Here is a 56,546-nt window from a genome sequence, read left to right on the forward strand (position 1 = left end):
CTAGAAGGAAAATAACAGCGCCCAGTGGGAATTTACTCGCCAATTCGTTAGAGTAGAACACGAAGCTCGGGAGGCGGTACGAACGGCTTCACGTTCGGCCTGTGCCAGTAGTGACCCGCCACGTGTGGGACATGTTCCTTTCACGGTGCCCGGAGTTTGACAGATACTCGGGGAAGTATTCGAGAGAAGCGAACAGCGTATACTGTTGGAGCCCAATACCCCAGGTATGTCATCACGCAACCCACGAACGATCGATGCCGTCGAGAAGACGTGCAGGATCATTGAGGCTCTCCGTGAGCAAGGCGAAACCGGCATCACCGACCTCACGGCTGAAGTCGGCTTCTCAAAGAGCACTGTCCACGGACACCTCGCGACGCTCGTCCGGGAGGGGCTCGTCATCAAGGATGGCCACTCGTACCGACTCAGCCTCCGGTTTCTCGACGTGGCCGAATCCATCGTCAACGACATTGTCGACAACGAGATCGTCAGGGAGCAGGTCCGGGAACTTGCCGAGAATACCGGCGAGGTCGTCCACTTCGGAACGGAAGAAAACGGTCGCGTCGTCTACCTTTCCAAGTCGCTCGGTGACGCCGCTGTCATGACGGAGTCACGCATCGGGAAACAGATGCCGATGCACTCTACGTCACTCGGAAAAGCGATCCTTGCGGAGTTCCCCCGTGAGCAAGTCGACGAGATCGTTGCGGAGCACGGCCTCCCGGCCCGGACACCGAACACGATCACTGATAGTGAGTCCCTCCACGAGGACCTTGCGGAGACCAGAGAGCGCGGCTTTTCCATCGACGACAAGGAGAATATCCCCGGCGTGCGGTGTATCGGCGCCTCCGTCACCCTTCCGGAAGGGGAGGTTATCGGCGCGTTGAGCATCTCGGGCCCGTCCGAGCGAATGACCGACGAGCGCATCTACGACGAACTGCAGGAGGAACTCGCCCAGGCCGCCAACGTCATCGAGGTCAACTCGATGTATTCGTAGGCCAGCTTCCTTCCAAACTGGCGGGGACGCTACCGGTGCCTTCCGGTTAGCAAAGTGGGATACCCATACTTCTAAATACTGTGAGCATGACCTTTCGACAATGCCGTCGCCAGAGAAACGGGTGAAGGAGCACCTGCGCGGTGTGGCTGCCGGTCTCCTTACGCCATTTGACGACGATCAGGACATCGACCACTGGAAGATCGAAGAGAACGCAACTACGCTCTACGACGAGGGTATCAGGACGTTCCTCGCCACCGCGAACATCAGCGAGTATCACTCCTTGTCGAACGAGGAACGAATCGCGACAGCTGAAACGAGCGTCGATGCACTGCCGGACGACGCCTGCGTCCTCGCCGGTGTCGGTGGAAGCACACAGAACGCCCGCGAGCTCATCACCGCGTACGACCGCGTCGGCGTCGACGCGATGATGATCATGCCGCCGGATTTCACCTACCTCCACGAGCAAGGGCTGCTCGAGTACTATCGGCGACTCGCCGAGACGACCGACACACCGCTCGTTCCGTACGTTCGAGGATTCGACCCGTCGGTCGAGTATCTCGCTGACCTGACTCGGATCGACGGCGTCGTGGGCATCAAGTACGCACTTGAGGACCCGGTCAAACTCGGTGCCGGTGTCACCGCCGGCGCCGACGACGTCGTGTGGGTAAACGGCCTTGCGGAGCCGTTCGCCGTTGGCTTCTGGGCCGAGGGGGTCGAGGGGTTCTCGGCCGGTGTGAGTAACTTTCGGCCTGAGGTCGGGCTCGAGCTCTTCGACGCGCTGTCGAACGGGGACTGGGAGCGTGCACGCGAACTCCGGGACCTGTGTCTTCCCTATCAGCGCTTCCGTGGGGAAACCGGACAGGACAACGAGATCGACGGCGCCGTCAGCGTTCCTGCGGTGAAGAAGGGGCTCGAACTTGCCGGCCTCCACGGTGGCACTGTCCGTGAACCCATTGAACCGCTCTCGCAGGAAGATGAACGACGGGCTGAGGCGCTCTACGAGCAACTTGATCAGGGTATCGATGCAGTCATCAATGAACCGGTCGAACAGCCACAGTAACGGGATCCCAGCATGACCAACGATTCCACCACAGTGACCGACAGTCAACCGACGCAACCGACGGACGAACTACCGCTCCGAGCTGGACTACGAACGCGGACGCTCGCCGACGAACGCCTGCAGTTCTGTCGGCAGATCGGCGTCGAGGACGTCTTCCTCGACCATCGCGACCCGCGCGGCGACGTGTTTGCCGACGAGGGAAGCCACGACGACGAGACGCTCGTGATCGACGAAGGCGTCGTCCCGTCGGTCTCCGACCTCGTTCAGGCTCGCCGCCGGGTCGAGGATGCGGGCCTCCGGCTGATGGGCATCCAGTCCCTGAGCTACAACGTGTACGGGAAGATCATGCTCGGGAAGGAGGGTCAGGAGCGCCAGCTCGAGACGATCAAGGAGCTCATTCGAAACGTCGGCCAGGCCGGCATCCCGATTCTCGGCTATCAGTGGAATCCCCGCGGGGTCGTTCCGATGCGAACGTCGCAGACCGTCCCGCTTCGCGGTGACGCGAAGGGGCGCGGTTTCGACGTCAACGACATCGAGGATCCCTACGAGCGTGCCCCGGGCGTCGAACGGGAGTACGACGAGGCCGAACTCTGGGAGAACTACGAGCGGTTTCTCGAGGAAGTACTCCCCGTCGCCGAGGACGCAGGCGTTCAGCTGGCGCTCCATCCGGCGGACCCGCCGACGGTCGAGCAACTCGGGGGGATTCCGCGGCTCTTCCGCAACTTCGAGGCGTTCAGGCGGGCGATGGGGCTCGTTCCCAGTGACAACCACGGTCTCAAACTCTGTCTCGGGTGTTTCTCGGAAATGCCCGATACCGACGTGACGGACGTCATCGAGTACTTCGGGGAGCGCGACGAGATCGTCTTCGTCCACTTCCGCGACGTCATCGGAACGTGGCCGAGCTTCACCGAGACGTTCATCGACGACGAGCAGAGCAACTACCACGCGCTGGACGCGATCGAGGCACTCCAGGACGTGGGCTTCGACGGCGTGATGGTCCCTGACCACGTCCCGGAGGTCGTCGGCGATACCGAGTGGGGGCACCGGTCGCGCGCCCACGCCATCTCCTACCTCAACGGGCTTCTCGAGTGCTCCCGCCGGGCAAACGAGTAAGCCCTCCAGTTGATCGCCCGGGGTGTCGCCGGTGCCGTCCCGCTACACACCGGTAATCACATCAGAAGTTTATTTTCCCAAGCCATCTATCGGGTCAGTATGGATGTATTGATCACCGGGGCGTATGGACGGTGTGGGACCGCGATCATCGATCACCTGGACGATGATCCCGCGTACAATTTCACGTACCTGAACAGATCCGACCGGCCGGCCGACCACCCATACGGTGGATTCGACACGTACGTCGCTGATATCACGGATTACGAGGCGATCCGGCCGGCGTTTGATGGCCAGGACGCTGTCGTCCATCTCGCCGCCTACCCGTTCGTGGACGGAGACTGGAGCGACGTCTGCGGGCCGAACCTCGTGGGCATGTACAACGTCCTCGCGGCGGCCTGTGACGCGGAGGTCGAGACGTTCGTGTTTGGATCCTCGAATCACGTGATGGGCGTATACGAGGAGGAACATGCCCCGGAGCTGTACGAGCCGGGATACGGTCTCTCTCTCGACTGGGATGACCCTGTCCGGCCCGATTCCTGTTACGGGACAACGAAGTCGTTCGGCGAGGACTTCGGCCGGTACTACGTCGATATGCAGCCGTACCCCACACAATTCTACGCGCTCCGGATCTGTTCGGTCCGCCCGGAGGGGAACGACCACCCGTATGGAAAAGCCGAATTACAGGTTGCGGATGGGACCCTCGAACGGGGAAGCGAGCAGTACGACCGGCTCGTCAAACGGGAGAAGGCGATGTGGCAATCCCGTCGTGATTTCGCCCACCAGATCGACTGCTGTCTGCAGGACAGCTCCGTCACGTTCGGCATCTACAACGGCGTGAGTGACAACGACCGTCGCTGGTTCTCGATCCAGCGTGCGGCGGACGACCTCGGATACGCTCCCCGGGACAACGGAGAGGAGTGGGACGAACCACCGGTCTCCTCCGAGTAACGGCTGGACGTCGGGCGGGTGCTGATGGGCAACGAATACCGGAAACGTGAATACGTGAGCCCGCAAGTACCGTACTGTGTCATCGAACCAGTACCTTGCAGCGGTCGGAACGTATAGCGCCGCCGAGGAACCCGGCGTGTATACGGTCGGCGTAGACACAAGTGCCGAGAAGATGGAGCTACTCGACGAGGTTGTCGCGGGGCCGGACCCGACGTTCGTTGCTTCTCACCCGTCCGGTGAGTATCTCTATGCGGCTGTCCGGACGGAAGCGGAGGGAACGATCAAGGCGTACGACGTTGACTGGGGCAGCGGTCAGCTCGAGGAGATCGACAGCGCACCGAGTGGATCGCTCAGCCCGTGTCACTGTAGTGTCGACCCGAGCGGCGAGTTTCTCTTCGTGGCACACTACACCGGCGGGGCCGTCTCAATGCTCCGACTGACCGACGACGGGGGCGTCACGGCCCCCGCCGACGTCGTCCAGCATACCGGGTCGAGCGTCCACCCGGAGCGACAGCGGGCCCCGCACCCTCACTCCATCTCCCCCGGACCGGCCGGCCGGTTCGTGTATGTCCCCGACCTTGGGACTGATGAGGTACTCGTGTACGAGGTGGACAGAGACGCCGGCAGCCTCTCGCCGTACGCGTCCGTCGACGTCCAGGAAGGAGCCGGCCCTCGCCACCTCTGCTTCGGCCCGGACGGCGAACACGTGTATTTGATCAACGAGCTCGATTCGACCGTCGTCGCGTTCGATCTTCACGACGACGGGACCCTTTCCCGACAGTCGCTAACGTCGACGCTCCCGGACGGGTTTGCGGGCGATAACAAGACTGCCGAAATCGCTGTGCATCCTTCCGGCGACTACCTCTTTGCCTCGAACCGCGGCCACGACTCCATCGCGACGCTCACCACCCATGCAGGCGAGCTTCGCTGTCTTGCTCACACTCCCTGTGATGGACAGTGGCCACGGCACTTCTCGCTGAGTCCGGACGGTCGGCACCTGTTCGTCGAAAATCGTGATAGCGACCAGATCGTGGGGTTCGATGTCGACGAGCAGTTCGGCACGATCACCCGGAACGAAAGCGAACTGGCCGTCCCGCAGCCCGTCTGTCTGGCCTGGGTTCCGGAACCGGGTTCCACACACTCCGAAATCGTCTGATCGGCGTACTGACGTCTGATACCGCAGGATGCCGGTACCCAGTGAGGTTTCGGGTCGTTCCCGGGGCGATTCAGACGGCTCCCTTACGCCAGGGTGTAGACGCGTTTGCGGGCGTCGGAAAGTGAACGCCGAGATTCAACGAGGCCGGCGTCTTCGAGCCGATTAATTGCGTAGCGGACTGTTCGACTCGGAAGCAGCGTCTCCTCTTCGATCTCCCCCTGGGAGTGTGCTTCCTCGCTGTACTCGAGAACTTTTGCGACGAGTTTTGCACTCGGTGGCATCTCGCGTAGCTTCGTCTCCGAATGCGGGTCACTGGTGACTGCGCTCACATACGAATCTTGGCACGCACCCAAATAATGGTACCTATTTCGCGCTCGGCCACCCGCTATCGGCACTGCCGGAATCCCCAGATCGAGTGCACGGACGTTCTACTCTCCCGGTCCACGGGACAGGAGAAGCAGCAAACACAAATGGCCAGCCCGTGAAATTACAGCCAGGGAATGGTCTCGATACCGGGGATCAGTGGTGCCGAACTCGTTGAACTCGTAACGACCGTGTTCGTCCTCTCGACGATGTTCTCGATGGGGGTGCAGGTGTCCATCAGCCAGCTCGTGAACGCCGTGCGACAGGGATCGCTGCTGACGAAATCGATAGCCGTGAATCTCGTCGCGATCCCGTTGCTAGCTGCGCTCCTCGTTCGGCTGATTTCTGTGGAGCCGGGGTACGCAGCCGGGTTCCTGTTACTTGCCGTCTCTCCCGGCGCGCCGTTCGGTCCAAAGCTCGCCGAAATATCGGACAGCGACGTGGCGTTTGCCAGTGGCCTCATGGCGATCCTGTGTGCTCTTTCGGTCGTCACGATTCCCGTCTCGCTCGTCCTTCTACTGCCCGGCAGTGTCGTCGTCGACCCGCTCGCGATCGGACAGATGGTACTGGGCATTCAGATCGTCCCACTGGTGGCCGGACTGGGGCTCTCGGTCTCCTGCTCGTCGCTTGCGGCACGGCTCCAGCCACCGATCCAGCGGCTTTCGGATTACACGTTCATCGGCTTGATCGTCCTCCTCGTGGTCGTCTACAGCGCCGACATGGCCTCTCTGGTCGGGACGGGGACGCTCGGGCTATCGGCAATTGCTGTGGCCGTCTCGCTGGCCCTCGGCTACGGCCTCGGTGGGCCAGCACGGGCCACACGAGAGGTGCTGGCAACGACGACTGCCGCCCGCAATGCGGCCATCGCGCTGTTCATCGCGACGACGAGCTTCTCGGATCCGGAGGTTCTCACGACCGTCCTCGCGTTTTCGTTTATCGGCGTCGTCGCCTCCGGCGTGCTCGCCACGCTCTGGCGGGACCACTCCGTACCATAACCGTCGGTCCCCCGACGCGATTCAACTGACGAGACGTTCCCCCACACATCTGTGTCCAGGTTGGGCGGTAGAGGCCACAGAACTACACTTTCGGCAGTATCGAACGGCCGTGCAGTTCCGATCTCGAGGCCGCCGGCCGAGTTGACCTCGACCAGGCGGGATGGACGTCGCCTCCCTGCGGGGCTACTTCACACCGCGGTTCCGTGGCCAGTTGCGCCTGCTCGGCATGCTCATCCCGTAGCTGGTCACTCGTACACCGGGTACTCCGAGCAGAGCCGATCCACTTCTACCGATATCTCACGCGCGAGATCGTCGTCGTCCGGATTGTCGAGCAGGTCGATGATGTGGCGACCGACCGTCTTCATCTCCGACTCGGTGAAGCCCCGCGTCGTCAGCGCGGCTGTCCCGATCCGAATACCGCTGGTAACGAACGGCGACCGTGACTCCCCCGGGACGGTATTCTTGTTAACCGTAAGCCCGACGCGTTCGAGTCGCTCTTCGGCGTCTTTCCCAGTGAGGTCGGGGTGGGACCCACGCAGGTCGACGAGGAGGAGATGCTTGTCCGTCCCGCCGCTGACGAGCGACAACCCCCATTCGGTGAACACCTCCGCCAGAGCCTTCGCGTTCGCGACGACCTGTTCGGCGTACTCGTCGAATTCGTCGGTGAGGGCTTCCCCGAAGCCCACGGCCTTCCCCGCGACGTTGTGCATCAGGGGCCCGCCCTGCGCACCGGGGAAGATCGCTTTGTCGATCGCCTCGGCGTGCTCGTCCGTCGTGAGGATCATCCCCCCGCGCCCCGCCCGGATCGTCTTGTGCGTACTCGCCGTCACGAAGTCGGCATTGCCGACCGGGTTGGCGTGGACGCCGCCGGCGATGAGTCCAGTGACGTGCGCGATGTCGGCCATGTGGTAGGCGTCGACGGTGTCGGCGATCTCCCCGATGCGCTCGTAGTCGAACTCCCGTGGATACGCCGACGATCCGCTGACGACGAGGTCAGGGTCGAATTGCTCGGCCTGCGCGGCAAGCTCCTCGTAATCGATGTAGCCGGTTTCCGGGTTGACACCGTACTGTTCGATTTCGTAGTGCTGCCCGGAGAAGTTGACGTGATGGCCATGGCTGAGGTGCCCACCGTGCGTGAGATCCAGCGAGAGGATCCGGTCGCCCGGGTCCAGCATTGCGAAGTAGACGGCCATATTGGCCTGCGTCCCGCTGTGGGGCTGGACGTTGGCGTGGTCGGCGCCGAACAGCTTCGTTGCGCGATCGATCGCCAGCTGTTCGACGGTGTCAACGTGTTCGCACCCCCCGTAGTACCGCGCTCCAGGATACCCTTCAGCGTACTTGTTAGTCAGGACCGATCCCTGCGCCTCGAGGACGGCCTTCGAGACGTGGTTCTCGGACGCGATCATTTCCAGGTTCTGCTCCTGCCGCTGCTCTTCGCCATGGATAGCGGCGTGAACGTCCGGATCCGTTTCCGATAGTCTGCCCTCCGGTAACATACGTTGGACTGATTACCTGATAGGATAAAAAGCCTCGGGGGAACCGGACTACCTGCCCGGGGCGATAGTGGTTTGTGGCAGGAAATCCCGCCAGCAGGACCCGCGGATATCGGACGAGCGGCGATCCTTCCCTGGCTGTGCTGGTCGGTCGGCGGCGACTACCGGTTGAAGGTGTGAATTGGCTGATCGAGCCCGCTATGGGCCGCTTCCATGACCGCTTCAGCGAGCGTCGGGTGCGCGTGCACGGTCGATGCGACGTCCGAGAGCGTCAGGCCCTGCTCCACGGCGAGCGCGATCTCGCCAGTCAACTCGGACGCTTCCGGGCCGACGATCTGCCCGCCGAGAATCGCTCCGGATTCGGCGTCAGCGACGAGTTTCACGGAGCCGGTGCGCGTGTTCGCCGCCAGGGCTCGCCCGCTCGCGCGGAACGGGAACTCGCCAATCGTCGGTTCGTAGCCCCGCTCGCGCGCCTGGGATTCCGTTAGCCCGACACTCCCGATCTCCGGATCGGTGAACACGACGCTCGGAATCGTCCCCACCGGGTCGGGCGCTTCGCCCGCGATCGCCTCGGCCGCAACGGCCCCCGCTGCGCTCCCCTCGTGTGCGAGCATAGGTTCCCCAGCCACGTCGCCGACGGCGAAGAGATGGTCGACGCTCGTTCGACCGAATTCGTCCGTTTCGACGAAGCCGTCCTCGTCGCGCTCGACGTCGAGCGCGTCGAGGCCTGCGGTGTCCGAGACCGGTTCGCGGCCGACCGCGACCAGCACCTCGTCGGCCGTGAGTGATTCGGCTCCGTCCTCGCCGGTGTCGGGGTCGGCGGCCTCTGTTGTGAGCCGGACTTTCCCATCCCCGGTCCGTTCCCAGTCGGTCGCTACCTGGCCGAACCGGAACGACAGCCCGAGCTTCTCGGCTTGCCGCTGCACCGGCTGCGTAAGGTCGTCCGAATACCGAGGCAGCGGTGACTCCAGCAGTTCGACAACCGTCACGTCGGCGCCGAGCTTGGCGAACATGGTCGACAGCTCCATCCCGATGTAGCCGCCACCGACGACCGCGAGCTCGTCGGGGACCGTCTCGAGGTCGAGTGCGCCCTTCGCGTTCAGAACCGGGTCGTCGTCGAACGAGAATCCGGGCAGTTCGATCGGTCTACTCCCGGTCGCGAGGACCGCGTGGTCGAACGCGATCGCGTCGGTGGCACCGGTGCCGTGGTCGTCGATCTCCGCCCGATGCTCGTCGACCAGCCGGGCGGTCCCTTCGCGGAAGGTCACACCGTTGGCCCTGCAAAGCTTCTCGACGCCTTTCGTGAGCCGTCGGACGACGCCGTCCTTCCAGCTGGTGAGTTGGTCGAAATCGACGTCCACGTCGGCGTCGATCCCTCGATCACCCCCGTTCCGGATCGTGTGGACGTCGTCGGCCGCATCGATCAACGCCTTCGACGGGATACAGCCGTGATTCAGGCACGTTCCACCGATGTCGCTCCGGTCGACGAGGGTGACGCTCCGACCGAGCTGCCCTGCACGGATGGCAGTGACGTAGCCCGCGGGACCGCCACCGATGACGAGGACGTCTGTCTCTTCCATGGGTAATCTCTCCTCCTGCGATACTCTCGCCCGGCGCCTGTTAATACTTCCCCGTCCCGCTGTCGCCGCTCGCGACAGGTACTGGGGGAACGGACTCGCTCGCCCCGCGGTAGATCGGCCCGGTGGGGGGTATCAGGACGCTCCCCTCACTCGAGGGCGTGCCAGGAGAGGCGTGGGTTCCGGGCGGCGCTCGTCTGGTCGATGCGGTTGGCTGCCGTCGATGCCGGCGCCGTCTCCAGCGACGCTTCGTCCTCGCTTGCCACCGCGTTGAACGCCTCGGCGAGCTGGTCGAGGGTGTCCTTGCTCTCCATTTCCGTCGGTTCGGTCATCAGTGCCTCGGAGACGATCTCCGGCCACTTCGTCGTGGGCGGGTGGACGCCGTAATCGAGCATCCGCTTCGCGAAGTCGGCGGCATCCTGATCGCCGGCACTCGCGACGAACTCGTGGTGGAACGGACCGAACGGGACGTCGAGCTCGACCTGCGACCCGAGATAGTTCGCGTTCAGGACCGCCTTCTCGCTGGTGTCCGCCAGCCCCTCGTCGCCGAGCCGTTCGATGTAGGCGTAGGCTTTCAGGAGCACGAGCCAGTTCCCCATCGCACCGTGGACCTTTCCGATCGAGCGCTCCGGCTCGTACAGTTCGTAGCCGTCGTCGTCGGCTCGCACGTGCGGCGACGGCAGGAATTCGGCCAGGTCCTCTGTGACACCGATCGGCCCGGCTCCGGGGCCTCCTCCGCCGTGAGGGGTGGCGAAGGTCTTGTGCAGGTTGAAGTGCATGATGTCGAACCCCATGTCGCCCGGTCGGGCCTGTCCCAGGAGCGCGTTCAGGTTCGCGCCGTCATAGTACAGCAGTCCGCCCGCGTCGTGGACGATCTCGGCGATCTCCTCGATGTCCCGCTCGAACAGTCCGAGTGTGTTCGGGTTGGTTAACATCAGAGCCGCCGTTTCTTCGCTGACAGCCGACTCGAGCGCATCGAGGTCGACCCGGCCGTCGTCCCCTGGTGAGAGTTCGACAACCTCGTACCCTGCCATTACGGCGCTCGCGAAGTTCGTCCCGTGAGCGCTCGAGGGGACGATCACTTCGGACCGGCTCTCGTCTCCGTTGTGCTCGTGGAAGGCCCTGGCGACGAGAATCCCGGTGAACTCACCAGCCGCGCCGGCTGGCGGCTGGAGCGTCACCGCGTCCATGCCGCCGATCCGGCCGAGGTAGTCCTGTAATTCGGCGTAGACGCCGAGCGTCCCCTGTGTGCTTTCGGCGGACCGGTCCGGGTGGACGGCCGCGTCGGCGAGTGCCGCGACTTCCTCGGTGAACTTGGGGTTGTACTTCATCGTACAGGACCCAAGCGGGAACGGACCACTCTCGACGCCGTAGTTCATCTGGGAGAGCCGCGTGTAGTGGCGTGCGAGCTCGGGCTCGGAGAGCTCCGGAAGCGTGACCGAGTCACGAGCGACGTCGTCGGGAAGCGAGGTCCGGGCCTGGACGTCGACTGACTGTTCGTTCTTCTCCGCGAGCAACGGTTCGTACCGGGTCCCGTCAGATTCGCTCCAGACGGCCTGGTCGTAGCGTTGCATCAGGCGACCACCTCCCGGACGGCCTGCACGAACTCGGCACGCTCCGAGCGGTTCGTGTCGGTGATACAGACCTGAATCCGGTGGTCGTCGACCGCGTGCACGGCGAACCCGGCGGTTTCGAGTTCGGCGACCACCTCGTCGGCGTTCCGCGGCGTTTCCGCGAGGAATTCCCGGAAGTGGTGCCGGTCGTGGACCGGCGCTGTGACGCCCTCGATGGCGTCGAGATCGGTCGCCAGTTCGCGCGGGAGCGCGACGCACTCCTCGGCAAGGTCGACCAGGCCGGTCGCGCCGAGCCAGGCGACGTGGATCGCCGTCCGAAGCGCGACCCAGGCCTGGTTCGTGCAGATGTTCGACGTGGCCCGCTCCCGGCGAATGTGCTGTTCCCGGGTCTGCAGGGTCAGCGTGTACGCACGGGTGTCGGTCGCGTCTTCACTGGCTCCGACCAGTCGCCCTGGCACCTGTCGGAGGTAGTCTTCGCGGCACGCGAAGACTCCGAGACCCATCCCGTACGCCGCTGGCAGCCCGAGAACGCTCGCGTCGCCGATGACGACGTCCGCCCCGACGGCAGCCGGTTCTTCGAGCAGCGACAGTGCAACGGGATCGGTCCCCAGACAAAAGGCGGCGTCGTGCTCGTCGGCGACATCTCCGACGGACCCGAGGTCCTCCTGGATGGTGCCGACCGCCGTCGGGTTTTCGGCGTACACCAGCACCGTCTCGTCGGTGACGTGGTCCGCGAGGGTAGTCGGATCAACTCCCCCGTTCGTTGTGGGATACGTTTCAACGGTCATGTCGCCGCCGGTGAGGTAGTTCTCGAGGACCGAGATCCGTTCGTCGCGGACGAGGTCCGAGACCAGCACCTGCGACCCGCTCGTTTCACGTACCCGGTCGGCCAACAGCGCCGCTTCGCCCAGCGCGGTGGCCGCATCGTACATCGAACAGTTGGCGACGCCGAGCCCCGTGAGTTCGACCAGGATGGACTGGTACTCGAACAGTGCCTGCAGGAACCCCTGGGCGATCTCGGGCTGGTACTGTGTGTAACTCGTGAGAAACTCCGAACGCAACGACAGGTCGTCGACGAGCGAGGGCACGTAATGGTTGTATCGCCCCCGCCCGAGAAACTCCGTCACCTGGTCGTTTTGTGCGAGCGTCTTCGAGACGTCCTGCACGACCGCCTGCTCGGAGGCGGCGTCGATGCCGAACGATCCGTCGAACTGAACGGACGCGGGGACGTCAAATAGCTCCTCGACGGACTCGGCGTCGAGCGCGTCGAGCATCGTTTCCACGTCCGCCTCAGTGTGTGGTGCAAAGGGACTGCTCTGGGATCGGTGCTCGCGACTCGTGTACTGGATCTGTTGTGTCATTGGTACCTGTGGTTGTCGTTATTCGATCTGGGCCTGATACTCGTCGGCCGAAAGCAGCGACTCCGTATCGACGCTCTCGGCGAGTTCCAGCTCGATCAACCAGCCGTCATCGTACGGGGACGCGTTGACGAGTTCGGGTTCGTTCACGACCGCGTCGTTGACGTCGGCGACCGTGCCGGCGACCGGAACGTACACGTCGGAAACCGCCTTGATACTCTCGATGACCGCGAGTTCGTCTCCCGGGGCGAGGTCGTCGCCGACCGACGGGAGTTCCACGAAGACGATGTCGCCGAGCTCGTCCTGCGCGAAGTCAGTGATCCCGAGTCGTGCAGTGTCTCCGTCCGGGTCGATCCATTCGTGTGATTCGGTGTAGTACAGGCCGTCGGGGATGGCAAATTCCATAGGTGGTTCTCGTGAATTACTGGTGGTCAATCGCGACGCGTCTGGAGGAACCGGTGGTCGACGACCGTCGCTGGTACTGTCCGGTTGCGCACCTCGACGGCCAGTGAGCCTCCCTCCTCGGCCCGCGTGGCGTCGACGTAGCCGAGGGCAATGGGGACCTCGAGCGTCGGGCTCATCGTCCCGCTGGTCACGTGGCCGACCTGTTCACCGTCGTCCAGAATCGGATAGCCGTGACGCGGGACGGCCCGCTCCGCCAGCTCCAGGCCGATCAGGAGCTCGTCCGGGTCGTCGCCCTCCTGGAGCGCGTCCTGGCCGACGAAGAAGGGCTTCGACTCGTCGACGACGAAATGGAGACCTGCCTCGTACGGCGTCCGCGGCTCGTCCTCCGGATGGAAGTCCTGGCCGGAGAGTAACAGCCCGGCCTCCAGCCTGAGTGTATCCCTGGCGCCGAGGCCACAGGGCTGCGCGTCGTCGAACGCGTCCCAGACAGTCCTGGAGTCCGCGGCGTCGAAGACCAGTTCGAAGCCGTCCTCGCCCGTGTACCCGGTTCGAGCAGCGAGGCAGTCGACGCCGTCGATCGTCGTTTGCCGTGCGCTGAACCGCGAGACGTCGTCCAGGGGGTCGGCCGCGGCCGCCTGCACGGCCTCGACCGCGTCCGGCCCCTGTACGGCGAACATACCCAGCTCCGCGGTCCGGTTCACGACCGTCGCGTCGAGGTCGTGGGCCGCCGCATGGTCGGTCCAGCGGTCGGCCATCGCCTCGTCGTTGCCGGCGTTGGGAACGAAGAGGTATTCCTCGCCATCGGGCCGGTAGTAGACGACGGTGTCGTCGACGATCGTTCCGTCGGCCGCGAGGATACAGGCGTATTGGGCGTCTCCTGGGTCGAGCGCGGACACGTCGTTGGTCGTCAGCCGCGTCATCAGTTCCGTCGCGTCCGGACCGCCGACCGTCACTTCACCCATGTGGCTGACGTCGAAGATGCCAACCGAGTCACGCACTGCCGCATGCTCGGCCTGGATCGAGTCGAAGGTGACGGGCATGTCCCAGCCCCCGAAGTCGGTGAAGTCGGCGCCGGACTGCATGTGCTGCTCGTGGAGTGGTGGCTTTCTGGTCGACACGCTTTGCATGCTCTTCTGGAACAGTATATAGCTTGTCGTGGCAACAACCCTGGCTGTAACCTGACTGACCCGGCGATCTCGGGGGCTCCCGTTCGGGTGTCCGGACCTGCTTCGTCCCTCAGTTGAGGCGAGTGACCTCGTAGCCTACGTCCTCGATCGCCCCGATGATTCGGCGAGTATGTCGGTCGCCGCTCGTCTCGATGCGGATGTCGAGGTACGCCTCACCGACTTTTAGCTTGTCGACGGCGCGCTCGTGATTGACCGTTCGGATATTGGCGTTCCGCTCGGCGATGATGTTGGAAATCTCTCCCATTTTCCCGGGTTCATCGATAATGCGGACCCGGAGCTGTACGAGTTGCTGTCGATAGGTAAGCTCGTGTGTCAGCGTTCGCTGGAGCATGGTCGCGCTTAGGTTGCCGCCGGTGAGAATCGGCACGACCGTCTCGCCGGCGACGTCCACCCGGTCGTGGAGGAGCGCTGCGACGGTGGCGGCTCCAGCCCCCTCCACCATCTGCTTGGTTCGCTCCAGCAGATACCGGATGCTGTGAGCGATTTCCGTGTCCGAAACCGTCACGACCTCGTCGACGTGCTGGTCGATGAGCTCGTAGGTGCGGTCCGAAATACCGCCAGTTGCGATCCCATCGGCGATCGTCTGCACGGAATCGATTGTCTGGGGTGCGCCCTTCTGGAGACTCTGTGGCACCGTTGCCGCATCCTCGGCCTGGACGCCGACGACGCGGACGGACGGCGCTCGTTCCGCGACGGCCGCCGAGACGCCGCCGATGAGCCCCCCGCCACCGATCGGGACCACGATCGTGTCGACGTCCGGAACCTGGTCGAGAATCTCGAGACCGAGGGTCCCCTGGCCAGCGATGATAGCGGGGTCGTCGTACGCGTGTACGAAGACGCTGTTCTCGTCGTTCAGCGACCTCGCATGGTCCATCGCCGCCTGGAAATTCTGGCCGTGGAGTTCGACGTCGGCCCCGTAGCCCCGGGTCGCGTCGATCTTCGATTGCGGCGCATTCGTCGGCATGACGATCGTCGCCTCGAGCCCGGTTTTCGCCGCGGCAAGCGCGACGCCCTGCGCGTGGTTTCCGGCACTTGCGGCGATCGCCCGCTCGACGGACGAGTGTTCGTCGTCGTCGAGCTGGGTGAGTTTGTTGAACGCCCCACGGGTTTTGAACGACCCCGTTCGCTGCAGGTGCTCCATCTTGAGGTAGACGTCGGCACCGCTGTCCTGGTCCAGTGTCCGACTCGTCTCGACGCGTGTCTCTCTCGCCACTGATGTGTCGTCGAGGCGGTCCTGTGCTTGCTGGATGTCATCGAGTGCTATGGGCATAGTGTTCCGGGACAGGTAGTGGGTACCCGATCGGCTCCGGCCGGTGAACCCACGGTCCTTTCCGATCACTGGGAACAACTGGGTGTGGCGATTTATAGATACTGGTGCTCGAAACGCTTCATGAGTCCGGATGGTATTCATTACAGTTCGGGATATGGGGAGATCTTCCCCTAATTGGGAGGATCGACGTTGACACACCGACCCTGCTGTAGCGTCACTAGCTAATCTTTGCGGTCAAATTGGATAATCGAAAGGAAATCCGGAGTTCTAATTGGGATATGTACCAAACCCCGACGATATTTGCAGTATATTATTCCCCAATCTGGGGAAGCACACGGCACGTGGAGCTAAATTTAAGAGTCCGGCTCAATAGGGGTACAGTATGATGGAATCCAACGGCGGCGAACGGCGACAGACGACCGCCACGTCGCTACAAATCGTGGATGCCGTCGAGGAACTCGATGGAGCGACGCTCTCGGAACTTACCGAGCACATGGATCTGGCCTCGAGCACGTTATATACCCACCTCAACACGCTGGAGGAGTTCGGCTACGTCACGAAGATCGGCGACAGATATCATCTCGGGCTGAAACTTTTCGGTCTTGGGGAAAAGGCGCGCTATCGGGACGACCGCTATCGCCTGGCGAAAGAGAAGGCCTTCGAACTCGCGAACGTGACCAACGAGGAGGTCAGCTTCGCCGTCGAGGAGAACGGTCGCAGCACCATCCTCTTCGACGAAACGGACAGTCCGGCCAGCGAGGGATATCAGGTCGGACACCACTTCTACATGCATAACTCCGCCAGCGGTAAGGCCATGCTCGCGGAGTTCGACGAGGAACGCCGGGATGCGGTGCTGGACCGATGGGGATTGCCCAAAGAGACGGAAAACACCATCGTCGAGCGGGAGGAACTGTTCAGGGAACTCGAACGGGTACGCGAGCGGGGCTATGCTGTCAACGACCAGGAGGCCCTCGAAGGGCTGCGCTCCGTGGCCGTCGCTGTGGAAGACCCTGACGGCGGCGTATTTGGGTCACTTGACGTCTCCGGGCCTCCGTATCGACTCCCCCCTGACGAGGAGCTGGCCGCCCTCCTGCAGAACGCGGTCGACGAGATCGAGGCAGCACTGCGCTCGGAATAGGCAGTGAACCGACACGGGCGGTGTCTCCCGCTGCCTGCAACGAGTTGTGGTTCCACGGTCGTCGGTGAGCCACCCCTCCGGCGTCGGGAACGCGACCTTGCTCTCGCCAGCACTGGTGCTTACACACATACCGTTGTGAGTCACGGGCGGGTAGAGAGGTCGACCGTATCGAGTCGGAGGCCTCGCGGTCGGCCGACGAAACTGCCCCTCGCACACGTTACTCCGGTTCGCGTACAGATCGAGATCGGTCCGGACGGAAATACCCGGGGGACCGTTACTCGATCTGTTTGACGTAGTTGTAGTCCTCGGAGAGCGCCTGGGCATCCCCCGGGAGTAACGCGACCACCAGGTAATCCGCGTACTCCTGGAGGTAGTCCACGAGTTTCGCGATCCGGTCGGAGTCTATCGCCTCCAGCGAGTCCAACAGCATGAACGGCACGTCCTCGTACACGTCGTGTACCAGATAGCCCGCGAGCGCGAACACGAGCCCCGTTACCTCACGCTCGCTCTCGCTCAGGTGCGTGAACTTGTCTTCGTAGGTGACTCCGTCGGTAGTGCTCCGGATGACGTGCAGATCGAACTCGGACTTCGTGACCTTTCGGCGACCCTCACGGACCTCACGTTCCGTGCGCTCGACCCAGATCTGGTCGATGTTCGCGTACTCCAGTATCTCGAGGACGGTGTCCATGTGGTCGTTGAACTGGTCGACCGCCTGCTGTTCGATCTGTTCGACTCGCGTCCTGAGTTCAACGAGGTCCTGTTTGATTTCCTCTTTCTGTGTCTCCAGCTCGTCGATCCGGTCGACTCGCGATTCGATGTCTTCGATTTCCTCAGTAACGTCGTCACGGTCGCTTTCCAGACGCTCCAGTTCGACCTCGAGCTGGTTGACTTCGCGGTGGATCTCGAGCACTTCCGACCGGTCCTCCTGTTCGAGTTCCTCGATCTCGGCGTTCAGCGCGTCGATCTCCGCGTTCAGTTCTTCACGCTCGGTTTCGAGATCCTCGATTCGCGTCTTTCGCTCTTCGATTTCGGCCCGCACCTCTCCCAGACGTTCCTCGACGCGTTCGCGTTCATCGCGCTCGGTTTGGATGGTATCCCGACGGGATTTGAGGTCCTCGATCTCCGATTCGACGTCGTTCCGCTCGCTGTACTTCGACTGTCGGAGCTCTCGGAGCCGGTCGATCGTCTCCTCGATGGACTCTCGCTCGACTTCCGTTCCACACGTCCAGCAGACGACGGACTCGTCCGCCTCGAGCAGTTGCTCGGTGACGTCGCCACCGGTTGCATGAGATTCGTCCCGAAGCGCCGCGGCAATGTCTTCGCTTGCCCCCTCCAGCATCTCCTCGTTGAACTGGATGACGTTCTGGAGCTTGCTCATCTCGTTACTAAGCGACTGCTTGCGGTTACGAAGCGTCTGGAGCTCCGACTCGATCGTGTCGAGGTCCTCGTGATCCTCGCTATCGAATTCAGCCTGCCGGGTTTCGAGCGACTCGCGTTCCTCCTTGAGCGTTTCAAGGCTTTCCTGTTGGCTCTCGATCTGGAATTCGACCCGGTTGAGATCGGACTCTTTCTCCCGGAGATCGTCCATCTTCTCGTCGAGCTCGGACCGCTGTTCGCGTGCTTCGGCTGCATCTGTCGACTTCGAGTCGAGGAGTTCCCGTTTTTCCTCGAGGGTCGCTCGCGTGTCTTCGATGTCCGCCTCGAGTTGCGTGCGTTTCTCCTCGAGACCCGGTAGTTTCGACTTCAGATTTTCGAGCTCCGTAATCCGGTCCTCCAGGTCTCGCCGGTCTGCCTTTTTCGACTCGATCTCCGCATTGATCGCGCCGGTGTCGACGGGACCCATGATAATTTCGCGAAGATCGCCCTCGAGGGCGACTGTTCGCCGCGCCTCGTTCGACTCCAGGAGGAACGCAAATAGGTCGGCGAGTTCCGGGTCGTCGAGGTAGGGATCGCCGCTAAACTGGACGCTGCCGTTTTGTTCGGTGAGTGTCCGTGTGTAGACTTCGTCGCCGAGTTCCATCCGCACCGACCCCTCCTTGGCATCTCCCTTGAGCGAGGATTGCGTGCTCCCGAGGGCGGCCATGATCGCTTGCAGGAACGACGTTCGGTGCGTCGCGTTCCGGCCGACGAGCAGCGTTACGCCAGGATCGAAACTGACTGACGTCTGCTCGATGCCGCCGATATTCTCGGCTGTGAGCGTGACAGGCGCAGCCTTTTCTACTGGTTCCATAGTACCACCATCACTTTTGCAGCATTTAAATATTTATCATTGTACCAGTAAAAATCACAGATGTATGGCTGTAAGCCTAGTTCCTGCAGTCACAGCCGCCCTGGGATAGCAACGTGGAGAGCGTATACTGTCTCCGGCACTCCTGGCAGTATACCTGGATAGTGACAGAGACTTCGGGTTCACCGACTTCGATGGCGTCGTTATTCATCAGCGATTCGATCGAATCCGCGGACACAGCCTCGGTCCGACTGCGAAGCCGATTAATCCGGTCGGAGTGTTTCTCGACGGGGTCCAGATCGTCTTGTTCCTCCTTCGAGACGTCTAGCACCTCCGTCAGATACGTGTAGATCGCCTGGTGCGTAACGAAGTCACCCTCTACTGAATCGACGTCGATTCCTTCCCGTTCGAGCTCGTTCCGTTTGGCGGTCCGCATCCCGGAACTGACTTCCTCTCCGGTCAGTAGCCGATAGGTGTTTTGCACCTCGCCATCCAGGGGTTCGATGTTAGCGGATTTCATCGCCGCTCGAAGCAGCTCGACGTTGAGATCGTCGGCTAATTCGCGAAGGCTCTGTGCTTCCCGTCCCTTGCCCAGCCAGCGGTCTGGGAGTTCCTCGTGGAACGCCGTGAGGTCGTACTTGGCGATGACCTTTCCAACTTTGTAGCGTTCGTTTAGTTCTACTGCTGTGTCGGCCATACCTACACTACTGGGAACCCACATATACGAGTTACGGGGAGCGGTTGGCCCGTATTCCGGTGACTTACGAGTGGTTGCCCCGGATTCGGCGATGGAGACCTAACGGTCGGGAGGAATCGACAGACTGCAGTTTGACCGGGACATAAACAATATTCTCACATAGGTGTTATAAGACCTAACAGTATCTAATAATACTTGAGTTAGATAGAAATACTCGACTGTGGCTGGAAAACACCACCAGAATCACAGAATTGCATAATGCCCAGTAATACTCTATATTATTTCTTCTGTTGAGGTCTATTTGTTGCATATAAATGAACTGGCCAATAAAAACCTAAGATACATAAATAACAGCTCGGGACAACAGACGAGATGCCGGTTACTGCGGAACTCGTCACCTGCTGCCAGTGAAGCTATTTTCGGATAGCTCTGGACGCAACGGGCTGGTTCTCCATTTAACATACTGTTAGACGCGCTCTCGAGACACCGTCTGATAGACAACGAAAGATCAGATATCCAGATCTGGTGGTGATACAATAACAATCAGATATCGATTATACCTTTGAATCTTATATATAGATTCCTATCTATATCACGATAGCACAGAGCTGGATATCTCGGGTATCGATCGACGATCGCGGCCGCTGGAGACGTGGAGTCCTGCAGGAGGGAAACGGTCGAGTAGGTCGTTCCCGTCGTGGTTCAAAGAGGCATGGACCTACGTAACGGCGTCTGTGCAGCTATTCGCTGCTCCAGTCGGGCTCGCGCCCTTCGAGGAAGGCGTCGATCCCTTCGTCCTTGTCGTCGGTTGCGAACAGCTGCGCGAACAGGGCGGCCTCGTACGCGAGACCGTCGTCGAGATCCATCTGGCCACTCGCTCGCACCGCGTCCTTCGCGAACTCGAGGGCAACCGGGCTCTTGTCAGCCATCGCGCCGGCCAGTTCGTCCACCCGGTCGTCGAGCGACGCCTCGTCGAAGACCCCGTCGACGAGGCCGATATCGGCTGCCTCGGCGGCATCGATCAGTTCGCCTGAGAGGATCAGCCGCATGGCCTGCCCCTCGCCGACGAGCCGTGGGAGCCGTTGGGTGCCGCCACCACCAGGGATGATGCCGAGGTTGATCTCGGGCTGGCCGAGCTTGGCGTCTTCGACCGCGAGACGGACGTCACAGGCCTGTGCGAGTTCGCAGCCGCCGCCCAGTGCGTGTCCGTTGATCCGGGCGATCACCGGCAGGGAGAGCTCGGCGACGTGCTCGTAGATCCGAGGTCGCTCGCTGGCAGCCCGCTGTTCGAGCGCGTCGCGCTCGCGGAGCTCGGTCACGTCGGCGCCGGCAACGAACGCGCCGCCCTCCGGGTCACCAGTAAGTACGACGACCCGGGAGGACGCGTCCTGCTCAGCAGCAGCGAGTACGTCCGCGAGGTCCTCGCGGACGGCCGCGTTCAGCGCGTTCCGCTCGTCCGGGCGGGTTATCGTGACTGTTAGCACGCCCTCGGCTCGGTCGCCGACGGTCGCCTCGACGACCTCGGACTCGGCGGCGATCGCAACCGGGTTCGTCGGCTCAGACATCGTCGATCTCCCCCTCGCCGCTCACGCCGACGATTTCGCCGTCCTCCCAGACGTAGAACCCCTCGCCCGTCTTCTTGCCGAGTTTCCCCGCGCGAACCTTTCGTCGGAGCGCCTGTGGTGGCCGGAACCGCTCACCCAGCTCCTCGCGCAGGTATTCCAGCACGTCGAGACGGACGTCGAGGCCGACCACGTCGGTTAATTCGATCGGCCCCATCGGGTGATTGTAGCCGAGCTCCATGGCCTGGTCGATGTCACGGGGGCCTGCAACACCGGTCTCGAGCATGCGGATCGCCTCCGCGCCGAGGGTGACACCCAGCCGCGATGAGGCGAAGCCAGCAGAGTCGCGAATCACGATCGGAGTCTTGTCGAGCGACTCGACAAACGTCGTTACCCGGTCGAGCGTCGTCTCGTCGGTCTGTTCGGCGTCGATCACCTCGACGAGCCCCATGATGTGGACGGGATTGAAGAAGTGGAGCCCGAGTGCTCGCCCCGGATCGTCGAGAACGCTAACGATGTCCGTCACCGACAGTGACGAGGTGTTCGTCGCGATGATCGCGTCGGCGGGTGCAGCTCCCGCAACGTCCTCGAACACGCGCTGTTTGAGGTCGACGTCCTCCGGGACGGCCTCGACGACGAGTTCGGCGTCGGCGACGGCCGTCTCGAGATCCGTCGTCGTCGTGATCCGGTCAAGCGTCGCGGCCATCTCGTCTTCGGTCACTTTCTCTCTGTCAACACCCGCCTGGAGATTTGCCTCGATACTGTCGACGCCGTCCGACAGGACTTCCTCGTCAATGTCGCGGATCGTGACTTCGTTGCCGGCCATGGCGGTAACCTGCGCAATACCGTGGCCCATGGTACCAGCACCTAACACTGTAGTTCGCATGAATTCGAGATATTCCTCGGAGTAAATGAAACTTGCTGTCGCCGCAGCGGACAGCGGTCGGCGTGGCGTGGCCGACGGAATGGGCTCCGCACGGATGACGGGTCGCTTCCGGCAGGGACGCGTTTCACCGACAGGTTCGTAACCGTCCGTGCAAATGGGTCACTATGAACGGTACCAGAAGCGATATGCAAGCGATCGCCCTCGAAAACACCGTCTTCGAGGGTGCAAACACCGTGTACCTGCTGGGGACGGACGGAAATGGACCCCTGACGCTGGTCGACGTTGGGTTCGATGACCCCGACATCCGCAACCAGCTGGTGGCCGGCATCGAGGCAGCCGGGTACGCAGTCGCCGACGTCGACCAGGTCCTCCTCACGCACTATCACGGGGACCATAGCGGGCTCGCAGGGTGGGTCCAGGAGCAAAGCGGTGCCACGGTTCGAATCCACGAGGCTGACGCTCCGGTTGTGACGGCGGCCGAGGCGGGCTCCCGGGAGCTACGGGCGAAACAGGAAGCGGCTTTCGACGCGTGGGGGATGCCGGAGTCGAAGCGGACGGCTGTGCGGACGGTGCTCGAGGAGGAAACGGCGCTCTCGACGGAGCCGCCCTCGGTCGAACCGATCGCGGATGGAGAGACCGTGAAGGCTGGGTCATTCGACCTGACAGCCCACCACCTCCCGGGCCACACCACCGGTCACGTCGGCTACCTCGCGGCTGATGAGGGGAGCTTTTGGAGCGGTGACGTGCTCCTGCCGCGCTATACTCCCAACGTCGGCGGCGCGGACGTTCGACTCGACGGCGCGCTCGCGGCATACCTCGAAAGCCTCGAGCGCATCGTCGACATTGCGCCGACGGTCGCCTGGCCCGGCCACCGCGACCCGATCGAGGAGCCGGCCGCCAGAGCGCGTGAAATCATCGAGCACCACCGCGAACGCACTCGTCGGGTACTCAACGTGCTTCGCGAAGACGGGCCCGCGGACGCCTGGAGCGTGAGCCACGAGCTGTTTGGCGAACTCGAGGCGATCCACATCCTCCACGGGCCCGGAGAGGCATCGGCTCATCTGGAGCATCTGGCTGCCAACGGTGTCGTGGAGCACAGGGACGATGGCACCTACGCGCTCGCCGCCGCGTCGACCGGCGACCCCGACCTCGACGAGTTCTTCCCGGCTGTCTAACTGTTCGGCCACACCCGGAGTGAACGACAGCACCTATCGGTGTCCGGGTACACCGTCCACTCGAGTCAGCTTCTCGCCGCTGGGGCGACCGAATACCTGTCAGTCTGGTTCATTGCCACGAGCGCCGTATTTCGTTTTCAGCCATCCGACCGCCGAAGTGGATCCGGAGACGGAATCCTTTTGAGAGAAGCCGGACACGTCAACCCATGGGATACGACGGCCCCACAGAGTTGTATATCGATGGAGAATGGACGCCTGCAGCCGGCGGGCAGACGATCGAGACGGCCGACCCCGCGACGGAGCAACCGTATGCGACGGTCGCCGCGGCGACCGCGGAGGACGTCGACCGCGCTGTCTCTGCTGCCGATGCAGCCGCCGCCCGCGACGGCACGTGGCGATCCCTGGACCCGAAGGAACGGGCGGCCCACCTGATGGCGATGGCCGACGCGATCGAGGCCCTCTCGGACGAGATCGTTCTCGTGGAATCACACGACAACGGGAAGACCCCGTTTGAGGCCGGGCTCGACGTCGACATGGTCGTGGACACGTTCCGGTACTACGCCGGGTGGGCGGACAAGCTCACCGGCCAGACAGTACCCGTACCGGGCGACCGGCTCGATTACGTCCGTCAGGAACCGCTCGGGGTCACCGGCCACATCGCCCCCTGGAACTACCCATTCCAGCTCGCCGGGCGGAGTCTCGCACCCGCGCTGGCCTGTGGCAACACCGCGGTGCTCAAGCCGTCGAGCCAGACGCCGCTGTCGGCGCTGTACTACGCCGAAGCGGCCGACCGAGCTGGCCTCCCGGACGGCGTCGTGAACGTCGTCCCCGGTACCGGCAGTGAAGCCGGCGACGCGCTGGTCGGGCACCCGGGTGTCGACCACGTCGCGTTCACCGGGAGTACTGACGTGGGCAAGGGGATCATGTCTCGGGCCGCCGAGAACGTCACGGGCGTCACCATGGAGCTCGGTGGAAAGGGCCCGAACGTCGTCTTCCCCGACGCCGACCTTGACGCTGCCGCCGCAGGCATCCACTACGGGATCTTCATGAACGCTGGCCAGATGTGCTGGGCCGGGTCACGCCTGCTCGTCCACGAGGACATCCACGACGAGGTCGTCGAACGCGTCGTCGAGCGGGCGGAGGCGACCCCGCTCGGGAGCGGGATCGACGACGACGGCCGAATGGGCCCCCTGGTTAGCGAATCCCACCTGTCGGACGTCGAGGCGTACGTCCAGACGGGGCTCGACGAGGGAGCGACGCTCGCGACCGGCGGATCGCGACCCGCCGATCGCGAGGACGGATACTTCTTCGAACCGACGGTGCTCACTGACGTCACCAACGACATGACCGTCGCTCGCGAGGAGATCTTCGGTCCCGTCCTCTCGGTGATCCCGTTCAGTGACCGGGAGGAGGCCATCGAGATCGCGAACGATTCACCGTACGGACTCATGGCCGGTATCTGGACGACGGATCTGGAGACGGCACACGGCGCTGCGGCCGACCTCGACTACGGGATGGTTTCGATCAACGAATACCCAGTCACGTTCCCGCAGACGCCGTTCGGCGGCTTCAAACAGAGCGGCATCGGCCGCGAACAGGGGACGGAGGCCCTCGCGGAGTACACGCAGGCAAAGAACGTCAACGTGAATCTGGAGGGCTGAGTCCCGCCCTCGACACAGCTTCGATTACAGGTAACGTATACAGTGGCCGATCGCTGGCCGACGATACCCCGTTCCCGACGATATACTCACAACCGTATGGTTGTAATTACAAAGGTGTTCACCAGTCATAGCCACGGCCAATTCCCGGCCCTGGTACGTCAGCGACCGGCAGGGGCGCGGTACCGACCAGTTACGGCGGCCAATGTATACTGTTCATGTATACACGGGCGATGGCGACCGAATGACTCGGTGACTGTTCCGACGTCCGTCGACCGTCATTGAACGAGGTGTGTGCCGCCCGTTAGAGCCCGAGTGCAGCCTCCGCGACCGTCGTCTTCTGGATCTCGTCCGTGCCGCCGATTATCGAGAGGATCCGGGCATCCCGGTAGTAGCGTTCGAGTGGGTGGTCCGTGCGGTACCCCTTGCCGCCGTAGATCTGCATGGCGTTCCGGGCCACGAACTCGGCCGTCTCGCTCGCGGTGAACTTGGCGCGCGAGGAGGCCCGAGTATCCCCGTCCCCGGCCGTGATCCGGGTCGCCGAATCGTAGACGAGGTGGCGGGCCGCGGCGAGCCGGGAGTCCATCTCCGCTACCAGCACCTGGACGGCCTGGTACTCGCCGACCGCCTGTCCCCCCTGCTCGCGGTCACCTGCGTAGGCGACCGCCTCGTCGAACGCTGCGCGGGCAATGCCGACGCCGATCGCAGCCAGTCCCGTCCGGGCCATGTCGATCGTTCCCATCGCGATCCGGAAGCCGTGTCCGATCTCCCCCAGTAGCGCGTCCTCCGCCACGGCGACGTCGTCGAGGACGGAGTCGCCGGTAACGTGTCCGTGCATGCCGAGGTACTCCCCCCGTTCGAAGGAGAAGCCGTCCACTTCGTCGACACCCGGTACGAGAAAGACGCTGACGCCGTGGCCGTCTTCGGGCGCCGGCCGTTTCCGCGCCACGACGAGGTGGACGTCCGCGACGCCGGCGTTGGTGCCGAACGTCTTTTCGCCGCTGATCTGGTACCCGTCGTCGGTCGCCGTGGCGACGGTCTCCAGCTCCGAGGGCGACGACCCGGCACCTGGCTCCGTCAACAGCAGCGACCCGACCCGCTCGCCGGCGACCATCTCGGGTAGCAGGCGGTCACACTGGGCCTCCGTTCCGAAGTTCAACACCGGAAGGGTCGCGAACGTATGGCCCTGTATCGTCTCCGCGACCGCCCCGCTCTCGGCGGCGATCCGCTCGATCGCCAGACAGTAGGCGACGAAGTCGGCCCCGAGCCCGCCGTACTCCTCGGGAACGAGTATCCCGAGCAGCCCCCGGTCGCCGGCCTCCTCGATCACGTCACGGGGGAACTCCCCCGTCTCCTCGATCGCTTCGGCGCGTTCCGCGACGACATCCGTCGCGAACGCCTCGGCTCGCTCGCGGACTGCGCGCTGCTCAGCTGACAACGACTGCTCGATGAGCGTCATGTCCGTCACTCCTCGCTCGCCCGTCTTAAACGTTGACGTCAGTCGAAATCCGGGTTCCGGTCGTCGAGGAACGCAGCCACACCTTCCTCGTGGGCGTCGGTCCCGTACGCCCGGACCTGTAGCGCCCGCTCGCGGTCGAGCGCATCGTCGACGGGCCGGCCGAGATTCCCATGTATCCCCTCCTTGATCAGGCCGAGCGTCGTCGTCGGTTTCCGGCCGAGCGTCTCGAGCAGCTCGTCCACCCGGTCATCGAGCGCGTCGGCCGGCACGGCCTCGTTTATCAGCCCCATGTCTGCGGCTTCGTCGGCGTCGAAAAGGCGCCCGGTCATCGTCAGCTCCTTCGCCCGCCGGAGCCCGACGAGCCGGGGGAGCAGCACGGTTCCGCCGGTGTCCGGGATGAGCCCCACGTTCACGAACGCTTCACCGAACCGTGCGTTCGCGTCCGCGTACGCAAAGTCGCAGGCGGCAGCCAGGTTCGTCCCCGCCCCGATCGCGTCGCCGGGGACTTTTGCGATCACCGGGAACGGAGCGGAAAGGATCGCCCGCACGGTCGCGTTCAGCGTCTCCTCGACGCGCCGGGACGCCTCGTCGGACGTCTCGTTGCGCTCCCGCATCGCCTCCAGGTCGCCACCCGCACAGAAGCTTCCACCCGACCCTGTGATGACGAGCGCCCGAACCTCCCGCTCAACCGCAGTCTCGATCGCGGCACGAAGGTCCCGGGCCGCAGCCGGCGTCATCGCGTTTCGGGCATCGGGTCGGTCGAATCGCGTCACCTGCACACGGTCGTCAACGGTCGTTTCCATACCGGACCTGCGGGACGGACTCACATAGTTTTTAGTGCTCGCGTCGATGTTGCTCGTCACATGCGTGATGCATACGTTATCGGCGCCGGCCAATCTCCGTTCGGCTCGTACCCGGACGAGACCTACCGGTCGCTGTTCGAGACGGCCTACGAGCGTGCGCTCGACAGCGTCGACGGCGACCTGGACCCCGACCGAATCGACGAGGCGTTTCTGGGTACTCTCGGAGTCGGAGGCCGACAGATCGGGCTCAGTGGCCCAGCAGTAACCGAACACATCGGCCAGCACGGCATTCCGACGACCCGTGTGGAGAATGCGTGCGCGGCGAGCGGCTACGCGATGCGGAACGCTGTCACCGCCGTGAAGTCCGGCATGGCCGACGTCGTCCTCGCGGGCGGCTACGAGGTGATGACGGACACCAGTGCGGACCAGACGAAGTGGTGGCTCGGCGTCAGCGGCGAGACCGAGTGGGAGCGCCTCTCCGGGACGACCTTCGCCGGCGTCTACGCGCAGATGGCGTCCGCGTATCTCGACAAGTACGATGCGACGCCGGACGACCTGAGCCGGGTTGCTGTAAAGAACCACGCCAACGGCGCGGAGAACCCGAACGCCCACCTCGGGTTTACGTGCTCGCTGGAGGATGCGACTGCAGCGTCGACGGTCGCCGACCCGCTCACGCTGTATCACTGCTGTCCGACCACCGACGGCGCAAGCGCCGCGATCGTCGTCAGCGAAGAGGTGGCCCGCGAGCTGTCGGACGTGCCCGTCCGGGTCGCCGCGAGCGGCGCCGCCTCGGGCGCAGTCGGGCTGTTCCAGCGTGATTCGCTCACGTCGATCCCGGCGACCGTGACGGCTGCGGAAGATGCCTACGAACAGGCGGGGATCGAGCCCGGCGACGTCGACTTCGCGGAGGTCCACGACTGCTTCGCTATCGCCGAACTGCTGGCGTACGAGGACCTCGGTCTCTGTGATCGCGGTGAGGCACCGCGCCTGTTGCGTGAGGGCGTCACCGACCCCGACGGCGACTTGCCGGTCAACACGAGCGGCGGTCTCAAGTCGAAGGGCCATCCGATCGGCGCGACCGGCACCGGACAGGTCGTCGAGGCGTTCGAGCAGCTTCGGGGAGACGGACACGTGCAGGTCGAGGGCGCGGAACGCGGGCTGACACACAACGTCGGCGGCAGTGGCGGTGGCGTCACCGTCCACGTCTTCGAGCGCGGTTTCGGAGGTGAGTCGGCATGAGCCGTGGACTCGTCGCGGCCGGCGTCCACGTCCCCCGGTTCCGGATCGAGACGTCGGAGATCAGCGACGCGTGGGGCGTCGACCACGCCGGTGGCGTCGACCGGAAAGCGGTTCCCGCAGCGGATGAGGACGCCGTGACGATGTCGATCGCGGCCGCGACTGACGCGCTCGACCGTCACGACACGAGCCCGGCCGACCTCGAGTTCGTCGGCCTCGCGACCACCACGCCGCCGCTTGCTGAAGAGGAGATCGCCCCGCGTATCGTTCGCGCCCTCGGGGGGCAAAGCGACGTCCGCACGGCGACGGCGTCCGCCAGCCCGATCGCTGGGCTCGACGTGCTGGAGCGGGCTGTCGAGGTTGACGGGCCAGCGCTCGCGATCGCCGCCGACGCGCCGACCGGTGACCCGGCCGAGGCCGACCACCGCCTCGGCGGCGCCGCGGTCGCGTTCCTCGTTGCCGACGGTGCCCCCGTCGAGCTCGTCGACACCGCCGCACACGCCGACGAGTATCCCGGCGTCCGGTACCGCGAGCAGGGGTCGGAGGCGGTCGACGCGCTCGGAGTGACGACCTACGAACGCGACGCGGTCGCCGAAAGCGTCGGGGCCGTCCTCGAGACGCTCGACGTCGACGACCCGGCCGGGGCGGCGCTCCACCAGCCAAACGGGGGACTCCCCCACCGTGTGGGCGGCCGAACAGACCTGTCTGGCGCCGCGATCACTCGTGGGACCGTGGTCGACCGCGTGGGTGACGCCGGAGCGGCGACAGTCCCCCTGGGCCTCTGCGCGGCGCTCACGGCAGCTGAGGCCGACGAGACGACCGTTGCCGTCGACTTCGGCGGCGGCGGGGCTGCGCTCGGACTCGCGTTCACGGGCGCCCTCGAGGCCGCCCCGACCGTCGACGAGCTCCTCGACGGCGGCGAGTCGGTCTCGTACGAGCGATACCTCCGCGAACGTGGGTACGTCGTCGACGGCGAGGTCGCCGGTGGCGGCGCCCACGTCAGCCTGCCGTCGTGGCGCCGGTCGCTCGACGGGCGCTATCGGCTCGTCGCCGGCCAGTGTCCGTCCTGTGGCGGCTTGACGTTCCCGGCCGAGGGGGCCTGCGGCGTGTGCCACGACCGCGGCTCGTTCGACCGCGTCGAGCTCCCACGGGAGGGAGTCGTCGACGCGGTGACCGTGATCGGACAGGGTGGTGCACCGCCGGAGTTCGTGCCTCAGCAGGAGCGGGACGGCCCGTACGCCGTTGCTATCGTCCGCTTCACCCACGACGGGGAGGCGGTGACGATCCCGATGCAGCTGACCGACTGCGACCCCGACGCGGTCGCAGTCGGCGACGACGTCCGGGCGACGATCCGCCGGATCTACGCTGACGAGGGGATCCCGCGGTACGGCGCGAAGGTCACTCCGATCTGATCCTTCGGTCCGGACGTCGCTACGTTTCCAATAGGGTCGGTCCCGACTTTCGGGTAGACCGCGCCGACTGTCCGACGCGGACCGCGGCGGCCTGGTCGCTCCGACATTACTATGTGGGACGCAAACACACACTGTATCGTAGCATGAGCGACCTCACACCACCGACGCGCGAGGAGATAGCCGAGTATGCCGCGGAACACTACATGGACCTTTCGGAGGCGGAAGTCGACACACTGGAGGCGGTTATCCCCGAGGTACTCGGGGCGTACGAGCGGCTCGACGAGCTATCGACGGCACCGCCACAGGTGGCGTATCCGGACAGACGTGTCGAGGAAACCGATCCCGACGAGGCGGCTGACCCGTTGAACGCGGTGATCCGGTCTTGCGTCGTCGAGGGGGCTGACACGGGTCCGCTAACGGGCTACGACGTGGGGATCAAGGACAATGTCTCACTGGCCGACGTCGAGATGACGTTCGGCTCGGACGTCGTGCCCGGATACGTCCCCCGGTACGACGCCACGATCGTCACCCGGCTGCTCGACGCCGGCGCGGCGATCACGGCGAAACTCAATATGGAGAATTTGGCCTTCTCGGGCAGCGGCGAGATGTCGGCCTACGGGCCAGTGGTGAACCCGCACGACGAGGACCACCTCGCGGGCGGGTCCTCGAGCGGCTCGGCGGCGGCGGTCGCAAGCGACCTGGTCGACGTGGCGATCGGCGGCGATCAGGCAGGGTCGATCCGGATCCCCGCCGCCTGGTGTGGCTGTGTCGGCCACAAGCCCACCTACGGGCTGGTCCCGTACACGGGGATCCTCGGACTCGGACGGACGTTCGACCACACCGGCCCGATGGCGTCGAACGTCCAGGACTGCGCCCGCGTGCTCGACGCGATCGCGGGTGCGGACCCGCTCGACCCGCGGCAGAACGCGGTCTCGACGCAGGCGTACGCCGAACGCGTCGAAGCGGATCCCGACGCCGACGCGCTCACAGTCGGTGTGCTGACGGAGGGGTTCGGCCACGAGGAGAGCGAGCCTGGTGTCGACGAGACGGTCCGCGAGGCGCTCGACGCGATCGCCGACGCGGGCGCGACCGTCACGGAGGTGTCGGTACCGAGACACCGCGATGGGCTGGCGATCTGGAACGGGATCGCCAACGAAGGGACGACCGCGACGATCGCCGGCGAGGGCATCGGCCATTTCGCGGACGGCTACTACGACACCGACCTGATGGCCGCGTTCGCCGAGGCGCGTCGGGAAAACGCCGACGCGTATCCGCCGACGATCAAGCTCGTCGCCACGCTCGGCGAATACCTCGCGGAGGAATACCACAGCCGATACTACGCGAAGGCGCAGAACCTCTCGCGCGAGCTCGCGGACGCGTATGACGACGCGCTCGCCGACGTCGACGTGCTGGCGATGCCGACTACGCCGCAGACGGCCCACGAGCGGCTCGACGATCCTTCGATGGCACAGATCATTGCGCGCGCGGTGGACATGCTCCCGAACACGGCACCGTTCGACGTGACGGGGCACCCGGCGGTCTCCGTCCCGGCCGGCACGAGCGACGGGCTCCCGGTCGGGCTGATGTTCGTCGGCGAGCAGTTCGACGATGCGACGGTGCTGGCCGCCGCGCGGGTCGCCGAGCGGACGCTCGACTGATCCGCGGTCGCCGCCGCCGGAGGGGGTCGGCAGCGACCGGCGGTTCCTTCACATGTTCGCGACGACGTTTTTGTTGGCGTGGCTCGAACGACGGGGTATGAGTGCACATCCTGATTCGGCGGGGGCGGCCTGCACTGCGTGGGACAATTCGGACTGCCGTGGCACCCCGTACTGCCCGCCGCGCTGTCCGCGGTTCGAGGGGAAGGACGGGACCCCGTACGTCGCGCGACCGCTCCAGGATGGGGAGCGGGCTGCGCTGGTCGAGATGTACGCCGAGCTCGACCGCTTCAGCCGCGCAAACGGGCTGCCGCCGGTAACCGTTAGCAAGATCGAGTCCTGGCTCGACCGGCTGCTCGAGAACGGGTGGAACCTCGTCGTGAGCGACGGGGGGAACGTCGTTGGCCACGTCGCTGTCGTCCCGGCGGAATCGGCCGAGCCGGAGTTCGTGATCTTCGTCCATCAGGACCACCAGAACAACGCCGTGGGGACGGAACTGGTGAAACAGGTCGTCGCGTACGCCGCCGACCGAAATCACGAGGGGCTTACGCTGGAGGTGGCGACCGGAAACGAGCGAGCGATCACCGTCTACGAGAACGTCGGGTTCGAGGTCGCCGAGCGGAAGCTCTCCGAGATCGAGATGGCGCTCGACCTCGATGGGTCGCTCGTCCACCGGCTCCAGCGACCGCCCGCGGATCGCGAGTGAGAGCCAGGGTCCGTACCGGGAGCTACTCTCCCGTAAATTCCGGGTCCCTGTCCTCGCGGAACGCCGTAATCCCCTCCCGGTGATCGTCGGTCTTCAGGAGCGTACTCTGCGCCAGCGACTCGAGGGTGCCAGCAGTCCGGGTGTCGGCGTCGCGAGCCGTATTGACGACGCGTTTCGCCAGCCCGAGGGCCTGCGGGGGACGATCACGCAGGTCCTCGGCGTACGAGCGAGCCGCCGCCTCGGGGTCGTCCGCAACGCGCTCGACGAGTCGGATCTCACGAGCGCGGTCACCGTCGATCAGATCGCCGCTGAAAATGAGGTCCTTCGCCGTGCCGGGCCCGACGAGGTGGACGAACCGGGAGCAGCCGCCGAGGCCCGGGATCAGCCCGATGTTGTGCTCGGGGAACCCGAGCTTCGAATCCGGCGCGGCGATCCGAACGTCGCAGGCGAGGGCGAGTTCGAGCCCGCCGCCGACGCAGGTGCCGTTGATGGCTGCCAGGACCGGTTTTTCGATGGTTTCGATCGCATCGAACGCGCCGCCGAGGATCCGCGAGTTCTCCCGAAACTCGGCGGTCGTCCACTCCTGGGCCGCCTCGAAGAGCGCGACGTCCGCCCCGACGGAGAACACCTCGTCGCCACCGGCGAACACGCCGACCTGCACGCGGTCCTCTCGAAGGACGTCGACCGCCTCGGCCAACTCACGACGCATCCGCTGGTCGATCGCGTTGACCGGGTCGTTGGCGAGGCGGATCGTCGCAATTCCATCGGTGACCGTTACGTCAAGCGTATCAAACTCCATGGCGGTCGTTTACGGTAGACTAACTTTGTTCTTTCTCCCCGCGGGACGATGGTGGGCGGTAAGCAACCGCGGGTGCGGCGGCGACGCCGCTCGCGTCAGTCCCACTCCGGCTCGCGGCTCGCGAAGAAGGCCGAAAGTCCCTCGTCGAACGTGTCCGACCGGCTCATCCGCTTTATTGCCGACCGCTCCCGTTCGAGGTGCCGATCGAACCCGCCCTCGAGAGCGGTATCGAGCAGCCGCTTCGTCCGCGCGTACGCCTCGGTCGGGCCCGCGGCGTAGCTGGCCGCCTTCTCGGTCACGGTTTCGAGAAACGCCGCCACCGATCCCTCGTGACGCACGTTGGCGATACCGAGGTCCACGGCCTGGGCGGCATCGATGGGATCGGGGTCGAACAGGAGCTCTCGTGCACGGTACGGGCCGACCGTCCGCATGAGGAAGAACGGCGTCGCGTTGTCCGGCGTGAGGCCGATCCGCGTGTACGCGGTATCGAACTCCGCGTCCTCGTGGACGTGAATCAGATCCGCTGCGAGCGCCAGGCCGAGCCCGCCACCCGCGGCGACGCCGGTGACCGCTGCGATTACCGGCGCCGGAAACTCACGGAGCTCCCGAATCAGTCGGTTCGAGGCGGCCGCGATGGCGTCTATCTTGGCGGCTCGCATCTCCTGGGGTGCCTGCTCGATAGCTTCCAGATCTGCCCCGGCCGAGAACACTGGGTCACCGTACAGGACGAGACAGCCGACCTCGCCGGCGACCGCCTCGACGGCCGTCGCCATCGCTTCCACCTTCGCTGGCCGGAACGTGTTCAACGGCGCCTCTCCTTCCTCCATAGCGATCCGGACGACGTCCCCGTCAGCGACGTGCTCGACGCGGACGAGCGGATGCGGTCGTTCAGTCATTGTCGGATTCGTCGTGGTTGCCGTCGGTCAGTCGACTGGCGGAGACGCAAAACGCTCGCATCATCTCACACCCAGATAGCTCTCCATCAGATCTCGGTCCTCGAGCAGCTCGGCGGCAGGCGATTCGTGAACGATCTCGCCCGTTTCGATAACGTACGCTCTGTCGGCGAGCTCGAGCGCCATCTCCGCGTTCTGTTCGACGAGGAGGACCGTCACCCCTTGCTCGTTGAGTTCCCGGATGATGTCGGCGACGTCGTCGACGATCTGCGGTGCTAACCCCTCGCTCGGCTCGTCGAGCAGGAGAAGATCGGTCTCCGGCCCCAGGAGGGCACGCGCGATCGCCAGCATCTGCTGTTCGCCGCCGCTCATCGTGCCGGCCTGCTGGTCTCGACGCTCGTCGAGCCGGGGGAACTGGTCGTACACTTCCGTGAACCGCTCCGACTGGGACCCCTCGCCACTGTGGGCCGCCAGCCGGAGGTTCTCCTCTACGGTCAGGCTCCCGAACACGCGACGTTCCTCCGGGATCCAGGAGACGCCACGCTCGCGTATCTGATGCGGGTCGAGCCCGTCTATCGGCTCCCCGGCCATCTCAACGACGCCGGACGTCGGCGGCGTGAGCCCCATCACACTGCGGAGCGTCGTCGTTTTTCCCGCGCCGTTGCGCCCGACGAGCGCAACGATCTCGCCTTCGTTGATCGACAGGGAGAGGTCGGTCAGGATGTGACTCTCCCCGTAATGGGTGTCGATCCCGTCGACCGTTAGCAATGGGTCACTCATGTCCGCCACCACGCAGATACGCCTCCTGTACCCGTTCGTCCGATTGTATCTCCTCCGGTGGTCCCTGCGTTAGCAGCTTTCCCTCGTTCAGTACCGCGATCCGGTCGGCAATTCCCATGACGATGTCCATGTCGTGTTCGATGATGACGACGGTCGTGTCCGCGGCAATGTCCTCGATCAGCTCGACGGTCTCGTTCGTCTCCTCCGGACTCATTCCAGCGGTCGGCTCGTCCATCAACAGCAGCCGCGGCTCCGAGGCGAGCGCGATCGCGATCTCGAGATGGCGTCGTTGTCCGTACGACAGACTCGACGCCGTCTCGGTCGCAACCTCGGCGAGGCCGACTCGCTCCAGCACCCGTTTCGCGTCCGCCAGCGGCGCCTCGTGGGACGCGTGGTGCGTGAGGAAGTCCGCCGGTCCGAACCCGGAGTATCGGGCCTGTGCTGCGAGGCGAACGTTCTCCAGTGCCGTGAGCTCCGCGAAGAAATTCGTTATCTGGAACGATCGGACGATCCCTCGTCCGACGATCTCGTGCGGCTCGGCGCCGTCGAGCGTCTCGCCGTCGAAGACGATCTGCCCGTCCGTCGGTGCGTGTTTCCCGGTGAACGTGTTGAACAGCGTCGTCTTGCCGGCGCCGTTCGGGCCGATGACTGCCGTGATCCCGTCAGCGGGGATTTCGAGTGACACGGCGTCGATAGCAGTGAGCGGCCCGAACTGCTTCGTGAGATTTTCCGTGGTGAGGATCGCGTCGCTCGATGCGTCCGCCTCCGGTTCCGACATTTCAGTGAGTTTTCCACTCATGGTCAGTTGCGCACCTCCCGTGTGTAGTCCCGCAGCGCCTCTTTCGACCGCTTGAGGGCAGCTCTCGGATCGTTCCATACCGACACCAGCGCTCCGGCGATGCCGCGTGGCGCGAAGATGACGACGGTTACGAACAAGGTCCCGAGAATGACCTCCCAGCTGGCGACGCCGCCGAGCCGGTCCTCGAGGAAGATGACGAGTCCGGCACCGACCATCGGTCCCCAGAAGGTCCCCATCCCGCCGAGCAGTACCATCACGACCAGCTGGCCGCTAACCGTCCAGTGAAGCAGCCCCGGGTTCGCAACGCTCTGGAACGGAACGTACAGCCCGCCGGCGAGCCCGGCGAACCCGCCACTGATTGCGAAGGCAATCACCTTGTAGCGCTGGACGTCGTAGCCGACGAACTCGATCCGATCTTCGTTCTCGCGAATGCCCTGGAGCACCCGGCCGAACGGGGAATTCGCAAGCCGAACGAGTCCGGCGAGCGAGAGCGCGACGAGCCCGAGCGTGAGGAAGTAGTAGCGAAGCCGGTCACCGAGTTCGATCCCGGCCAGCTCGTACGCTGCAATCCCGTAGAGGCCGTTGTCGCCGCCGGTCACCGTCTCCACACCGGCGATCGTCGCCGGGAGGTCGGTGAACGCGACGACGTACAGCATCTGTGCGAACGCCAGCGTCAACATCGCGAAGTAAATTCCCTTTGCCCGGACGCTCAGCCAGCCGATCAGTGCGGCAACGATCACGCCGACCAGGACCGACGCGGGCAGGACGACCAGCACGTTCGGCGTCACCCGGGAGACCAGGAGCGCAGCCGTGTACCCCCCTGCACCGTACATCGCCGCGTGACCGAACGACAGAAGCCCGGCGTAGCCGAAAACGAAGTCGAGACTCAACGCCAGCAGTGCGAACGCCAGCATCCGTATCAGGAGGTTGATCCAGAACGGCTGGATCGACTGCACGACCGGTCCGGCGACGGCGAGTCCGAGGATACCCACCACCAGCAGGGTCCGTCCGGGTCCAGAGAGGATCTGGTTCCCCGTTTGGGCGGCGTCGTCGTCGTTCCGGAAAAGGCGCAGTACTCGCATTATGCAGCCTCCGTGGCGCCAAACAGCCCGTTCGGTTTCACCATCAGGACGACCGCCATCAGCCCGAACAGGAGCAGGTCGGTCAACGTCGGGGCGATCAGCGCCCCGTACGAGGTGACGAGCCCGATGAGCAGTGCGGCCAGGACGGCGCCCCGGAAGCTTCCCAGCCCGCCGATAACGACGATGACGAACGTCTCGATGATGATCCCCATCCCCATCCCGGGGTTAACGGAGCGAGACGCGCCGAGGAGGACGCCAGCGAGACCGGCGAGAACGGCGCCGAAGACGAAGACACCGGTGAACACCTTCGTGACGTCGATCCCGAGGGCGTCGACCATCTCCGTGTCGTGAGCGCTGGCCCGCATGAGGATTCCGAGGTTACTCCGATCGATCCCGAGCCAGACACCGCCGAGGAGTATCGAGCTGATCGCGAGGACGAACAGGCTGTACACCGGGTAGTCCACCAGGCCGAGCGAGAGGGTTCCGGTTAACCCCGTCGGCTGGGCGATCTGCCTCGTCTGGCCGCCCCATATCTGGACGACAGCACCCTGAATCATGATCGCGAACCCGAACGTCAACAGGATGTGGTACAGGGGATTCCGCCCGTACAGGGGGCGCAACGAGAGGACCTCGATAGCCAGCCCGACAATCCCGACGAGCAGCGGCGCGAGCAGCAGCGCGAGCCAGAAGCTCCCGAACTCGACCGCGAGTATCGACCCGAAGTACGCCCCGAGCATGTACAGCGCCCCGTGCGCGAAGTTTATGACGTCGAGCATCCCGAAGATGAGCGTCAGCCCCGCGGCGATCAGCGCGAGCGTAACGCCGGACTGGACGCCGAGCAGCGTTGCACGAACGATCGAGTCGATCATCCGGCTAGCCCTCCTCGGTTCACCCGTGTACGTTCGGAAGCGGCGGCGCATGTTGCGGTGACCATGTTAGCTGAGGTCACAGCCCCAACTGGGACTCTCGACGCTTTCGATCGTTTCCACGACCTGGTTTTCGACCGCCTGCTCGCCGTCGCTCTCGACGACCTCGCGAACGTACATGTTCTGGATGGGATCGTGGGTCTGTTCGTCGAATCGGAAGCTCCCACGCGGGCTCTCGATCTCCATCCCGCTGAGCGCATCGGACAGCTGGTCGGGAGCCGCGCTGCCGCTCGACTCGACGGCGGCGGCGAACGCCTGTGCCGAGTCGTAGCCCTGACACGCGTAGACGTTGGCCGTATTGTCGTACGCGCTCCGGTAGTTCTCGACGAACGTCCGATTTTGCTCGCTCTCGTGTGCGGGGGTATAGTGGAGTAGCGAGTACATTCCAAGAGCCGACTCGCCCTGTGCGGGGAGCGTGTCCTCCGAGAGGAGGAACCCGCTCCCGGTCTGGGTCATCTCCTCGTCGAGGCCGTAATCGGCGAAGTCGGAGACGTAGGAGACGGCGTCGCTGCCGGCGAAGAACGAGAAGACGGCGTCCGCCCCGCTGTTTTCGATTTCCCCGAGATACGTCGAGTAGTCGTCGGTTCCGAGTGGCGCGCCGACCTCGCCGACGACTTCCCCGCCCGCCGCCTTGAAGGCCTCACCGAAGAAGTTCTTGGAGTTCTGCCCGAACGCGTAGTCCGCATAGGCCAGACAGACGTTGTCGGCGACGTTCTCGTACACCCACTCCGCAAGCGGCGCGCTCGTCTGCCAGTCATTGAACGACGTCCGGAAGTGGTAGTCGAGACACCCCTCCTTGGTAACCCGATAGTCGCCCGCGTTGGCGTTCAGCCAGATCGCGCTCCCCTCGGACTCGATGGTGTCCATGATCGCGATCGCGACGGCGCTCGACACCGGACCAACGATCACGTCCGCCTGCTCCTCGACGAGCAGCTCGCGGGTCACGTCGATTCCACGGTTCGTGTCCCCCTCCGTGTCGCGCTGGATCGTCTCGACCTCTCGGCCGTCGATCTCGCCGTCGTTTTGCGTCAGGTACAGCTCGAACCCGTTGACGATACTCTCGCCGAGCATCGCGTACGTGCCGGTAAACGGGAGCGCGTAGCCGACGGTGAGCGCGTCATCGCTCTCGCCGCTGCCACCGAGACAACCGCCGATCGTGGCGGCCGATCCGACGGCCGCGCCGGCACGCAGGTATTTCCGTCGGGACACTGTCGTTCGGTTCGATGCGTCGCGGTCGGTACATCGATCGGGATCACTGGTGCTACAATCTCGCATGGGTTTGCGAACCATGGACAGGACTGTGAGACCTTCACATTTATAGATTATGGAGCATCGTCCCGCACGAGCGTTCGACGAAGGACGTATCCCAGGTGAAACCGGTCTCTCCCTCGGCGGAGACGGTTCCGGCGACCGTGCGAGCTGAGTCCGTTACCCCATTCCGGGTCGGTCCCATCGATCGGTGTTGGGGAGCGTTTATCGCGACGCCTGGGTCCATCGTCAGCAACTTTTTTATACCACGATAGACAGTACCAGCCATGGGTTTGCCAGAGTTACTGCCAGTGGTACCGGCATACATGGATATTGCCAACAGCCGATGGCTGTGGCTCTCGACGCTCCCGGTCGTTGCGATCGTGTTGTTGCAGGCAACGATATTCCTCCGACGCGCATGGACGGACGGGAAGGAGATGGGATTATCGGACGAACAGCTGAAGTCAGGGTTTAAAACGGGGGTGATATCGGCGATCGGCCCGTCGGTCGCGGTCCTGGTTGGGATGCTGGCGTTGATCGCCACCGTTGGTGGGCCTGTTGCGTGGATGCGGCTCACGGTAATCGGGTCGGTTGCCTTCGAGCTTCCGGCAGCCGAGCTGGGCGTGAGTCAGTTCGGATACAGCCTGGGAGACGGTGATATAACCGAGGAAGCGTATGCAACGGCGGTCTGGACGATGACGTTAGGTGGGACTGGCTGGTTGCTCGTCTCCGCCTTCGGAACGCCGTATATGGAGCAAGCCAGGCAAAAGCTCGGCAACGGGAAGGAAACGCTCATTCCGATCATTAGTTCCGCCGCAATGCTGGGAGCCTTCGCCTACTTCCTGACTGGTGAGGTTGTGGCGGGAACGCCCGAGACAGGTTCGGTCGCCGCAGGTGGGTTAGCGATGCTCCTGATACTTCAGGTGGCGGACTACCGGGACATCGAATGGTTACGGGAATGGGCGCTGGGAACCGCGATGATGGTCGGTCTCCTGGTTGGAATCGCGATCCAAGTGACTGTCGGAAGTTGGTGGTAAGATGTCCGAAAGCAAGAACAACACTGGCGGTGGAGACGTGTCGGAGAGTCGCACAGGCGTGTACGAGAACGAGTTCGTTCCGTACATCAACAAGTGGGGACGGCGGACGAACCTCCTCGCGGTCCTCCTTTCGTTCGGTCCTGCCGTAGTGCTCCTGTCGGTGTTCGGTATCCTCCCACCGACACAGGCCATCACCGGCGCGTTCATCTCGGTTGCGGCAACGTTCGGGATCTTCTGGCTGGTCGAGCCGCTCTCGTATTACCCCGTCCTGGGGATTCCGGGAACGTACATGGCTTTCCTGTCTGGAAACATCTCGAACCTCCGGTTGCCTTGCGCCGCGGCTGCCCAGGAAAGCGCGGACGTGCAAACAGGCACCCAGCAGGGGAGCATCATCTCGACGATCGCGATCTCGGCGTCGATCGGCGTTAATACGGTGCTTTTGGGGGTCGGTGCAGTCGCTCTCGTCTCCGCGTTCCAGGCACTCCCCAGCCTGTGGCAGAACGCACTTGACTCGTACCTTGTTCCGGCAGTATTCGGAGCGATCTTCGCACAGTTCGGCCGTGACTACCCGAAGGTGGCCGGAGTCGGATTCTCGCTCGCGCTGGCAATGACGATGCTGTTGGACCTTGGCTACCTCAACGTCTTCCCCGGATACCCACTTTATATGGTCATCATCGTCTCCGTCTTTGGAACGGTTCTGATCGCTCGCGGGATGTGGGAGCAGGGGCTGATCCACGCACCGGACGACTCGTGAAGTGCTGAACGAACACGACACAGAGAACCCCAGAACGATGGACACGATATCCCACGGAGATTTGCAAGCATGGCGACGAGACTTCCACCAGTATCCGGAACCGGGATGGTGTGAGTTCCGAACGACGACACGGATCGCCGAGGAACTCGAACGGCTGAACGTCGACAGGATCCACGTCGGGAAAGACGCCGTTGACCCGGACGAACGGTTGGGGGTCCCCAGCGAGGACGTGCTGTCGGACTGGTACAGCAGAGCAATGGACGAAACGGACCGCGAGGACGTGTTAGAACAGGTTCGTGGCGGCCACACGGGCGTCGTCGCAGTCGTCGAGAACGGACCCGGTCCGACCGTGGGATTACGTGTCGACATCGATGCGCTCCCGATCACCGAATCCACCGACCCCGACCATCGACCGGCAGCCGACGGATTCCGGTCGACCAACGAGGGATACATGCATGCGTGCGGGCACGACACGCACATCGCGTTCGGACTCGGGACGATCCAGTCGGTCATGCAGTCCGAGTTCAGTGGGACGTTCAAGGTCTTCTTCCAGCCGTCGGAAGAGCTCCTGGGCGGTGGCAAAGCGATGGCCTCGACGCCCCACATCGACGACGTCGAGTATCTGTTCGGCGCGCACGTCGGACTCGATTATCCAACCGGGACGATCGTCTCCGGGCTCGACGAGGCGCTGGCTCTCACTCGAATGGACGTCACGTTCGAGGGCGAAGCTGCCCATGCAGGGTTGGCCCCCAACGAGGGACAAAACGCAGTGCAGGCGTTCGTCGCCGCCGCGGACAACATCTACGGGATCCCTCGCCACAGTGACGGAACCACCCGTGTGAACATCGGTCAGATACGGGCCGACAATGCCGCGAACATCATCGCCGACCGGGTGACCGCCTCGATCGAAGTTCGAGGCGGGTCGACCGAGCTGATGGAGTATATGCGTGATGCAGTGCATCGGCGTGTCGAAACGGCCGGCGAGATGCACGGGTGTACCACCGACATTACTCGAACCGGCGAGTCGATCAGACAGGACAGTGACGAAGCGCTCGTCGACCTCGTCAGTGAGACGGCTGCAACCCAGTCGGGGGCAGAGTCGGTGATTCGGCGGGACGCCCTCGCGGCCAGCGAGGACGCCACGTACCTGATGCAGGCTGTGACGGAGAACGGTGGGGAGGCGACGTACATCGGGATTGGTGGAAGCAACCCGAGTGGGCACCATACGTCGAAATTCGACGTCGACGAGGAGAGTCTCTCCATCGGTGTGGAGGTGCTTTCGAGTTCCGTTCAAAAGCTCCTCTCCTCGTAGCAGCTCATTCGGAATAGTTGACTTTTGGATCGACTAACCCTGGTTTGGTGAGCTGTGTGATCTCAGAACACTGATTCCAGCGTAGGTGTCCCTGGACCGTCCTTCGGAGCTGGTCATTTTCGTTATCACTCCTTGCTCAGTCGTTCGTGGGTGTGAGTACGACTTGATACTCTGTGAGAGCTATGTTTGCGGTGAACTGGGAGCGGTTCCCCCGGCCTCCCGGAAGCGGCTGTCGCTGCCACACGCGGGCCTAAGGATACAGTCACGGCAAGACGTCGCCCCCAGACTGACTCGACGAGGATTAAATACCAACTCGAAAACTGATATCGTCGATAATTATAAATAAACGAATGACAATCTCCGTGTGCATGGCTAACAAAGACATTTGTTACCTGCCAGCAACGGAGATGGCATCGAGAATTAAACGTGGGGACCTGTCCCCGGTCGACGTCGTCGATGCGCACATCGAGCGAATCGAGTCACGTGATGAGGATGTGAACGCCTTCATCCGGCTGTTAAAGGAAGAAGCACGCGAGGAAGCCAGGGAAGCCGAACGAGCCGTCGAAACTGCATCGGACCTGGGACCACTTCACGGAGTGCCGATAGCTGTCAAAGACCTCCTCGGTGCTATGGAGGGAATTCGACACACGAAAGGGGCGAAACCATTGGAGAACGTCGTCGCCGATCATACCGCCATCGCAGTCCAGCGGTTGGAGGACGCCGGTGCAATCGTGGTTGGCAAAACGAACACTCCGGAGTTCGGTCACAAGGGTCAGACCGACAATCTCCTCGCAGGAGAAACACCGTCACCGTTCGATCTGGAGAGGACGTCCGGGGGCTCTTCCGGAGGCAGTGCTGCGGCAGTTGCAGACGGGATGGTACCGCTTGCGACCGGCTCCGATGCTGGGGGATCGTGTCGTATTCCGGCCAGTGCGTGTGGGGTCTTCGGGTACTGTCCGTCCTTTACCCGCGTACCGCACGCTCATCGGCCAAACATGTTCGTTGCGCCGCCCTTTTTCCAGATCGGAACCCTGTCCCGATCCGTTTCCGATGCGGCCGTCATGATGGATGTCATGACCGGTCCGCATCCACGGGATCCGTTCGGTCTGCCCGACGATGGGGTCGATTACATTGACGCGACGCAACGTCCGATTAGTGGGTTGGATATTGCATATAACCCCGATCTGGACGGCCTCTTCCCCATTGATCCTGAAGTACAGTCGGTCGTTGAGGACTCACTCGATGCGTTCGAGACGCTCGATGCAACCGTCGACGAAGTCGAGATCGGCATTGAACAGTCATTTGACGACCTGTGGGACGCGTTTATGGACCATTGGAGTGTCACAATGGCAGGTATCAACGAGGGCGTGAAGGCGGAACACGGCATCGATATGTATGGCGATCACCGAGACGAGTTACCTGACTCGGTCACCGAAAAAATAACGGAGGGAAGAGAGATCGCTGCACTCGACCTTGGTGCGGCACAGGCGACGATTACATCGTTCTTCGATAAGATACAGGACCTTTTCGAGGCGTACGATCTACTGGTGACACCGACCCTGGCGATCGAGCCTCCGAGTACGGAGCACGTGTCTGGACCGAGTGAAATTAACGGTAGAGAGACTCGCGAAGCCTTGGGGTGGTTCCTGACATGGCCGTTTAATTTGACAGCAACCCCAAACGCATCAATTCCGGCAGGGTTCTCTGAGGATGGGCTCCCTATCGGGCTTCAAATAGTCGGCCCTCGCTACGAGGATGAACGGGTGTTCGCCGCGAGTGCTGGTTTCGAAAGAGTCAATCCGTGGTCTGACGCGTATCCACCGAGATAGGCTGCCGAGGCGATCGGGTGCTCATCGACGATACCAGCGGAGTTTTTCTACGCAAAATTCTCAGGGAGACCGACAGCAGCAGGGTCTCACCCAGATCGGTACCAGACCGGTTGACCGAGTTGCGCTCCACCGGTCTCTCCTGAGGGTCGCGTTTGCCCATCACCGGCCCCGCGAGACGTACAGTTTCTTCAGATAACATGTCACTCCTTGTTGGTGGAACCGTTAGGTATATAACGAAAACACATGATGAATGATCCGTATATGCAAGAAAGTCTCACGGAGGAGTATCTACCGAGCGACTCGGTAGCTCCCGACAGCGTCCATTCGCTGCCCGAGCAGCACTACCCCAAACGGATCAACGTCGTCGACGAGCTAGTCGATAAACACGTCCGGGAGGGTCGTGGCGACAACGTCGCGATCTACTTCGAAGACCAGGAGATCACGTACGCGGAGCTTCAGGAACAGGTGAACCGATTAGGGAATGCACTTCGGGACCTCGGGGTCGAACCAGGAGACCGGGTCGTTGCTCGGTTCCCCAATCGCCCGGAGGCGATCGTCACGTGTCTGGCGATCCAGAAGATCGGGGGGGTTGCGCTCCCGTCGATGAAGCTGCTCCGTGCGAAGGAGCTGGAGTACATCATCAACAACGCCGAGGCGACCGCGGTTGTCGTCTACGACGGCTTGCTCGACGAAGTAGACAACGCGTTGCCGAACCTCGAAACGGTCGAGAACGTGATCGTCGCCGAGCGCAACGGCGTCGACCACGACCACCAGAGCTACGACGAACTCATCGAGGCGGCCGACGACCAACTGGAGGCCCACGACACGGAGCGTGACGACCTCGCGCTGATGCTGTACACGAGCGGGACAACGGGCCGGCCGAAAGGTGCAGTCCACACTCACCGGAACGTGCTCTCGACCGCCGATGGATACGCACGCTATTGTCTGGAGCCGACCGAAGACGACGTCTTCGGGGGGAATCCGCCACTTCCGTTCGCGTACGGCTATGGCGACCTCGTCACCTTCCCACTACGGTTTGGTGCCAGTACGAGCCTCGTCGAGGACGCCAGCCCCGGTGACCTGCTGGAAGCGGTCGAGGACCACGGAATCTCGATCCTCGCGTCGATTCCGACCGGTTTCAACCAGATCCTCGAACAGCATCCGAACGGCCCGGAGGAGTACGACGTCTCGTCGCTCCGACTCGGTCTCAGTGCCGGCGAACCGCTGACGCCGACGACCTTCGAGAACTTCAAATCCGAATACGGGGTCGACCTGCTTGACGGCATCGGAACGACGGAAATGCTCCACATCTTCATCAGTCACCGTCACGATGAAGAGATCGACCCCAGTGCCACCGGCTTCCCGGTGCCGGGATACGAATGCAAGATCATCGACCCCGACACTGGTGAAGACCTCGAACGGGGAGAATCCGGACTGCTCGCCGTTCGTGGACCGACCGGGATGGAGTACTGGAACAGGCCGGACAAACAACAGGAGGTGACCCAGGATGGCTGGTCGATCCCGGGCGACATCTTCGTGCAGCGCGAGGACGGGCGCTTCGAGTACAAGTCCCGTAGCGACGACCTCATTATTTCCAGCGGGTACAACATCCCTGGCCCGGAAGTCGAGACAGTCATCGAGGAGCACGAATCTGTTTCCGAGGTCGCTGTCGTTGGGAGTCCCGACCAGCAACGTGGCGAAATCGTGAAGGCGTTCGTCGTCCGCGGAGAGAACGAAACGGACGACGACGAACTGGTCGAGGAGATCCAGAACCACGTGAAAAACACCCTCGCACCGTATAAGTACCCCCGCGAGGTCGTGTTCTGCAGTTCGCTGCCACGGACGGACACCGGAAAGATCCGCCGCACCGAACTCCGCGAACAGGAACAAGCACAAGCACCATGAGAACCTCGTCCAGGTCACTGCTGACCCAGTAATCCCGGCCCTCCCCAAGAGTCGCCGATCTCTCACCAGCGGACGAACCGATGTTCGTGGGCTTGCGGCTTTTCCTCGTGGTCTTTGCGGACTGTTCCGTCGACGCGTGGACCTGCCTGCCTCTCCAGACGGTGAGTAGCTCACCGTTCGATTCAACCGCAGCAGGTGACCGGACGTGAGAGGCTCCGACAGCGCTCAGAGCCAATATCAACGATGCCCTCGTCGATTGCTGACCGGACCGGTCGGCGGGCGATGTCGAACCACAGACCAGCGTAATCGTATACCGAATACGTATACACCTTGTTTCACGTCGCGCCACACGTCTTCCGCCCGGTAGCGGTCCCGACAAAAGATCGGCTCGCTATCTGGAAACCACAGCCCGAACAAGCCAACAGGCAGGACCTCGGCCATCGGTATTACAAATTTACTAGTGTAATGACCTTTTGATTCGTCTCGCTCGTTCATCGACGGACCGCATCGCGTCGCGATCAGCTTCGGCTATGAAAGCTTACAACAGTATGGCTGTCAGCTAATTCGGTGGCACATTCGAACAGCACCACCAACTGGATCGGGACGGACAGAGCGTCGAGCTGGGTGCGGTCTTCCCGATGGAAGCCGATGTAGTCCCGGAACCTTACGAATACACCTACCGTATACACTCTGCGCACTTCTTCGGGACGGGACGTCGACGTGCCGCCGACGGCGGTGCAACTCCCCAGCGATGCCGATAGCCGATCGACGAGCCACCGTAGTTGAGATTTGACAGGCACGAGTGACCGGCGGTACGGACAGGTGGAGACAGTGTATCGACGCAACCGAACACGGATACACGACCTGATAGTAAACGCGGGCGCGTCCGCAACGACAAACAGACGATGAGAGACGAAGCGGCCTCGAATCAGGGGCTTTCGTCGGTCCTGATCTGGAGGTCGGAGCGGGGTTTCGCGATGCAGGTGAGGGCATACCCTTCCTCCTTTTCGCTGTCGGAGAGGAACATCCCCTCCGTCTGATCGACTTCCCCCTCCTCCACGATCATCGCACTGCATACGCCGCAGACGCCCATTCGACACTGATAGGGAGGTGTCAATCCCGCTTCCTCGGCCGCTTCGAGGATCGGCTTGTTCTCGGGCACCTCGATCGTCCGGCCCTCGTCGACGAATTCTACGGAGTAGGTTTCAACCATCGGTAGCTACTCCTGTTCGATCGACCGCTCGAATACGTGCTCGACCGGCTCGAAGCCCTCGGACTCGTAAAATTCCTCGGACCACTCGTCGCCGTGGATAACGTCGACCCGGTAGAAGTCGATTTCCTTCGACGACTGAGTGAACCACTCGTGGACCTCCTCGAGCAGTGCCGCGCCAAGGTTGTTCCCGCGATGGGCCTCGCTGACGAAGTGGCCGTTGATGTACCCGTGGTCCTGGATCCTGAAGATCGGATGGTTCCCGGTGATGCGTGCCTCGAGCACCCCAACGAGCTCGCCCGTTTCCTCGTGTTCGGCGACGATAACGGTCCCGTACTTCGAATCGACGAGCTGGTTCTCAAAGTACTTGAGCCACCGCTCGTCCGCGTCCTCCTTGTGGTCGTAGCGGTCGTCGTGCTCCGAGAGGTGATCCGTGAACCCGTGCCACAGTTCTAACAGCTCGGTCCCATCGCTTGTCGTCGCCTCGCGTATCTTGTACGCCATGATACACCGTCTAAGCCGGACTGACAAAAAATGCATTGGTCGGAGGTATCGGTGCGGACGCGTGTCCGGGGAGAACGAACACGGAGAACCCCGGAAAGTGCCGAAAAAGCCGATATCGGCCGATACAGGAACCGTATACAGCAAACAATTATAACCATGGAGGTGAAACGGGTGAATGAAATAGCGCCATGCCAACAGAGAAACAATTCAAGGAGGAGCTGCAGAACGGGCGAATGATCGAATCCACCGAGGAGATGACCGACGGCTACAAGGAGGCGCTCAAACAGATACTGATCGTCTCCGGGGATACGGAGCTGATGAGCGCCCCCGCGTACTACGATCAGTCACTCAACGCCCCGTCGATGGACGCCCGGGCCTCCTGTATCAGCGTCATTCAGGACGAGCTGGGCCACGGTCACATTGCCTATCGACTGCTGGAAGACCTGGGCGAGGACCGACACGATCTCATCTACGAGCGCGAACCCCACGAGTTCCGCAACACGTACGGGTTCGACCAGCACCTCGAGAACTTCGCCGAGCTGGTAACTGCCCACGGCCTGTTCGACCGTGCAGGGATCGTGCTGCTCAGCGACATTCACGAGAACACCTCCTACGCCCCGTGGAAGCGTGCGCTCACGAAAGTGAGCAAGGAAGAGCAGTTCCACCTCCGACACGGCGAAACGTGGATGCGCCGACTCGCCAACAACAGCGAGAAGACCCGCCGACAGCTCCAGGAGGCCGTCGACTGGATGTTCCCGATGGGTGTCGAGTGGTTCGGCATGCCTGACGACAAGAAGAAGCACGACGATCAGCTCGAGTACCGGATCAAGGGCAAGTCGAACGACGAGCTCCGGCAGGACTGGCTCTCCCGGGCGATGCCGTTGATGGACGAACTGGACCTGAACGTGCCGGCCCATTACGACAATGAGCAGGAGAAGTACGTGCTCGATTACGACATGCCGGTGGCGTTCGATGCCGACAACAAGGAGTGGCACTTCGACGACCCGATCTCCTGGTCGGACGTCATGGACCGATGGCGGTCCCGCGGCCCAGCCAACGAAAAGTACGTCAACATGATCCAGTCCGGCACGGTCGACGTGGAAGTCTAACATGTCCAGCGCATCATCGGAAGCCGACGACCTGTCCACGACGTCGCTGAGCGGCGACTTCGTGGTAGAGCAGCGATCCGACGCGTCGCCGTTCGAGGAGCGGCTGTGGGGCGTCCTCGACGAGATCCCTGACCCACATATCCCGGTCAGTCTCGTCGAGATGGCGATGATCTACGACGTCGACGAGAACGACGGGCACGTCACGGTGGAGATGTCGTTCCCCTGCATGGGCTGTCCCGCCTACGACATGATCCACAACGACGTCGAAAGCTGTCTGACCGTCATCGACGGCGTGGACGAGGTCGACATCGAGGTCGTCTGGGACCCGGTCTGGTCGAAGGACATGCTCTCCCCCGAAGTGAGAGAGAAGATGAACGAATCAGGAATCAGCCTCTAACATGAAATATCAAGTATTTGCACGCGTGAACCAGGGTGACGACACCATCCACATCGGAAACGTCACTGCCAAGTCGGATCGTCTCGCGAAAGTGTATGCCCGAAACACCTTCAACGAGGAGGACTGGGACCGCCTCGCCGTCGTCAGGGAGAGTAACCTCCTCGACGTCGAGGGCGAAGCCAGGCCGACGGTCGAGGTGAGTGCGGAATGAGCGACTGGCCCGAACCGGCGGTCGACTACGTGCAGGCGATCACCGACACGAAGATCATCCTCGGGCAGCGGTACGCCCAGTGGAGCCTCGCGGGTCCCTCACTCGAGGACGACATTGGCGGGGCCAGCGCGGCCCAGGAGGAGATCGGCCACGTTCGGCAGCTCGTTCGCGAGCTCGAGGGGCAGGGCCGCGACGCCGACTGGCTCAACGGGAACCGGGAGCCGGAGGAGTTCGCCAACGCGGCGTCGCTCGATCGGATCGACGGCAACTGGCCGGTGTACCTCGCCTCGATCGCTCCCGCCGACCGCGCTGCCTGGTACATGCTCGACGCGATCGACCGCGACGATCTGGATGGCCTGATCACCAAGATCGGCGAGGACGAGTACTTCCACCTGGAGTACCACGACGCCCGCCTCCAGACCCTGGCAGCCGAGGATCCCGAGACGATCCAGGCTACTCTCGAGGAAACGCTCCCGCAGGCGCTCGCGCTCATTGGGCCGGCCGGCCACGACGAGTCGGCCGACCCGCTGTACGGCGCCGGGTTCACCGACCGGCCTGTCGCCGAGCTCCGCGAGGCGTTCGCGGATCACTACCGGGACCTCTTCGCTGACACCGACGTCTCGCTGGCGGACGTCGACTGGGACGCCCCGCAAGCCGAGGAGTGGAACGAGACGCGGCGCCGTGTCGATTCCGGGACGATCGCCGACGCAGACGTCACGCAGATCAGCGGCGAAGAGAACGAACTGTTCGCGATGAACTGATGGCAGTGACAAACCAGCATTCCGAACGCGACGTCACCTGTCCGTTCTGTGAGTCGACGGACACGGAACAGGAGTCTGCCTTCGGGAGCGAGATCTCGAAGACGCAGTACTACTGCAACGGCTGTCGTACGGTCTTCGAGCGGATCAAGTACGACGGGCAAAACCCGGACACCGGCCGCTAGAAAACCCATCGATAACGGGGGTCGTTCAGTCCTACCCCGACCAGCATTTGCTATATTCAGCGCCTCTATTGCCAGATTTGTTCTCATTTGGGAAGCTTTTATAATGTAGGAGTTCGACTGTGGTTCTGTATGACGCTCCGACCATTCGACGAGCTCGAACTAGAGTATTTCACGACCGAAGTAGACAACCACGTGGGGGTGCTCCGCCTCGATCGGCCGCCGGCGAACGCCCACGACATCGACGTCCTGCTCGAGCTGCAGCGCGCTGTCGAGTCGATCCGGTTCGACGAGAACGTGCGCGCCGTCCTGTTCGGCAGCGCCAACGACACGTTCTTCTCGACCGGGTTCGACATCCAGGAGCTCGACGAGGAGTCGGGCCAGCAGGTCGGGTACGCGAGCCAGACCAGCAAGGAGGTGATGATGAAGATCCGGTCCACGGACACGATCTTCATCGCGATGGTCAACGGTCACTGTATGGGCGGTGGCCTCGAACTCGCGCTCGCGTGTGACTTCCGGTACGTCGGTAACGACGAGAGTTACAACGTCGGCATGCCGGAGATCCACCTCGGGCTCATCGCCGGCGAAGCCGGAACGCAGCTGCTGCCCCGCTACATCGACCGGTCGGAGGCACTCGAGATGATGCTCACCGGCGAGACGTTCACGCCGGAGGAAGCCACCGAGAAGGGGATCTTCGACAAGATCTTCCCGCCGGAGGAGATCGAAGACGCGGCGTTCGAGTTCGCCGAGGAGATCGTCAAGAAGCCGAGTGTCGCCGTCGGCAACAACAAGCTCGCGGTCAACGAGGGGCTGGAGATGCCCCTGCAGGACGCGCTGGTCCACGAGCGCGAGCTCCAGAACCGCCTGCTCGGTTCCGACGTCGCGGAGGAAGGCGTCTCAGCGTTCCTCGAGGACCGCGAGCCCGACTTCCTCGGCGTCGAACTCGGCGACAAGGAGCCCGGCGAAGAGGCGACCGACGAAACGGAGCCCATCGCCAACGAGTAGGCCACAGCGTCAGTCACCCTCCATTTGGCCCTACCTTTCCGTTTCCAGTCCTGCAGCAGGTGCTAGCGAGCGGTCCGTCGGGTACGCGTCGACTCGTCCCCGAAACCGGACCGGTGGCCCATCGAGACGCTCGACGACGTCCAGGGCGGCGAGCCGCCGGAGATGGGCAGCGGCCTCGCCGGCACCGAATTTCGCATGAATACCGGACAGCTCACCGAACAGCGCCGTAGCCACTGTCCACGGAGTGGGCGACTCCTCGGCGTCGGCGACCGCCGTGAATGCAGCGGCGGCACGCTCGCGATGGTGTTGCCGCACCGCCGGAACCGCCGAATGAATGTCGACCGTCGTCCCGTGGCCCGGGTAGGCCGTCCGGTCGGTCGCCTCGACCCGGCGCAGCGACTCGAGGTATCGGCCCAGCGGATCGGCAAGTCGCGTGTCGCTGCCGCCGACGTTCGGTGTGTACGTCGGTAACAGCAGGTCGCCGAGGAACAGCTCCGACTCGGTCCGGAGCGAGGCGTGGCCGGCGGTGTGCCCCGGGGTGTGAACGAATTCGATCCCGCCGACCCGATCGCCGTCGTCGTGGCACTGAACCGGATAGGTGTCCGGGATCGGTGACGGATCGTCGCCGTCGGCGACCTCGTCACGAATCGGTTCCGGAACACCCCAGCGTTCGAGCGTCTGGCGGTCACGCTGCACGCGTCGCTTCCTGTTGCTTGCATAGTCGCCGACGAGCGGGGCGTCCCGCCGGTGGAGATGCACCGTCGCATCCGCGTGTTCGGCGAGCCGGCAGGCGAGCCCGGCGTGGTCAGCGTGCCAGTGAGTGACGAATATCCGCTCCACGTCGGCAAGCTGTCGGCCGGCCGCTGCGAGCCCGTCGCGGAGGTCGTGCCACGCCCCGTCCGTCGGCGGGCCGGGATCGACGAGCGCGCTCTCGGTCGGCAGGAAGTATGCGGAGTTCGTCCCTTCCGGTGTGCCATCGCCGACGGGGATCCGGACCGGCTCAGTCATGGTCGGTGAACCGGTCGGGGCCGATCGCGCTATCGAGACCGAGCTCGTCCCATCGGTCAGCGAGCGATGCGAGGACGTCTTCGGAGTACGAGGTCTCCATCGTCACCCGGGGCGCGATGTACTCTTCATCCCAGCGCGGGTCCCACGTGGCGTTGATGTAGAGCCGTGACCCGGCCTCGTCCTCGCGGTAGACCGGCGCGGCCGCACTGGACGCGTTCGACTCGCTGAACACCCAGTCGTTCGCCGGGTGCGCCTTTACCCACATGTCGTCCAGGGCGCGGGCGAGGTCGGTCGGATCTGCCTGTTCGTCGACGACGAGCACCTTGTCGAAGAGGTCGGAGAAGGAAAACAGCGTGTTCGCCAGTTGCCACTCGAAGCCGGCGTACAGGATCTCGCTCGAGACGATACAGAGACCGAGACGGCCCTCGACCGGGATCTGGATCCAGCGCACTGGAGAGACTCCCCAGTAGTTGTTCACCCGCCGATACAGTTTCACGGACTCGGCCAGACAGGCCAGGTGGATGTCGTCGGCCAACGGTACGTCGCGCGGCGCGAACGGCACCGTCGAGCTATCTCGAGTCGCGACCGTCGTCGTCCGCAGCCCGACAGTCGTCGTCTCGCATCCGACCTCCCAGGCTGCGCCACGGACCGTCGCAGTGGCTTCCGAATCCGATGCCGTCGAGTGGTGGTTCCCCGAGCCGTCGACCCCGCGGCCGTTCGGGCCCTCGTGCGTGGGGATAGCTAGCTGGCCGTCGATCCGAACCTCAGCGTCGGCTGGAACGGCTCGCCCGTCGACGCTCGCCAGCGGGACGTCGTTCAACCCGGCGGCCAGCGCTGGCGCCTCCGGGGTCGGCTGGCCCTGTGTCCAGGCCTGCAGCGCAGCGAGTAGCGCCGCGGCCGGCACGCCGAGCACGACGCTCGCCTCGGAACGCGGCGAACACCACTCGGCGAACGTCCGCGGAACCGAAAGTCGAAGTTCGCCGCTTCGTCGGCTCCGCCCTGCGATGGGCGCCCACGTCGTTGTCCCGTCCACCACCGTGGCGATCACGCCGAGTGAGACCAGGGGGACACCTTCACGTGTCGTCGGCAGTCCGAGGTCGTACAGATCAGCACCGTCGCGAACCGTCGCCTCCGGCTCCGCAACGAAGTGCTCATCGACGGGGGCAGGCTCCCAGTCAGCGAGCCGATCCAGCAGGTCGACGTACGACCCGTTCGATTGCTGATCGAGCGCGCGAGCGATGCGGTCCCACGGCTCCTGGTCGCTCGGGGCGAACTGGTCGGGCCCGCCGTAGACGCCGCTCGCCAGCTGCACGATGCCGGGAGTCTCGGCGAATCGAACGACCGGGCACCCGTGCCGGATCGCCTCCGACGCGACGACCTCCGCCGTCCCGTCCCAGTGAACCGATTCAGTCACGTCGACGACGTCGTCGGTATCCCGAAGTCTCTCGAGATGGTCCCGAACCGCGGTCATCGGTCCACCTCCGTCCGCGCAAACGGGAGATCGTCCGTCTCCAGGCCAGCCCGCTCGAGGATCTGTCGCGCCCGGTACCGCCGGTCGACGTCGTCGGCATCCTCGGTGGCGCGGCCAGTGGGGCGGAATACGTCGTCGCTGCTCGTCGCATCGATGTACGCCTTCGCGGTCTTCGCCTTCGAGGTACCGGTCTGGATGTCCCCTTTCTCCGTGGGGGTCTGGTAGATGTTCAGTGGCACCTTCGGCATCGTCTCGACGCCGAACTGATGGAAGTCCGAGTCGGGGTCCGCATGCAGCGACAGCGCCTCTATCACCGCGCGCTGGTCGAGCGGATCGACGTCCTCGTCAACGAACACGAAGAAGTCGACGTGCAGCATGCCCCACGTCGTGAAGATGAAGTTCGCCATGTCGTGGAGATAGCTCGGGTCGGTTTTCTCCGTCGAGATGACGTACACCGTCCGCGGCGTCGACTGCCACGGCGCACAGCATTCGACGTCGAACCCGGCGGTCCGGAGGCCCAGTGTGGCGTCCGGACCCACGCAGCCGACTTCCATCGAGCTCGTCGTATTCTCCGTCTCACCGACGCCGGTGCCCTCGACGCAGAACGGGATGATCGGGTCCTCGCGGCTGGTTATCCCCGTCACCCGAAACAGTGGCATCGACCGACGAGGGCCGTGCATGTAGCCGAAGTAGTCGCCGAACGGCCCCTCGTCTCGGCGCTCGTTCGGCAGTATCTCTCCCTCGATGACGAGTTCGGCGCTCGCTGGCACCATGAGGTCGTTCGTTTCACAGGGAACGAGGTCGACGGGTTCGCGCTTCAGCCCGCCGGCGTACTCCGCCTCGTTTCTGCCCGTCGGGATCCACATGACGGAGGTGTACTGGACGGCCGGTTCGACGCCGACGGCGATCGCGACGGGCATCGGCTCGTTGCGCCGTTCGTACTTGTAGTAGTAGAGGTTCGGCGTCTGTTCGCCCGCCAGCAGCAGGACGCTCGACGTGTCGCCGTCGTGGATCATCGACCGGTGGTACGACCAGTCGACCCACTCGGAGTCCGGATCGGGGGTGATGAGTGTGTGGAGGTTCGAGTAGCGGCCCCCATCGCCGGCGTGGATGTATGGCCAGGGATACTCCAGCAGGTCGACGTCGTCGCCCGTCTGCACGTGCTGCTTACATGGCGCGTTCTCCGGCGAGACCGCTCGTGGCTCGATCGGGTCCTTCAGCCGGTCGATCACGGACTCGTAGAACTCCTCGTAGGAGAGATCGGACGGGAGCCCGAGCCCAAGTGCAATTCGGTCCCACGGTCGACGTTGGGAGCCGCGGTATGGGTCCCCGACGAGCCGAGCGTTGTCGACGTCCTCGAATAACGGCACGTCGCCGTCGGCCTCGTTTAACAGGAGCGTCACGGCACTCGCCTCCAGGTTCCACGAGACGGACTCGTCGATCCGGTGGAGGTCGTTTCGCGACTCCAGGGTCCGGAGGTACTCCCGGAGACTGTCGGCAGTCATTCTCCCTCGTGAAGCTCGCTCGCCAGTTCGGTCCGTTCAGATTCTACCTTGAGGTCGATGTACTCACTCACCAGGTCCGGGTAGGCGTCGGAGAGGTACTCGAGCATGATCGTCCGGCTGGCCTCCGACACCGACTCAAACTCCCCTCGCTCGGTGAGGTATTGCAACAGCGTCTTGACCTCTTTCGACCGGGTGTTGATCACCGTCGTCTGGTCATCAACCTGTTCCATCGTCGATTCCAGTAGTTCGACGTCGATCCGGTCGCCGTTGTCCGTCTCGATCACCTCTATATACCACTCCTCCTCGATATTTTCGTGCGGCCCCTTGACGACAGTGAGTTCCTCGGGATCGGTGAGGTTCTCCGGGTCCTGGTCGATCCGGGCCTTGACGTCGAAGATCTCCTTTGTCCGTTCGTCGCTTACCTGCAGCCGGATCTCCTCCCCCGTGGGATCCGCTGGCAAGTCGTTTTCGGACGTGACGTACTTTCCTGCCATTGTTGTGCTGGGGTTGTATACGGTGTTCAATAAAACCTACACTAAGATTCGAAGAGAATTCGACGAATATCGACCGACGGACGCCGTCGGTTTGCGGTGAACGCGATCGTGAGCGGGTGACGGACAACACGCGGCAGTGGCTGCTGCGTCCGAAAGGGCCACACTCATGGGAGGTGACATCGTCTCGCTACCTGATGACCGAGTCAAATACGGAGACGCTATACCTCGAGGACATCGAGGAGCGGACGATCCAGTGCGGCGAAGTGGAGGTCACGGCGGACGAGATCCGCGAGTTCGCCGAGCAGTTCGACCCCCTGCCGATCCACACGGATCCGGAGGCGGCCGCCGAAAGTCGCTACGACGGGCTCATCGCCAGCGGCTACCATACGCTGTCGCTCTCCGTCCGGCTGTTGGTCGACGCAGTCCGGAGCCGTCGGGCGGTCGTCGCGGGGCTGGGCATTGACGACGTCCGGTGGCACGCACCGGTCAGGCCCGGCGACACGCTCGTCGTCGAGACGACGGTGCTTGAGACGCGCCCGTCGGAGAGCGACCCATCGACCGGCGTCGTTCACGAGCGGATCACGGCAGAGAAGTCGGACGGAACCGAGGTCCTGTCCCTCGAAAATCACGAGCTCGTGGAACGGCGCGACGTGGAACCCGACGACGCGGCGGCCGATTCGCCCGGAGAGCAGTGACACGGGGGGCGGCCAACAGCGACAGGACCCATTTGCCGTTTCCTGTACCCTTCTTGTGGTAGGTCCAGTAGAACAGGGTATGGAAACCATCGCGGACAGACGAGTGTACTTCGGCGAGTTCGCTGGACCGCTCGCCCACGGATCAGCGATTTTCGACTGGCAGCTGATATCGACGCAGGAACTAGTAGCGGCGTTCGACCATCCGTTCGCGGCGATCCTCGCGGACGACGGGATCCCGTACGCACCGGTCGTCGTCGACGCGACCGTCCACCGCTACCCGGCGATCGGCGACGTGATAACCGTCGACACTACCCCGGTCGCTGTCGGGGAATCGAGCCTCGATCTCCGGTACGAAGTGACCGACGGCGACGGGCAGCCGATCGCGACGGTGACCGCGACGCACGTGACGATCGCGTCCGACGGGACGGCACTGTCCCTTCCCAATGCAGTGCGCGAGGGATATGCCGACGCCTGCGTCACCGACGGTAACTCCGGTCCGCAGCGAACGCCCGATACGCCGGCAACCGCG

At 63.6% G+C, this 56,546-nt stretch carries 53 protein-coding genes (1 of these 53 only partly in view); 26 read left to right on the top strand and 27 right to left on the bottom strand.

What is annotated here, in order from left to right; translation table 11 throughout:
- Positions 1-226: 226 nt before the first annotated feature.
- The 5 genes from ACQE3M_RS14540 (at position 227) to ACQE3M_RS14560 (ending at position 5,268) form a co-directional block, all read left to right on the top strand.
- Positions 227-991, top strand: a complete 765-nt coding sequence (locus ACQE3M_RS14540) for an IclR family transcriptional regulator (RefSeq protein ID WP_430506249.1) — start codon at positions 227-229, stop codon at positions 989-991.
- Positions 992-1,091: 100 nt separating this feature from the next.
- Positions 1,092-2,051 (top strand): dihydrodipicolinate synthase family protein, encoded by a 960-nt coding sequence (locus tag ACQE3M_RS14545; protein WP_430506250.1) that lies wholly within the window; start codon positions 1,092-1,094, stop codon positions 2,049-2,051.
- Between the two features lie 12 nt (positions 2,052-2,063).
- Entirely contained in the window at positions 2,064-3,164 is a 1,101-nt protein-coding gene (locus ACQE3M_RS14550) for a mannonate dehydratase (protein WP_430506251.1), read from the top strand.
- A gap of 99 nt (positions 3,165-3,263) precedes the next feature.
- A complete protein-coding gene (locus tag ACQE3M_RS14555; RefSeq protein ID WP_430506252.1) occupies positions 3,264-4,112 on the top strand; it encodes an NAD-dependent epimerase/dehydratase family protein in 849 nt (282 codons plus the stop codon).
- Between the two features lie 76 nt (positions 4,113-4,188).
- Positions 4,189-5,268, top strand: coding sequence for a lactonase family protein (locus ACQE3M_RS14560; RefSeq protein ID WP_430506253.1), 1,080 nt, complete (start codon positions 4,189-4,191; stop codon positions 5,266-5,268).
- Between the two features lie 83 nt (positions 5,269-5,351).
- Here the strand turns inward: ACQE3M_RS14560 and ACQE3M_RS14565 are convergent, their stop codons facing one another.
- On the bottom strand, positions 5,352-5,549 hold the full coding sequence (locus ACQE3M_RS14565) for a MarR family transcriptional regulator (RefSeq protein ID WP_430506318.1): 198 nt from the start codon (positions 5,547-5,549) through the stop codon (positions 5,352-5,354).
- 219 nt (positions 5,550-5,768) lie between these two features.
- Between ACQE3M_RS14565 and ACQE3M_RS14570 the strand changes: the two genes are divergently transcribed.
- The gene (locus ACQE3M_RS14570; protein ID WP_430506254.1) at positions 5,769-6,626 is read left to right on the top strand and encodes a bile acid:sodium symporter family protein; all 858 of its coding nucleotides are present in this window, start codon (positions 5,769-5,771) and stop codon (positions 6,624-6,626) included.
- 245 nt (positions 6,627-6,871) lie between these two features.
- Here ACQE3M_RS14570 and glyA read toward each other — a convergent pair whose 3' ends face one another.
- The 7 genes from glyA to ilvA form a co-directional block, all read right to left on the bottom strand.
- Entirely contained in the window at positions 6,872-8,122 is a 1,251-nt protein-coding gene (glyA, locus tag ACQE3M_RS14575; RefSeq protein WP_430506255.1) for a serine hydroxymethyltransferase, read from the bottom strand.
- Between the two features lie 158 nt (positions 8,123-8,280).
- Positions 8,281-9,699, bottom strand: coding sequence for a dihydrolipoyl dehydrogenase (lpdA, locus tag ACQE3M_RS14580; protein WP_430506256.1), 1,419 nt, complete (start codon positions 9,697-9,699; stop codon positions 8,281-8,283).
- 146 nt (positions 9,700-9,845) lie between these two features.
- Positions 9,846-11,270 carry an aminomethyl-transferring glycine dehydrogenase subunit GcvPB gene (gene gcvPB / locus ACQE3M_RS14585; protein ID WP_430506257.1) on the bottom strand — a complete coding sequence of 475 codons (1,425 nt, stop codon included), beginning with the start codon at positions 11,268-11,270 and terminating at the stop codon, positions 9,846-9,848.
- Entirely contained in the window at positions 11,270-12,631 is a 1,362-nt protein-coding gene (gene gcvPA / locus ACQE3M_RS14590; RefSeq protein WP_430506258.1) for an aminomethyl-transferring glycine dehydrogenase subunit GcvPA, read from the bottom strand. The genes gcvPB and gcvPA overlap by 1 nt, the downstream gene beginning before the upstream one ends.
- An 18-nt stretch (positions 12,632-12,649) precedes the next feature.
- Positions 12,650-13,033 carry a glycine cleavage system protein GcvH gene (gcvH, locus tag ACQE3M_RS14595; protein WP_430506259.1) on the bottom strand — a complete coding sequence of 128 codons (384 nt, stop codon included), beginning with the start codon at positions 13,031-13,033 and terminating at the stop codon, positions 12,650-12,652.
- 26 nt (positions 13,034-13,059) lie between these two features.
- On the bottom strand, positions 13,060-14,151 hold the full coding sequence (gcvT, locus tag ACQE3M_RS14600; RefSeq protein WP_430506260.1) for a glycine cleavage system aminomethyltransferase GcvT: 1,092 nt from the start codon (positions 14,149-14,151) through the stop codon (positions 13,060-13,062).
- 118 nt (positions 14,152-14,269) lie between these two features.
- Positions 14,270-15,490, bottom strand: a complete 1,221-nt coding sequence (gene ilvA, locus ACQE3M_RS14605; protein ID WP_430506261.1) for a threonine ammonia-lyase — start codon at positions 15,488-15,490, stop codon at positions 14,270-14,272.
- Between the two features lie 385 nt (positions 15,491-15,875).
- Between ilvA and ACQE3M_RS14610 the strand changes: the two genes are divergently transcribed.
- Positions 15,876-16,628: an IclR family transcriptional regulator gene (locus ACQE3M_RS14610; RefSeq protein ID WP_430506262.1), complete on the top strand. Its 753-nt coding sequence runs from the start codon at positions 15,876-15,878 to the stop codon at positions 16,626-16,628.
- A gap of 274 nt (positions 16,629-16,902) precedes the next feature.
- On the opposite strand, the gene ACQE3M_RS14615 is transcribed toward ACQE3M_RS14610, so the two are convergent.
- The 4 genes from ACQE3M_RS14615 to ACQE3M_RS14630 all read right to left on the bottom strand — a co-directional run bounded on the left by ACQE3M_RS14615 (position 16,903) and on the right by ACQE3M_RS14630 (position 22,000).
- Entirely contained in the window at positions 16,903-18,858 is a 1,956-nt protein-coding gene (locus ACQE3M_RS14615) for an archaea-specific SMC-related protein (protein ID WP_430506263.1), read from the bottom strand.
- Positions 18,859-18,934: 76 nt separating this feature from the next.
- Complete coding sequence (gene rdfA / locus ACQE3M_RS14620) at positions 18,935-19,552, bottom strand: rod-determining factor RdfA (protein ID WP_430506264.1); 618 nt, start codon at positions 19,550-19,552, stop codon at positions 18,935-18,937.
- Positions 19,553-20,292: 740 nt separating this feature from the next.
- Positions 20,293-21,117: an enoyl-CoA hydratase/isomerase family protein gene (locus ACQE3M_RS14625; RefSeq protein WP_430506265.1), complete on the bottom strand. Its 825-nt coding sequence runs from the start codon at positions 21,115-21,117 to the stop codon at positions 20,293-20,295.
- On the bottom strand, positions 21,110-22,000 hold the full coding sequence (locus ACQE3M_RS14630; RefSeq protein ID WP_430506266.1) for a 3-hydroxyacyl-CoA dehydrogenase family protein: 891 nt from the start codon (positions 21,998-22,000) through the stop codon (positions 21,110-21,112). The genes ACQE3M_RS14625 and ACQE3M_RS14630 overlap by 8 nt, the downstream gene beginning before the upstream one ends.
- A 185-nt stretch (positions 22,001-22,185) precedes the next feature.
- On the opposite strand from ACQE3M_RS14630, the gene ACQE3M_RS14635 reads away from it, so the two are divergent.
- A complete protein-coding gene (locus ACQE3M_RS14635) occupies positions 22,186-23,175 on the top strand; it encodes an MBL fold metallo-hydrolase (RefSeq protein ID WP_430506319.1) in 990 nt (329 codons plus the stop codon).
- 206 nt (positions 23,176-23,381) lie between these two features.
- Entirely contained in the window at positions 23,382-24,836 is a 1,455-nt protein-coding gene (locus tag ACQE3M_RS14640; protein ID WP_430506267.1) for an aldehyde dehydrogenase family protein, read from the top strand.
- Between the two features lie 301 nt (positions 24,837-25,137).
- Here ACQE3M_RS14640 and ACQE3M_RS14645 read toward each other — a convergent pair whose 3' ends face one another.
- A complete protein-coding gene (locus ACQE3M_RS14645) occupies positions 25,138-26,292 on the bottom strand; it encodes an acyl-CoA dehydrogenase family protein (protein ID WP_430506268.1) in 1,155 nt (384 codons plus the stop codon).
- 38 nt (positions 26,293-26,330) lie between these two features.
- Positions 26,331-27,095, bottom strand: a complete 765-nt coding sequence (locus ACQE3M_RS14650) for an enoyl-CoA hydratase/isomerase family protein (RefSeq protein WP_430506269.1) — start codon at positions 27,093-27,095, stop codon at positions 26,331-26,333.
- 60 nt (positions 27,096-27,155) lie between these two features.
- Here ACQE3M_RS14650 and ACQE3M_RS14655 point away from each other — a divergent pair, with 60 nt between their 5' ends.
- From ACQE3M_RS14655 to ACQE3M_RS14670, 4 genes are all read left to right on the top strand, one after another.
- Entirely contained in the window at positions 27,156-28,334 is a 1,179-nt protein-coding gene (locus ACQE3M_RS14655) for a thiolase domain-containing protein (RefSeq protein ID WP_430506270.1), read from the top strand.
- The gene (locus ACQE3M_RS14660; protein ID WP_430506271.1) at positions 28,331-29,743 is read left to right on the top strand and encodes an OB-fold domain-containing protein; all 1,413 of its coding nucleotides are present in this window, start codon (positions 28,331-28,333) and stop codon (positions 29,741-29,743) included. The genes ACQE3M_RS14655 and ACQE3M_RS14660 overlap by 4 nt, the downstream gene beginning before the upstream one ends.
- Before the next feature lie 143 nt (positions 29,744-29,886).
- On the top strand, positions 29,887-31,401 hold the full coding sequence (locus ACQE3M_RS14665) for an amidase (protein ID WP_430506272.1): 1,515 nt from the start codon (positions 29,887-29,889) through the stop codon (positions 31,399-31,401).
- 97 nt (positions 31,402-31,498) lie between these two features.
- A complete protein-coding gene (locus ACQE3M_RS14670) occupies positions 31,499-32,104 on the top strand; it encodes a GNAT family N-acetyltransferase (RefSeq protein WP_430506273.1) in 606 nt (201 codons plus the stop codon).
- Positions 32,105-32,126: 22 nt separating this feature from the next.
- Here ACQE3M_RS14670 and ACQE3M_RS14675 read toward each other — a convergent pair whose 3' ends face one another.
- From ACQE3M_RS14675 to ACQE3M_RS14705, 7 genes are all read right to left on the bottom strand, one after another.
- Positions 32,127-32,903: an enoyl-CoA hydratase/isomerase family protein gene (locus tag ACQE3M_RS14675; protein WP_430506274.1), complete on the bottom strand. Its 777-nt coding sequence runs from the start codon at positions 32,901-32,903 to the stop codon at positions 32,127-32,129.
- Between the two features lie 95 nt (positions 32,904-32,998).
- Complete coding sequence (locus ACQE3M_RS14680; protein ID WP_430506275.1) at positions 32,999-33,799, bottom strand: enoyl-CoA hydratase/isomerase family protein; 801 nt, start codon at positions 33,797-33,799, stop codon at positions 32,999-33,001.
- 60 nt (positions 33,800-33,859) lie between these two features.
- Positions 33,860-34,576 carry an ABC transporter ATP-binding protein gene (locus tag ACQE3M_RS14685; RefSeq protein WP_430506276.1) on the bottom strand — a complete coding sequence of 239 codons (717 nt, stop codon included), beginning with the start codon at positions 34,574-34,576 and terminating at the stop codon, positions 33,860-33,862.
- Complete coding sequence (locus ACQE3M_RS14690; RefSeq protein ID WP_430506277.1) at positions 34,569-35,375, bottom strand: ABC transporter ATP-binding protein; 807 nt, start codon at positions 35,373-35,375, stop codon at positions 34,569-34,571. Before ACQE3M_RS14690 ends, ACQE3M_RS14685 begins: the two co-directional genes overlap by 8 nt.
- Positions 35,376-35,377: 2 nt before the next feature.
- Complete coding sequence (locus tag ACQE3M_RS14695) at positions 35,378-36,457, bottom strand: branched-chain amino acid ABC transporter permease (RefSeq protein ID WP_430506278.1); 1,080 nt, start codon at positions 36,455-36,457, stop codon at positions 35,378-35,380.
- Positions 36,457-37,326: a branched-chain amino acid ABC transporter permease gene (locus ACQE3M_RS14700; RefSeq protein WP_430506280.1), complete on the bottom strand. Its 870-nt coding sequence runs from the start codon at positions 37,324-37,326 to the stop codon at positions 36,457-36,459. Before ACQE3M_RS14700 ends, ACQE3M_RS14695 begins: the two co-directional genes overlap by 1 nt.
- 66 nt (positions 37,327-37,392) lie before the next feature.
- On the bottom strand, positions 37,393-38,673 hold the full coding sequence (locus ACQE3M_RS14705; RefSeq protein ID WP_430506281.1) for an ABC transporter substrate-binding protein: 1,281 nt from the start codon (positions 38,671-38,673) through the stop codon (positions 37,393-37,395).
- A 245-nt stretch (positions 38,674-38,918) separates the two neighbouring features.
- Between ACQE3M_RS14705 and ACQE3M_RS14710 the strand changes: the two genes are divergently transcribed.
- The 5 genes from ACQE3M_RS14710 (at position 38,919) to ACQE3M_RS14730 (ending at position 45,468) form a co-directional block, all read left to right on the top strand.
- A complete protein-coding gene (locus tag ACQE3M_RS14710) occupies positions 38,919-39,668 on the top strand; it encodes a DUF5058 family protein (protein ID WP_430506282.1) in 750 nt (249 codons plus the stop codon).
- A 1-nt stretch (position 39,669) separates the two neighbouring features.
- Positions 39,670-40,422, top strand: coding sequence for a hypothetical protein (locus tag ACQE3M_RS14715; protein ID WP_430506283.1), 753 nt, complete (start codon positions 39,670-39,672; stop codon positions 40,420-40,422).
- A 37-nt stretch (positions 40,423-40,459) separates the two neighbouring features.
- Positions 40,460-41,734 (top strand): amidohydrolase, encoded by a 1,275-nt coding sequence (locus ACQE3M_RS14720; RefSeq protein ID WP_430506284.1) that lies wholly within the window; start codon positions 40,460-40,462, stop codon positions 41,732-41,734.
- 350 nt (positions 41,735-42,084) lie between these two features.
- The gene (locus ACQE3M_RS14725; RefSeq protein WP_430506285.1) at positions 42,085-43,563 is read left to right on the top strand and encodes an amidase; all 1,479 of its coding nucleotides are present in this window, start codon (positions 42,085-42,087) and stop codon (positions 43,561-43,563) included.
- A gap of 261 nt (positions 43,564-43,824) precedes the next feature.
- A complete protein-coding gene (locus ACQE3M_RS14730) occupies positions 43,825-45,468 on the top strand; it encodes an acyl-CoA synthetase (protein ID WP_430506286.1) in 1,644 nt (547 codons plus the stop codon).
- Between the two features lie 928 nt (positions 45,469-46,396).
- On the opposite strand, the gene ACQE3M_RS14735 is transcribed toward ACQE3M_RS14730, so the two are convergent.
- Positions 46,397-46,681, bottom strand: a complete 285-nt coding sequence (locus ACQE3M_RS14735; protein WP_430506287.1) for a 2Fe-2S iron-sulfur cluster-binding protein — start codon at positions 46,679-46,681, stop codon at positions 46,397-46,399.
- Between the two features lie 6 nt (positions 46,682-46,687).
- The gene (locus tag ACQE3M_RS14740; RefSeq protein WP_430506288.1) at positions 46,688-47,182 is read right to left on the bottom strand and encodes a GNAT family N-acetyltransferase; all 495 of its coding nucleotides are present in this window, start codon (positions 47,180-47,182) and stop codon (positions 46,688-46,690) included.
- 188 nt (positions 47,183-47,370) lie between these two features.
- Between ACQE3M_RS14740 and ACQE3M_RS14745 the strand changes: the two genes are divergently transcribed.
- From ACQE3M_RS14745 to ACQE3M_RS14770, 6 genes are all read left to right on the top strand, one after another.
- Positions 47,371-48,291 carry a Phenylacetic acid catabolic protein gene (locus tag ACQE3M_RS14745; protein WP_430506289.1) on the top strand — a complete coding sequence of 307 codons (921 nt, stop codon included), beginning with the start codon at positions 47,371-47,373 and terminating at the stop codon, positions 48,289-48,291.
- Between the two features lies 1 nt (position 48,292).
- Complete coding sequence (locus tag ACQE3M_RS14750; protein WP_430506290.1) at positions 48,293-48,688, top strand: metal-sulfur cluster assembly factor; 396 nt, start codon at positions 48,293-48,295, stop codon at positions 48,686-48,688.
- 1 nt (position 48,689) lies between these two features.
- Positions 48,690-48,899 (top strand): phenylacetic acid degradation PaaB family protein, encoded by a 210-nt coding sequence (locus tag ACQE3M_RS14755; protein WP_430506291.1) that lies wholly within the window; start codon positions 48,690-48,692, stop codon positions 48,897-48,899.
- A complete protein-coding gene (locus ACQE3M_RS14760) occupies positions 48,896-49,660 on the top strand; it encodes a Phenylacetic acid catabolic protein (protein ID WP_430506292.1) in 765 nt (254 codons plus the stop codon). Before ACQE3M_RS14755 ends, ACQE3M_RS14760 begins: the two co-directional genes overlap by 4 nt.
- Complete coding sequence (locus tag ACQE3M_RS14765) at positions 49,660-49,842, top strand: PaaD-like zinc ribbon domain-containing protein (protein ID WP_430506293.1); 183 nt, start codon at positions 49,660-49,662, stop codon at positions 49,840-49,842. Before ACQE3M_RS14760 ends, ACQE3M_RS14765 begins: the two co-directional genes overlap by 1 nt.
- 129 nt (positions 49,843-49,971) lie before the next feature.
- A complete protein-coding gene (locus ACQE3M_RS14770; RefSeq protein ID WP_430506294.1) occupies positions 49,972-50,844 on the top strand; it encodes an enoyl-CoA hydratase/isomerase family protein in 873 nt (290 codons plus the stop codon).
- Between the two features lie 30 nt (positions 50,845-50,874).
- On the opposite strand, the gene ACQE3M_RS14775 is transcribed toward ACQE3M_RS14770, so the two are convergent.
- The 4 genes from ACQE3M_RS14775 to ACQE3M_RS14790 are packed head-to-tail and all read right to left on the bottom strand — an operon-like array spanning position 50,875 to position 55,322.
- Positions 50,875-51,852: an MBL fold metallo-hydrolase gene (locus ACQE3M_RS14775; RefSeq protein WP_430506295.1), complete on the bottom strand. Its 978-nt coding sequence runs from the start codon at positions 51,850-51,852 to the stop codon at positions 50,875-50,877.
- Positions 51,845-53,323 carry a UbiD family decarboxylase gene (locus ACQE3M_RS14780; protein ID WP_430506296.1) on the bottom strand — a complete coding sequence of 493 codons (1,479 nt, stop codon included), beginning with the start codon at positions 53,321-53,323 and terminating at the stop codon, positions 51,845-51,847. Before ACQE3M_RS14780 ends, ACQE3M_RS14775 begins: the two co-directional genes overlap by 8 nt.
- Positions 53,320-54,828 (bottom strand): UbiD family decarboxylase, encoded by a 1,509-nt coding sequence (locus ACQE3M_RS14785; protein WP_430506297.1) that lies wholly within the window; start codon positions 54,826-54,828, stop codon positions 53,320-53,322. The genes ACQE3M_RS14780 and ACQE3M_RS14785 overlap by 4 nt, the downstream gene beginning before the upstream one ends.
- Positions 54,825-55,322 carry a hypothetical protein gene (locus ACQE3M_RS14790; RefSeq protein ID WP_430506298.1) on the bottom strand — a complete coding sequence of 166 codons (498 nt, stop codon included), beginning with the start codon at positions 55,320-55,322 and terminating at the stop codon, positions 54,825-54,827. Before ACQE3M_RS14790 ends, ACQE3M_RS14785 begins: the two co-directional genes overlap by 4 nt.
- A gap of 194 nt (positions 55,323-55,516) precedes the next feature.
- On the opposite strand from ACQE3M_RS14790, the gene ACQE3M_RS14795 reads away from it, so the two are divergent.
- The gene (locus ACQE3M_RS14795; RefSeq protein ID WP_430506299.1) at positions 55,517-56,017 is read left to right on the top strand and encodes a MaoC/PaaZ C-terminal domain-containing protein; all 501 of its coding nucleotides are present in this window, start codon (positions 55,517-55,519) and stop codon (positions 56,015-56,017) included.
- 79 nt (positions 56,018-56,096) lie between these two features.
- Positions 56,097-56,546, top strand: the 5' portion of a protein-coding gene (locus ACQE3M_RS14800) for an acyl-[acyl-carrier-protein] thioesterase (RefSeq protein WP_430506300.1). Its footprint extends 429 nt past the window's final position; only the first 450 of its 879 coding nucleotides appear in the window; the start codon lies at positions 56,097-56,099; its stop codon lies beyond the right edge, outside the window.

It is taken from the genome of Halosubterraneus shenae (genome assembly GCF_050510935.1).
GTDB lineage: Archaea > Halobacteriota > Halobacteria > Halobacteriales > Haloferacaceae > JBDGPU01.

Excerpts from the sequence above, each read along its gene's own strand:
- ACQE3M_RS14540 (WP_430506249.1), top strand. The coding sequence starts at position 227 with ATGTCATCACGCAACCCACGAACGATCGATGCCGTCGAGAAGACGTGC.
- ACQE3M_RS14545 (WP_430506250.1), top strand. The coding sequence starts at position 1,092 with ATGCCGTCGCCAGAGAAACGGGTGAAGGAGCACCTGCGCGGTGTGGCT.
- ACQE3M_RS14550 (WP_430506251.1), top strand. The coding sequence starts at position 2,064 with ATGACCAACGATTCCACCACAGTGACCGACAGTCAACCGACGCAACCG.
- ACQE3M_RS14555 (WP_430506252.1), top strand. The coding sequence starts at position 3,264 with ATGGATGTATTGATCACCGGGGCGTATGGACGGTGTGGGACCGCGATC.
- ACQE3M_RS14565 (WP_430506318.1), bottom strand. The coding sequence starts at position 5,549 with ATGCCACCGAGTGCAAAACTCGTCGCAAAAGTTCTCGAGTACAGCGAG.
- ACQE3M_RS14570 (WP_430506254.1), top strand. The coding sequence starts at position 5,769 with ATGGTCTCGATACCGGGGATCAGTGGTGCCGAACTCGTTGAACTCGTA.
- glyA (WP_430506255.1), bottom strand. The coding sequence starts at position 8,122 with ATGTTACCGGAGGGCAGACTATCGGAAACGGATCCGGACGTTCACGCC.
- lpdA (WP_430506256.1), bottom strand. The coding sequence starts at position 9,699 with ATGGAAGAGACAGACGTCCTCGTCATCGGTGGCGGTCCCGCGGGCTAC.
- gcvPB (WP_430506257.1), bottom strand. The coding sequence starts at position 11,270 with ATGCAACGCTACGACCAGGCCGTCTGGAGCGAATCTGACGGGACCCGG.
- gcvPA (WP_430506258.1), bottom strand. The coding sequence starts at position 12,631 with ATGACACAACAGATCCAGTACACGAGTCGCGAGCACCGATCCCAGAGC.
- gcvH (WP_430506259.1), bottom strand. The coding sequence starts at position 13,033 with ATGGAATTTGCCATCCCCGACGGCCTGTACTACACCGAATCACACGAA.
- ilvA (WP_430506261.1), bottom strand. The coding sequence starts at position 15,490 with ATGCCCATAGCACTCGATGACATCCAGCAAGCACAGGACCGCCTCGAC.
- ACQE3M_RS14610 (WP_430506262.1), top strand. The coding sequence starts at position 15,876 with ATGGAATCCAACGGCGGCGAACGGCGACAGACGACCGCCACGTCGCTA.
- ACQE3M_RS14615 (WP_430506263.1), bottom strand. The coding sequence starts at position 18,858 with ATGGAACCAGTAGAAAAGGCTGCGCCTGTCACGCTCACAGCCGAGAAT.
- rdfA (WP_430506264.1), bottom strand. The coding sequence starts at position 19,552 with ATGGCCGACACAGCAGTAGAACTAAACGAACGCTACAAAGTTGGAAAG.
- ACQE3M_RS14625 (WP_430506265.1), bottom strand. The coding sequence starts at position 21,117 with ATGTCTGAGCCGACGAACCCGGTTGCGATCGCCGCCGAGTCCGAGGTC.
- ACQE3M_RS14630 (WP_430506266.1), bottom strand. The coding sequence starts at position 22,000 with ATGCGAACTACAGTGTTAGGTGCTGGTACCATGGGCCACGGTATTGCG.
- ACQE3M_RS14635 (WP_430506319.1), top strand. The coding sequence starts at position 22,186 with ATGCAAGCGATCGCCCTCGAAAACACCGTCTTCGAGGGTGCAAACACC.
- ACQE3M_RS14640 (WP_430506267.1), top strand. The coding sequence starts at position 23,382 with ATGGGATACGACGGCCCCACAGAGTTGTATATCGATGGAGAATGGACG.
- ACQE3M_RS14645 (WP_430506268.1), bottom strand. The coding sequence starts at position 26,292 with ATGACGCTCATCGAGCAGTCGTTGTCAGCTGAGCAGCGCGCAGTCCGC.
- ACQE3M_RS14650 (WP_430506269.1), bottom strand. The coding sequence starts at position 27,095 with ATGGAAACGACCGTTGACGACCGTGTGCAGGTGACGCGATTCGACCGA.
- ACQE3M_RS14655 (WP_430506270.1), top strand. The coding sequence starts at position 27,156 with ATGCGTGATGCATACGTTATCGGCGCCGGCCAATCTCCGTTCGGCTCG.
- ACQE3M_RS14660 (WP_430506271.1), top strand. The coding sequence starts at position 28,331 with ATGAGCCGTGGACTCGTCGCGGCCGGCGTCCACGTCCCCCGGTTCCGG.
- ACQE3M_RS14665 (WP_430506272.1), top strand. The coding sequence starts at position 29,887 with ATGAGCGACCTCACACCACCGACGCGCGAGGAGATAGCCGAGTATGCC.
- ACQE3M_RS14670 (WP_430506273.1), top strand. The coding sequence starts at position 31,499 with ATGAGTGCACATCCTGATTCGGCGGGGGCGGCCTGCACTGCGTGGGAC.
- ACQE3M_RS14675 (WP_430506274.1), bottom strand. The coding sequence starts at position 32,903 with ATGGAGTTTGATACGCTTGACGTAACGGTCACCGATGGAATTGCGACG.
- ACQE3M_RS14680 (WP_430506275.1), bottom strand. The coding sequence starts at position 33,799 with ATGACTGAACGACCGCATCCGCTCGTCCGCGTCGAGCACGTCGCTGAC.
- ACQE3M_RS14685 (WP_430506276.1), bottom strand. The coding sequence starts at position 34,576 with ATGAGTGACCCATTGCTAACGGTCGACGGGATCGACACCCATTACGGG.
- ACQE3M_RS14690 (WP_430506277.1), bottom strand. The coding sequence starts at position 35,375 with ATGAGTGGAAAACTCACTGAAATGTCGGAACCGGAGGCGGACGCATCG.
- ACQE3M_RS14695 (WP_430506278.1), bottom strand. The coding sequence starts at position 36,457 with ATGCGAGTACTGCGCCTTTTCCGGAACGACGACGACGCCGCCCAAACG.
- ACQE3M_RS14700 (WP_430506280.1), bottom strand. The coding sequence starts at position 37,326 with ATGATCGACTCGATCGTTCGTGCAACGCTGCTCGGCGTCCAGTCCGGC.
- ACQE3M_RS14705 (WP_430506281.1), bottom strand. The coding sequence starts at position 38,673 with ATGGTTCGCAAACCCATGCGAGATTGTAGCACCAGTGATCCCGATCGA.
- ACQE3M_RS14710 (WP_430506282.1), top strand. The coding sequence starts at position 38,919 with ATGGGTTTGCCAGAGTTACTGCCAGTGGTACCGGCATACATGGATATT.
- ACQE3M_RS14715 (WP_430506283.1), top strand. The coding sequence starts at position 39,670 with ATGTCCGAAAGCAAGAACAACACTGGCGGTGGAGACGTGTCGGAGAGT.
- ACQE3M_RS14720 (WP_430506284.1), top strand. The coding sequence starts at position 40,460 with ATGGACACGATATCCCACGGAGATTTGCAAGCATGGCGACGAGACTTC.
- ACQE3M_RS14725 (WP_430506285.1), top strand. The coding sequence starts at position 42,085 with ATGACAATCTCCGTGTGCATGGCTAACAAAGACATTTGTTACCTGCCA.
- ACQE3M_RS14730 (WP_430506286.1), top strand. The coding sequence starts at position 43,825 with ATGCAAGAAAGTCTCACGGAGGAGTATCTACCGAGCGACTCGGTAGCT.
- ACQE3M_RS14735 (WP_430506287.1), bottom strand. The coding sequence starts at position 46,681 with ATGGTTGAAACCTACTCCGTAGAATTCGTCGACGAGGGCCGGACGATC.
- ACQE3M_RS14740 (WP_430506288.1), bottom strand. The coding sequence starts at position 47,182 with ATGGCGTACAAGATACGCGAGGCGACGACAAGCGATGGGACCGAGCTG.
- ACQE3M_RS14745 (WP_430506289.1), top strand. The coding sequence starts at position 47,371 with ATGCCAACAGAGAAACAATTCAAGGAGGAGCTGCAGAACGGGCGAATG.
- ACQE3M_RS14750 (WP_430506290.1), top strand. The coding sequence starts at position 48,293 with ATGTCCAGCGCATCATCGGAAGCCGACGACCTGTCCACGACGTCGCTG.
- ACQE3M_RS14755 (WP_430506291.1), top strand. The coding sequence starts at position 48,690 with ATGAAATATCAAGTATTTGCACGCGTGAACCAGGGTGACGACACCATC.
- ACQE3M_RS14760 (WP_430506292.1), top strand. The coding sequence starts at position 48,896 with ATGAGCGACTGGCCCGAACCGGCGGTCGACTACGTGCAGGCGATCACC.
- ACQE3M_RS14765 (WP_430506293.1), top strand. The coding sequence starts at position 49,660 with ATGGCAGTGACAAACCAGCATTCCGAACGCGACGTCACCTGTCCGTTC.
- ACQE3M_RS14770 (WP_430506294.1), top strand. The coding sequence starts at position 49,972 with ATGACGCTCCGACCATTCGACGAGCTCGAACTAGAGTATTTCACGACC.
- ACQE3M_RS14775 (WP_430506295.1), bottom strand. The coding sequence starts at position 51,852 with ATGACTGAGCCGGTCCGGATCCCCGTCGGCGATGGCACACCGGAAGGG.
- ACQE3M_RS14780 (WP_430506296.1), bottom strand. The coding sequence starts at position 53,323 with ATGACCGCGGTTCGGGACCATCTCGAGAGACTTCGGGATACCGACGAC.
- ACQE3M_RS14785 (WP_430506297.1), bottom strand. The coding sequence starts at position 54,828 with ATGACTGCCGACAGTCTCCGGGAGTACCTCCGGACCCTGGAGTCGCGA.
- ACQE3M_RS14790 (WP_430506298.1), bottom strand. The coding sequence starts at position 55,322 with ATGGCAGGAAAGTACGTCACGTCCGAAAACGACTTGCCAGCGGATCCC.
- ACQE3M_RS14795 (WP_430506299.1), top strand. The coding sequence starts at position 55,517 with ATGACCGAGTCAAATACGGAGACGCTATACCTCGAGGACATCGAGGAG.